Source organism: Microbispora sp. ATCC PTA-5024, assembly GCF_000511135.2.
GTDB classification, from domain to species: Bacteria; Actinomycetota; Actinomycetes; order Streptosporangiales; family Streptosporangiaceae; genus Microbispora; species Microbispora corallina.
The window spans coordinates 1,123,809-1,173,814 of the sequence record NZ_KI866524.1 but is presented as its reverse complement, the minus strand read 5'-3'; the positions used below and the strand labels follow the sequence as shown (position 1 = coordinate 1,173,814).

Genomic DNA, 50,006 nt, shown 5'->3' with positions numbered 1-50,006 from the left:
GTCGGCGTGGGCTGGCTGATCGACAGGGTGACCGGCGGCGCGGCGGGCCGGCTCGTCCAGGCGATCAGGAGACGTCCCTGGATCGCGGCCGCGCTGGCGGCGGTGTGGTGCGGGGCGACCTACTGGGGCGTCTTCCGCATCCTCGGCGAGCTCGACCTGATCGTCATGGTGGTCATCGCGGTCGGGCTGGGCGTGCTCGCCTTCCTGATCCCGTTCCGGCTGCTGCGCCGCAAGCCGGTGGGCCGGGCGGGGATCAAGGTGCTCGTCGGCGGCCTGACCGGGGTCGGCCTGGGCTTCCTGCTCATCCTGGGGCTCGTCGAGGGCGCGGTCGACGTCCAGGACACGGGGCAGGCCAGCGAACTGCTGAGCGCCGTGGGCTTCCAGGACCAGTGGACGGTTCTGAAGAGCGCCGACACCGACAAGCCGCTTTACGACGGCCGCTGGATGATGCTGCTGGGCGAGAGCGACGGCACGTACGTGCTGTACGACTGCGACAAGCTCGAGACCTTCCGCAGGCCCATGGAGACGACGAACCTCAGTCAGATCCAGCTCGACCCCGATCGCAGGCCCGGTTTCACGTGCGGCGACCTCGCCAAGTAGGACGCCCCTCTCTCCAGCCCACCGACGGCCATCCCGCTTACGTCCTGAAGAACACTTATTTAAAGGAGAATGAAATGATTTCCGCCCTTATCGGCGCTCTGATCAGCGGTCTGATCGTCGGCGGCCTCGGCCGGCTGGTCCTCCCCGGGCGCCAGGACATCGGCTGGGTCGCCACCATCCTTTCCGGCATCGTCGCCGCGGCCGTCGGCAGCGGCCTCGCCTACCTCCTCGGCTTCGCCGACAAGCTCCTGCTGGTGCTGATCGTGGAGGTCGTCCTCGCCGCCGTGTGCGTGTCGATCGTGGCGAAGATGGGCTCGAAGAGCAGGTCATGAGGGCCCGGAGGCGGGACAGCGCCTCCGTGACGGACGCCGGGCTCAGGGGTGCCGGCGATCGTGAGGCGGCCGTGGCGGGAGCAGCGCGCTCCGGCGACGGCCGCCTCCGCCGTGTGACCGGGCGGAGACGGACGGGGACCGGGGCGGAGCGGGGGCGGCACGCCCCCCGTGCGATAGATGGGCTGCGACATCCATATGATGGCGACCGCCCACCGTGCTCGCGACGACTCCAGTTCCGAATGGTGATCACTTGTCCAGATTCGAAGCCGCCGACGACGCCGTCCCCGACGTCCGGACCTCCGGGGACGAGCGGCGGCTTCCCGTGCAAGCACGAGCAGGGGCCGGGGTCATGACGGGGGACGGCCGGCGATGAGCACCGGACTGCGGGTCGCCCTGCTCGGGCCCGTGCAGGCGTGGCGCGGCGACGTGGAGCTCGATCTGGGCGCACCCCAGCAGCGGGCCGTGCTCGCCCTTCTGCTGCTGCGGGAGGGCGAGGTGGTGTCGTCCGACGAGATCATGGACGCGGTGTGGGGGGAGCGCCCGCCCCTGAGCGCCCGGGCCGTCGTGCGCACCTACATCTGCCGGTTGCGCCGCGTCGTGTCCTCCTCCGGGGACGGCGAGCAGGTGATCCGGTCGTCGGGCGGCGGCTACGCCGTCTCCGCCGACATGATTCAGGTGGACTGGGACTCCTTCCGGGCGCAGGTGCGCGAGGCGCAGGCGGTGCGCGCCGAGGGGGACACCGCCGAGGCCGCCCACCGTCTGCGGGCGGCGCTGCGCCTGTGGCGGGGCTCGCCCCTCGCCGGGATCCGCGGCGACTACGTCGACCAGGAGCGGACCCGCCTGGTCCAGCGCAGGGTGGCGGTCCTCGAGGAACGGCTGGAGCTCGACCTTGAGCTCGGCCGGCACGCCGAGGTGTGCGAGGAGGTGACCGAGGCCGTCGACGCCGAGCCGATGCGCGAGCGGCTGCGCGAGCTGCAGATGATCGCCCTGTACCGGTCCGGCCGGCAGGCGGAGGCGCTGGCGGTGTACGACGAGGTGCGGCGGCTGCTCGCCGAGGAGCTCGGCATCGACCCCGGCTCCGCCCTCCGTGAGCTGCACCAGCGGATCCTGGTCTCGGACCCCGGGCTGGCCGCGCCGGCCCCTCGGGCGGTTCCGGTCCAGACCCCCGACTGCCCGCCCGCCCAGTTGCCGGCCGCGCCGCCCGGCTTCGTGGGCAGGGAGGCGGAGCTGGCCGCCATCCAGGACGCCCTCCGGCCCAGCGGGTGGACGCCCGTCGTGGCGATCACCGGGCTCGGCGGCGTGGGGAAGACGGCGCTGGCCGTCCAGGCCGCGCACGCGCTGCGGGACCGGTACCCGGACGGCCAGGTCTACGCGGACCTCGGGACGTCCAGTGGCCGGCCGGCGTGCCCCGGCGACGTGCTGGGCTCGTTCCTCCGCTCCTTCGGCCTGCCGGAGGAGCGGCTGCCCGCCGGCGTCGGGGACCGGGCGGCGCTGTGGCGGACCGTGCTGGCCGATCGGCGGGTGCTGATCCTGCTGGACGACGCCCGCGACGCGGACCAGATCCGCCACCTGCTGCCGGCGGCGCCGGGCTCGGCCGCGATCGTCACCACCTGGCGGCACATGTACGACCTGTCCGCCCGCTGGATGAGGCTCGACGTCCTGTCCCCGGCCGACGCGCTGGAGATGCTGGCCCGGCTGGCCGGGCACCGGAGGGTCCTCGGGGAGCGGCAGGACGCCCTGGACCTCGTCGCCCTGTGCTCGCACCACCCCGTGGCCGTACGCGTGGCCGCCGACCTGCTGCAGGCCAGGCCGCACTGGACGCTGCAGGAGCTCCGCCTGCGCATCGAGGAGGACCTGTACCGGGCTCCGGCCGACTACGGCGGCTGCCCGCTGATCGAGGAGCCCCTGTTGCGGGCGCAGGGCCGGCTCGACCCGCAGGAGGCCGCCGCCTTCCGGCTCGGCGCGCTGTCCGACGGCGAGCTGACGGCGGAGGCGGTCGCGGCGCTGCTCGGCGTCCCGCGATCCCGGGCGTACCGGCTGCTGGAGTCGCTGGCCGACACGCACCTCGTCATGCCCGGGCCGTACGGGACCTATCAGTACCTCGGGCTGGTCAAGGCGTTCGCCAGGCGCCAGGCGTGGGAGCGCGAGTGCGCCGATCGGTGCGACGCGGCGCCCGGGGGAGGGCGCGGCCCGTTCCCGCGGGCCGAACGGGAGCTGATCGACGTCCGCCGTTCCGGGACGTCCCTGAACGGCTGACCGCGGCCGATGGCGCCGGCGCCCGAGCTGGGAGACGATCGGGTCATGGATACCGCGGAGCAGTACGCCGAGTTCGCCGCGCGGGAGGCGCACGGCGTGTCGGCCGTGTACGAGCGGCTGGCGCACGCGGTCTCCCGCGACGACGAGGTGCTCGCGCTGCTCGGCGGGCTGCCGGCGGCCCGGCGTCAGCCGAACCTGCTGTTCGGCGTCCTACGGCTCCTCGGCGGCCCGGTGGACGACCCGCCCGCGTTCCACGATCACGTCGTGGGGAACTGGCCGTCGATCGAGGCGGAGATGCGCACCCGGGCCACGCAGACGAACGAGGCCGGACGGTGCGCCGTCCTGCTGCCCGTGCTGGCAGCGCTGCCGCAGCCGCTCGCGCTGCTGGAGGTGGGCGCGTCCGCCGGGCTCTGCCTCTACCCCGACCGGTACGCCTACCGGTACGGCGACCACGCCATCGGCTCCGGCGAGCCGCTCCTGGAGTGCGCGGCCACCGGGCTGACGCCGCCCGGCCGTCTGCCCTCCGTCGTGTGGCGGGCCGGGCTGGACCTGAACCCCCTCGACGTGACCGATCCCGTGGACGTCGCCTGGCTCGACGCCCTCATCTGGCCGGAGCACGCGCACCGGCGCGCCAGGCTGCGGGCCGCGGCCACCGTCGCCGCGGCGGAGCCGCCGCCGCTGGTGCGCGGCGACCTGGCCGACGACCTGCCGGCCCTGGCCGCGCGGGCGCCGGCCGGTGCGACGCTGGTGGTGTTCCACACCTCCGTGCTGTACCAGGTGCCGCGGCCGCGGCGGGAGGCGTTCACCGAGGTGGTGCGCGGCCTGCCCGGTCACTGGATCTCGAACGAGGCCGCCGGCGTGCTGCCGTACGACGTGCCGGGTCACGGCGCGGTGCCGGCGCCGCCCGGCGGGGCCCTGCACAACCTGCTCGCGCTGGACGGCACGCCGCTCGCCTGGACTCGGTCCCACGGCCAGGCGATGGTCTGGTTCGGGCGCGACCCCGGCTCTCGTGACACGGTTGACCCTGACACCGTGTGAGGCCGTAGACCGGGGGCGTCATGTTCACTATCGGAGATTTCGCCCGTCTCGGCCGGGTGTCGGTCCGGATGCTGCGGCACTACGACGCGCTCGGACTGCTCCGCCCCGCCAGGGTCGACCACGTCACCGGCTACCGGTACTACGAGGCGGGGCAGCTGTCCCGGCTCAACCGGCTGATCGCGCTCAAGGACCTCGGCCTCAGCCTCCAGCAGATCGGCACGATCCTGGAGGAGAAGGTCGGCCCGGAGGAGCTGCACGGCATGCTGCGGCTGCGCCGGGCGGAGCTGGAGGCGCGGATGGCGGAGGACACGGCACGCCTGGCCAGGGTGGAGGCGAGGCTCCGCATGATCGAAACGGAGGGCGTCATGCCCGTGGACATCGTGATCAAGAGTATTCCCCCGGTCCGCCTCGCCGAGCTCAGCGGCGTCGCGGAGAGCTACGAGCCCGACAAGATCGGGCCGGTGATCCAGCCGCTGTACGACGAGCTGTTCATGCGGCTCCACCAGGCCGGTCTCGCCGTCACGGGCCCGGCCGTCGCCTACTACGAGCAGGTCCCCGAGGGGGTGCTGGTCCACGCCGGGGCGCCGGTGAACGCGGAGCCGGGGGCGGTCCACGATTTCGAGATCGTCGATCTGCCCGCGATCGAGGAGGCGGCAACCATCGTGCACCACGGCTCCATGGACGACGTGGACGGCACCGGGCAGCGGCTCGCCCAGTGGATCGAGGACAACGGCTACCGCAGCATCGGCCTCGCCCGGGAGGTGTACCTCGTGTACGGCCACGGCGACCCCGCCACCTGGGTCACCGAACTGCAGGAGGCCGTCTCACGCGACCGCTGATCCCCGGCGCGGAGCCCCCGGCCGAGGTCGGGGGCCCCTTCGCGTCGTCAGAACCTCAGCCACACCGTGACCGCGCTGTCGCGCCGCACGCGCCGTTCGGGGTCGGGACTCTGCTCGATCACCATGCCCGGGACGGGAGGCGGGTTCGGCTGCGTCCGTACGAGCGTCAGCGTGACGCCCGCCTCCATCGCCCGCAGCCGCGCCTCCGGCACGGGCAGGCCGGTGAGGTCGGGGAGCCGCACGTGGCGGGACCGTCGCGGAAGACGTTCGGCGTGCCTGATGCGGTCGACGACCCATTCGACGACCTCGCAGACGAACGCGTGAACGTTGTCGCGGTCCAGGGCCGAGCCCACAACCGCCACACTACGTTCGCGCGGCCGCTTTTCGCCTTACCAGACGCAGTGCCCGGCGCCCGCGACCGAGCGCACCGCCACCCGCTCGCCCCACTCGCAGCTGTCGAGGATCAGCCGCGAAGCGTACGCAGCCGCCGCGGCCATCATCACCGGCCGCCGCGACCTCCATGCGCCGCCGCCGCTGGTTCCGCGGCCGCGCCTGAACTGCGTTCACCCCCGGCTGGAGGCCAGGAGTTCGCGTCCGCGCTCCGGCGTGATCAGGCGGGCTGCCCTGGGGTCGGCCAGGAGGGCGATCGGCGCGACATGATCACCGTGCAGCGGCCGCCAGTGGACGAGGGCGCCGAGCAGGCGCGGCCAGGCGTCCTCACCGGCGTCGAGAGCGGCGTGCGCGGCCACGTCGAAGTCCCGGTTGCCGAAGCAGAGCCGGAATCCCGGGTCCTTCCTCTCCACCTGATGACTGTCGATCAGGTGCCTGATCCGTTGTGGGCCGCGGTCCCGCAGGAACTGGAGCAGGGAACCCGAGCCGAAGCGGCGGGCCCGTTCGTGCCTGGCGAACAGCAGTGGCAGGACCTGCGCGGCGAACAGGTCCTCGTCGAGAGTCCACGACCGGGTGTCGTTGCTTGCGAGCAGCCGGTAGAACGGGTCGTCGTCCTCTTCCCTCAACAACGTCCGCATCTGGAAGTCCAGGAACGAGGCGCGGTCCCGGCCGAAACGCTTGGCCTGCGCGAACACGCTCAGCGGGCGGTCCACCTCGCCGCGCAGGCTCGCCACCCGGGCGTCCTCGACCTTGGCGTCCCACTCACGCTGGGTCTCGCACAGTGGGCGGTCGAGGGCGTGGAATCCGGCATAGAAGTCGTACATCTTCTCGTAGAACGAGCCGTGCCGGTCGGGGCCCATGGCCGTCCATGAGAACACGTCGTAGGCCGCCCACTCACCGCGCTCGTCGACGTCGCCAGGGTCGAGGTAGACGACGCCGGCGTCCGCCTCCAGAGAGATCAGCAACGACCGTGCCGCCGCGGGCTCGGCGTCCGCCTCATCCCAATCGGCATAGGCCTCGGCCCACATCGGCTCCAGGTCGGTCAGCCAGCCGATCTCCTCGGTGCCGCGCAGGCTCCGGACGAACTTGCCTGCGTGCCGCCAGCCGTTGGTGACCAATAAGAACTCTCGGAACGATGGGGGCAGCACGCAGCCGAGACGCGCTTCAAGGGCCCTTACCTCGTCCTCGGTGGCGGGCGGGCATCCAAGCCAGGGGTCCCCGTCCGACTCTTCGTCCGGGTGGGCGATGCGCCACTCCTCGCTCCAGCGCTGAAGGAACGGCCTCCATTCGTGACGGTCCACGGCGGGTTCCTCCCACGTCCCACGATCTGGTCCCGCGAATTCCATCAGGTGCCACCGACATCGCGCTGGGCGATGGCGTCCCTCACACGTCCCACACCGCGAGGGCGTGCAGCCCGCCTCCGCCGTGCCCGGCCGCCCAGCTCCTCGACCGCGGGCAACATGCGCGCGGAGAAAAGGTGGGGCGGACCGCGTCCGGTCAGGGGGTGGCCAGGGCTTCGGTGGGGGACAGGCGGGCGGCGCGGATCGCGGGGTAGAGCCCGGCGACGCCGCCGATGAGCGTGGTGGCGACGAGCGCGCCGGCCGTCGCCCAGAGCGGTACGACGGCCGGCCAGTTCCGGGAGGCGGCGTACGCCGCCGTGACCGCGATGCCCAGCAGGACGCCGCCGGTCCCGCCGAGCACCGACAGCAGCAGCGACTCCGAGAGGAACTGCACCCGGATCTGCCCCCGGGTCGCGCCGAGCGACCGGCGCAGGCCGACCTCGGCCCGGCGCTCCAGCACCGACACGACCATGGTGTTGGCCACCCCGACGCCCCCGACCAGCAGCGCCACCGCGCCCAGGCCGAGGAGCAGCCCGTTCAGGGCGGCGTCGGCCGCCCGGCGCGCGGCCAGGGCCTCCGAGGGCCGCGACACGGTGACGTCGCCGGGCGCCTCCGGGTCGGCGGTGGCGGCCAGGACGGCGCTCACGGCCTCGACCTGGTCGTCCCGCGCCCGGGTGTACACGGTCGTGGCCCGCCCGTCGAAGCGGAACAGGTCTGTGGCGATATCCCAGCCGACCAGGACGGACGTGTCCAACCCGGGCGCGAGCGCGACCGGGTCGAGCACGCCGACGACCGTGAACCGCTCGCCGCCGACCAGGATCACCGCCTGCGGGCTCGCCCGTCCGACGCCGAGCCGCTCCGCCGCGGCGGAGCCGAGCACCGCCGCCGGGTACCGTTCCGTGACGCCGTTGAGCCAGGCGCCGCCCCGCAGGGTGGCGCCGACGGTCCGCGGCAGGTTCGTGCGGACGGCCAGCACGGACAGGCCGTTCGTCTCCACCCGGGGAATCCTGTCCGAGCGGTACACGGCGGCCTGGCCGATCGTTCCGGTCGCCGAGACCGCGGTGACCGGGCCGATCCGCGCAATCATCGCCTCGGCCTCCGCGGGCAACTCGGCGTCCCGGCCCTCGGCCGTCTGCCCGGGGGCGACGGTGAGCAGGTTGGTGCCGAGCGCGGCCAGCTGACGGTTCAGCTCCTCCCGGGAGGACGACGAGATGCCGACCACGGCGACCATCGCGGCGATGCCGATCGCGATGCCGAGCGCCGACAGCAGCGCCCGGGCCGGCCGCGCCCGCAGACCGGCCGCGGCGAGCCGGGCCACGTCACGCGGGGCCATGCGGGCGGGCGCGAGCCGCGCACGCCCTTGGTACGCGGTCACGACGAGGTCACCACCCTGGCGTCGTCGCTCTCGATCCGGCCGTCGCGCACGCGCACCTGCCGGTCGAGCCCGGCCGCCACCTCGGCGTCGTGGGTGATGACCACGACGGTCGTGCCGCCGGCGTGCAACTCCCGCAGCACGGCCATGACGCCCTGGCCGGAGGCGGAGTCGAGGTTGCCGGTCGGCTCGTCGGCGAGCAGCAGGGCGGGCCCGCCGACCACCGCGCGGGCGATCGCGACCCGCTGCCTCTCGCCGCCGGACAGCTCGTGCGGCTCGTGGCCGAGCCGGTGCCCGAGCCCGACACGTTCCAGCGCCGCCTGGGCGCGCCGCCGCCGCCCGGCCAGGCCGACCCCGGCGTAGAGCAGGCCGTCGGCCACGTTGTCGAGGGCCGGTACGCCCGCGGCCAGGTGGAACTGCTGGAAGACGAACCCGATCCGGGTGGCGCGCAGGGCCGACAGCTGGCGGTCGGACAGCCGCGACACGTCGTACCCGTCGACCACCACGCCGCCGGAGGTGGGCCGGTCGAGGGTGCCCAGCATGTGCAGCAGCGTGGACTTGCCCGACCCCGACGGGCCCACCACCGCGACCAGCTCGCCGGCGCCGATGGTCAGGGTGACGCCGTCGAGGGCGCGCACGCCGCCCGGGTACGTCTTCGTCACGTCGGTCAGCTCGATCATCGCGGCATCCCCACGGTCATGCCCTCACGCAGCCCGTCCCCGGTGACCTCGACGCGGCCGTTCGCGAACAGGCCGGTGGACACCCTGACGTAGCGCGTGGCGGATCCCTGAACGACTTCGACGCCGTACCCGCCCTCGGCGAGCGCCACCAGCGCCGCGACGGGGACGGTGAGCACGTTCTCGTGCTCGGCGGCCGTGAAGGCCACGGTGACCACGGCCGCCTGGATCTTCCTGGCCGCGCCCGGCCGTTCGAGCGTGACGGTCGCCTCCAGCATGGTCTCGGCCTGACCGCCGGGCGTGGCCGGCTGCGCGACCACCGTGTGGACCCGTTCCACCCGGCCCGCCACCTTCGCGCCGCCGGGCATCAGCACCCGCACCCTGGCGCCCTGCCGGGCCAGCCGCTGCTCGGACACCTCCAGCCGGACCGTCACCACGCGGCCGGTCCCGGTGTACCGCAGCACCTCCTGCCCGCCGCCGGTCGACTGGTTCACCCCCGCTGTGACGGCGTCGACCCGGATCGGGCCCGGGGCGAACAGCGCCCGGCCCTGTTCCACCTGGCCGGTCTGCGGCAGGCCGAGGCGCCTCTGCCACCGCGTCACCGCGATCGCCGTGGCCGTCGTGTACGTGCGGTCCACCGTGAACCCGCCGTAGCCCAGGGCCTTGAGGTTGTGCTCGAGCTGCCGCACGTCGCGGCCGACGGAGCCGGGGCCGAGCGTCCGGTACGCGGCGACGGCGCCGTACAGCAGCACGACCGGCCTGTCGTCCACCCGGTAGATCGGCCGGCCCCGGCGGACGACGGCGCCGGGCAGCGGCACCCGGGTGATGACGCCCGGGATCCGGCCGGGCAGGGTCGCCGTCGCGCCGTATCCCAGGTCGCCGGGCAGCTCGTCGGTCTCCAGCATCGTCTGCCGCGTCACCGTGGCCGTCGCGGGCGGGAGGTCCACCCCGGTCCGCGGGGCCGTGGTCCCGCCGCCCAGCCCGATCGCGGCCACGGCGCCCGCTCCCACCGTGAGGGCGACCGCGCCGGTCACCGCGACGGCCCGGCCACGTCGCGTACGTCGTCCGGTCGGCGGGCTCGTCACGGCCGTCGCGCTCACGGGGTCGGCCGGGCCGACTGGCCCTGGGCTCTGCAGGTCGCCCTGGCCTGGTCGTAGTCGGGGTCGGTCTGCTCCTCCGGGAGCGAGAACCGGCCGTCCGGATCCGGATCGGGGAAGTCCTCCACCCCGTGGGCCCGCATGCAGCGGGAGTAGTCGAGGCCTCCCGCCCGCTTGCGCGCCTGCTCGTCCGCCGGCAGCACGGGGCGGTACGACTTGCACTCCTCCTGCGCGCGGTCCAGCACATCCGCGTCCACGCCGCCCTTGTCGACCAGGCCGCGGTCGGCGCCGTAGATCCGCACACTGCCGCCGTTCACCTCGGGGTCGCGCAGCGGCACGCCGTGCTGCCGCATGCACCGCGCGTACCTGACGGCCTGCTCCACCAGGCTCAGGCTGGACGTGGGACGCGGCGTCGCGGCGCCGCCGAGCGAGGCCACGCCCTTCCCGTCGTCCGGCGCGGCGCAGGCGGCCGCCGTGACCAGCGCGAGGGCCGGCAGGCAGGCGACCAGGATCCTTCTCATCGACAATCTCCTCTGGTCCGATGGGCTCCAGTGGAGCAGCGGGCCCGCAACGGCACCGTCACAGTGCCTGTAACACCGGTGTTATGCCTGTTGGCCGAGACTCTGAGCCGGGAGGACGTCAGGTGCGAGTGCTGCTGATCGAGGACGAGGCGCTGCTGGCCGAACAGGTCGCCGACGGGCTGCGGGACCACGGCATGGCGGTCGACCTCGCGGCCGACGGGGTCGAGGGACTGCACAAGGCCGGCGCGAACCGCTACGACGTGGTCGTGCTCGACCGCGACCTGCCGCTCGTCCACGGCGACCAGGTCTGCACCGCGCTGGCCGCCGGCGGCGGCGACGCCCGGATCCTCATGCTGACCGCGGCGGGGGAGGCGGCGGACCGGGTGGCCGGCCTGAGCCTGGGCGCCGACGACTACCTGCCCAAGCCGTTCGTCTTCGAGGAACTGGTGCTGCGGATACGCGCGCTGGCCCGACGGGCCAACAACGCCCCGCGCGTCCTGCGGCGCGCCGGCCTGACGTTCGACACCGCCCGGCGGGTGGTCACCCGCGACGGCCGCGTCATCCCGCTCACCACCAAGGAGCTGGCTGTGCTGGAGATCCTCATGGGCGCCGACGGCCGTGTGGTCAGCGCCGAGGACCTGCTGGAACGGGCCTGGGACGAGCACACGGACCCGTTCACCGCGACCGTACGGGTCACCATCGCCCGGGTGCGGCGCAAGCTGGGCGACCCGCCGCTGATCGAGACCGTCGTCGGAGCGGGGTACCGGCTGTGAGGCCGATCCTGCGGCACCCGTCGATACGGCTCCGGCTGGCCCTGGTGTACACGGCCGTGCTCGTGACGACCTGCGCGGCGCTCCTCGGGCTCAACTACGCGCTGCTCTACCACAGCCTCTACACCAACATCCACGGCCCCAGCCAGGCCGAGATGCAGGCGGTGGCCGACGACCCGCCCCCAGGGGACGGGTGGCTGGTGGACGAGAAGCTCAAAAGCATGCGGGGCGACCAGGCCGAGGTCGCGCGGCTCCGCACCGCCACGCTGCTGAACACGGCCGGGACCTCGGCGATCGCACTGGCGATCACCGCGATGGCGGGGTTCGGCGTCTCGTGGGTCGTCGCCGGCCGGATGCTCCGGCCCCTGCGGACGCTCACCGCCACCACCCGGCGGATCTCGCAGGACCGGCTGCACGAGCGCGTCGCGCTCACCGGGCCCGACGACGAGATCAAGGAGCTGGCCGACACCTTCGACGAGATGGTGGCCAGGCTGGAGGCGTCGTTCGCCGGCCAGCGGAGGTTCGTCGCCGACGCCTCGCACGAGCTGCGCACCCCGCTCGCGATCGTCCGTACGGGCGCCGAGGTGCTGCTGGCCAAGCGGGAGAGCACGATCGCGCAGTGGGAGGCCATGGGCAGGCGCACGCTGACCGCGACCGGCCGGGCCGAGCGCCTCCTCGACGGCCTGCTGGCCCTGGCCCGCAGCGACAGCGGCGTCATCGCGCACGAGCCGCACGACCTGGCGGTCGCCGCGGCCGGTGCGCTGGGCGAGGCGGACGAGGAGGCCGAGACCGCGGGGCTGTCGGCGACCTCCGACCTGCGCCCCGCCCCGGTCACCGGCGACCCGGTCCTGCTCGACCGCCTCGTGCGCAACCTGGTCGACAACGCGATCCGGCACAACCGCCCGGGCGGCTGGGTCGAGGTGGTCACCGGCCACCGCGACGGTACGGCGGTCGTCACGGTCCGCAACAGCGGCGACGTCGTCCCCGCCGCGGAGGTGGACCGGCTGTTCGAGCCGTTCCAGCGGCTCGCGTCCGACCGGACGGCGTCACGCGGATCGGCCGGCCTCGGCCTCGCCATCGTCCGGTCGATCGTGCGCGCGCACGACGGCACGGTCACGGCCGCGCCGAACGCCGGGGGCGGGCTGGCCGTCACCGTCACCCTCCCCGCGGCTGATGCGGGGGGCCTGGAGTGAGGTCCTCCCGAGACCGGCTCCCGCCACCCGAAGGGCCGGGGCGGTGGTGTCCGCCCCGGCCCGGGTGGGCGCCGATCAGGAGTTCGGCGTCTTGGCCGGCTCGTGGGGGTCGCGGGCCGTCTTGTCCTCCGGCCGCTCGGGGCCACCGGTCGGCTTGGCCGGCGGGCCGGGGTCGCCCGCGGGCTGCGAGACCACCTGGTCGGCGGGCGGGGCGGTGACCGTCACGGGGGTCCCGTAGTCGCCGATCTCCATCACGTCACGGGCGCCGTCGTCGAAGGTGACGTCCAGGCGCCGTACCCGGCCCTGGTCGTCCACCTCGACGGTGCCCGACGCCCCCACAGGCGCGCGGGCGCCTTCGGGTGCGTCGGACGGTGCCGGGGTCAGGGAGAAGCCGAACCGCTGCCCCGTCCAGCCGGTGCCGGAGGCCGCGCCGTCCTCGTGGACGTCGGTGGCCGAACGGAGTTGCTGGAGAGCCGCCTGCGGGTCCAGCGGGGCGAGCTTGACCAGGTCCTGTGGGGCGAACCCGGCCTGCGCGGCGGGCGTCGGCGCGCCCGGCTTCTGCTCCGCGCGGCGCGACTGGACCTCCCATTTCACCTGGTCGCCCCACTTCGCCTCGTCGCGTCGCTTGATGTACATCAGGTCGCCCAGGAAGCGGGTCTCGGACGCGCCCCCCGTCTCGGCGATGAAACCGACGCCCTGGGTGGGATCGACGGCGCCGTCCCACGTACGGTCGCCCTCCTGGAGGTGGACGCGGTAGCTCTGCCTGCTGGTGGTGTCGACCGCGGCGGTGACCTGGGCCTGCGCCGAGACCTGGCTCCCGGGTAGCGCCGTCACGACCACGCTCGCGAGGGCGGCGACGCCCAGCGCGGCGAGCGACGGGACCAGGACCCGCCTGGGCCGGCGTGTGATCGACGGCATGGGATCGATGCCCGCGGGCCGGTCCTCGGTGGCCCTGACGAGCAGGGTGCGAAGGTGGTTCTCGTCCATCAACGGCTCCTCGTGTCGGTGTCTCACCGGATCCCACTCCCTTCCTCCTCGGTTCGGTTGACCGCGAGATCGGGCGAGACCAGCCGCCGCATCGCCCGCAGCCCGCGGTGCGTGTGGGACTTGACCGTCCCCACCGAGCAGCCCATCAGGTCGGCGACCTCCGTCTCGGACAGGTCGGCGAAGAAGCGCAGCACCAGCGCGGTCCGCTGTCGCGCGGGCAGCTTCGCCAGCGCGTTCCGGACGTCCTCGGCCACCGCCCGCGTCTCTCCCGGGTCGCCCGGGCCCGGGAGGTCGGGCAGCTCGGCGCGGGGGATCTCTCTGCGCCACCGGGCCCGCCACCAGGATCGGTGGGTGTTGACCAGGATGCGCCGCAGGTACGCGTCGGGGTCGCTGCCGGTGTCCAGCCGATGCCACACCCGGTGCAACTTGCCCAGACTCGCCTGCACCAGGTCCTCTGCCGCGTGCCAGTCTCCGGTGAGCAGCACGGCCGTTCTCAGATGGTGGTCGCCCCGGCGCCGTACGAACTCCACGAAATCCGCGTCCACCCGGTCTCCTCTCGTCGGCGAAAGCCACCTCCGACACTCCCTGAGTGCCGTACCAGGTTGACGAGAGGCCGGGAATCTCCGGAAGACCGGGAACGGGCCGGATCACGCGGTGCCGGTCGGTCCGGCGGAAAACCGGTGGCGCCGGACGCCGTGACAGGGGTGGACTTGGGCGACCGATCACAGAGGGAGTCGTTGCATGATCGCAGTCTCGGCCGCTTCCGGCGCACTCGGCCGCCTGGTCGTCGGCGGTCTCCGCGACCGGACGGAGGTGGTGGCCGTCGTGCGCGATCTCGCCCGGGCTCCCGAGGGCGTCGCGGCGCGGCACGGCGACTACGACGACCCCGCGAGCCTGCGGGAGGCCTTCGAGGGAGTGGACCGGCTGCTCCTGATCTCGTCCCCTGAGCTCGACACCGCCCGCAGGATCAGGCAGCACCTGGCCGCCGTGGCCGCCGCCAAGGACGCGGGCGTCGGCGTCGTCGTCTTCACCAGCTTCCTGGGGGCCGACACCGTCGCCACCGGGTTGACGGAGGCCTACCATGCCACCGAGCAGGCCATATTCGCCAGCGGCCTGCCGTACACGATCGTGCGTCACCCCTTCTACAGCGACGGGTTCGTCCCCCGGGTCTCCGGCTGGGAGCTGACCGGCGCCACCGGCGGCCGCGGCCTGAACACCGCCTTCCGTACGGACCTGGCCGAGGCCGCCGCCAACGTGCTGACGGGTGACGGGCACCTGGGCCGCGCGTACGACTTCACGGGGCCGCTGTGGACCCATCCGCAGGTGGCCGAGGCGCTGAACGTGCCCTACCGGGAGGTGCCGGACGCCGGCCCCGGACCCATGAGCTGGATCAACACCCAGGTGCGGGCGGGTGCGCTCGAACGGCAGACCCCCGATCTGGAGCACGTGCTCGGCAGGCCCGCCGAGACCGTCATCTCCCACCTCCTGGCCCGTTCCGCGTCCCAGGCCCGGTGACGGCCTCCTGAGCCGTCCCCGGCGCGGACGGTGCGACGGCCCTTCTCGTCAGTGCCCCGAGGGGGTGTCCGCCAGGATGCGTTCAAGCGTCCGCCGGCCCGTCCGGCTCATGACGGGATTGGTTTCGAGGTAGTACCAAGGGAGCCCCATCGCCTGGACGAAGGCCCACGCCTTGCCTCGTTCCCATTCGAGGTCGTCGCAGTCGAGGTCGAGGCGGAGCACCCGCCGGGGCCCTGCCCCGAGCAGGTGCCAGGCGCCCACGAGATCCAGAGCGGGGTCGGCCGGCCCGAAGCCGCCCACGTCGAGGATCCCCGCCAGCCGGCCGGCGGACACGAGCACGTTGCCGGGGATGAGATCGCCGTGGGTCATCACGTCGTCCGCCGTACGCGGGAGGCTCCGTAGGTCCTCCCAGATCCGGCGGAGGCGCCGAACGTCCAGGAGCCCTTCGCTGCGCTGGAAACAGGTCTCCATCCAGGCGTCGTGGGATCGGAGGTCGCCTCCCCGGCCGTCGCCCGCGAACGTGCGGCCGCGCGTGTCGATCGAACGCAGGTCGCCGATGAGAGCGGCCAGGTCGTGGGCGAACGCGACCGACTCGCTCGGGTCCTCGTCGGCGGCCACGACGCCGGGCAGCCACGTCTGCACCGACCACGGAAGCGGGTATCCCGCGCCGGGCTCCCCGATCGCGACCGGCTCGGGCGTCGGGAACCGGGTACGACCGGCCAGCTCGCGGGCCGCTTCCGCTTCCGCCTCCAGCCATCGGCGGGTGGAGCCGGCCTGCGCGGGCTGCAGCGGGAACCGCGCTGTGAGGCGATCGCCGAGGCGGAAGATGGCGTTCACCGTCCCCCACGAGGCGATGCCCGTGACGGGCAGACCCCGCCACTCGGGGAACTGCTCGTCCACCAATGCGCGCACCGTCTCCGGTGACACCGTCAGCTGGCCCGCGTGCATCGTCACGCCGGGCAGCCTTACGCGTCGCGCGGCGTGCGGGCAACGGATTTTCACCTTGAAGGTACCATCAGTACCCTATTAAGGTACTGTTCGTACTCTACGGTCAGTGTCACGGGGGATACCTCATGCGCGTGTTCGGCATCACCTACGACGTCGGCTTCTCCAGTTGCGGGACGACCACCTACGAGCCCTTCGATCCCGGCGTCGTACGGCGTGAGATGCGGATCATCCGCGAGGACCTGCGATGCGACGCGGTCCGCATCACCGGGGCCGGCCCCGACCGTCTGGAGATCGCGGCTCGTCACGCCGCGACGGCCGGGCTGGAGGTCTGGTACTCCCCGTTCACGAACGGACTCACGTCCGACGAGTTGCTGGCTCTGCTCGCCGACGCGGCCGGACGCGCCGAGCGGCTCCGTCAGGAGGGCGCCTCCGTGGTGTTCCTCACCGGCTCCGAGATCAGCCTGTTCACCGGCGGCTTCATCCCCGGGGACACGCACGTGGAGCGGCTTCGCGCGCTGGCCGACCCCGAGCGCAGGGCGGTCACGCTCGGCGAGGCGCGTGCGCGTGTCAACGCCTTCCTCACCCGGGCCGTCACCGAGGTGCGGCGGCGGTTCGGGGGCCCGGTCGGTTACGCCTCGCTGCCGCTGGAGGGCGTGGACTGGACCCCGTTCGACGTGATCGCCACCGACGCCGGCTACTACGACGCGACCACCGGGCCGGGCTTCCGCGCAGGGGTGCGCGCGCAGGCCGCGCAGGGAAAGCCGTTCGCCGTCACCGAGTTCGGATGCGCCTCGTACGCAGGCGCGGGCGACCGCGCGTCCCGGGGCGACCAGATCGTCGACTTCGACGAGCACGCACGCCCGGTCCGTCTCACCGAGACGGTGGTGCGGGACGAGGACGAACAAGCCGGTTATCTGCGCAGACTCCTCGAGATCTACGACGAGGAGGGGGTCGACGCGGCCTTCGTCTACACCTTCGCCCGCCGCGACCTGCCGACCTCATCCGACCCGGAACGTGACTTCGACGTGGCCGGCTACGGCGTCGTGAAGGTCCTCGGACAGGGCCGCGCGGGAACGGCGTACCCGGGGTTGCCGTGGGAGCCCAAGGCCGCCTTCCACGCCCTCGCCGAATACGGGCGTGCGCGGGCCGCCCGCCCCCGGGACGCGAGTCACGCCGACGCCGCCCGGTGACGTGACCGCCACGCGGGCGGCGGTGGAGGCACGGCGAGGCGGTCACCGCTCCAGCGCGAGCGACCGGGTCACCAACTGGTGCAGGTACGCACGGAACCGCTGCAGGTACCCGATGTTGGCGGGCCCGTGGACCTCGCCGCTCGCGCCGACCATGCCGCCCACCACGAACCCGCGGACACACCAGACGATCGTCTCCAGAGTCATGTCGACGTCCGCGCCAGGCCCGGCCGCTCTGCGGAACGCCTGCTTCACCGAGTCTCGAAGCGGCTTGAGGTAGAGCCCCTCGAGACCGGTGATGTCGGCGGCGTCGGACAGCCATCGGTGTATCCACAGCTCGGGGATCTCGGGATGGTCGGTGTAGAAGTCGAGAAACCGGTCCACCACCAGGAGGACGCCCGCCCGGTCGGGCGTGAACTCGGTGAACGCCGCGTTGAACATCGCCTGCGTGGCGAGGTAGGTGCGGCGCATCACCGTCAGGTAGAGCTCGCGTTTGCCGCCGACGAGGTCGGTGACGGTGCCGATGTCGAGCCCGGCGGCGTCGGCGATCATCTGGACCGAGGTTCCGTCGTAGCCGAGGGACGCGAAGAGGTGGGTGGCCTTCTCGATGACGCGTTGCCGCGCCGTGTCCGGCTCGGGCCCGCCTCCGCCAACCCCTCCCATGGCCATCACGGTAGTCGCGCCGTTGCCGCCACCGCCCGTGATGTTCCGTTCCTATTCCGCTGGATAGCGAAACATTAGGGAGGATCGCGGCATTGAGCAGCGCTCCCTGTCCCGTGGCGGCCGTACCGGCGTGCGCCGGCGCGCCGCTGGACGGGTCAGCGCGAGTCCCGCTCGGCCGCCTCGGCGACGCGCTTGATCCTTGCCAGGCGCCGGTCCCACTCGGCGGCCAGCGCGGCCATCCACCGGGCCGTCGCGTCCAGCGCGGCGGAGCGCACCGAGTAGCGGACCTCGCGTCCGACCTTCGTGCTGTCGACCAGCCCGGCCGCGTCGAGGACGGCGAGGTGCTTGACCACGGCCTGGCGTGAGACCGGCAGCCCGACGGCGAGCGTCGTGGCGGTGGCCTGACCGTGTTCGGCGAGCAGGTCCAACAGCTGACGGCGGGTCGGATCGGCCAGGGCGGCGAGGACGCCGTCGACGACATCGGCGCCCATGGCACGTCGGTCCATCACCGTAGATTACTCAGCGCGGGCGGCGAGCGCGGCGAGGCAGTGGTCCCAGCCGGGGATGTGGTCCTTCACCACGTTGTGGCGGTTCTCGTCGGACGTCGGCAGGGTCGCGAACCCGCTCTCCACGACGCGCAGCCGGGTGCCGTCGCCCTCGGGCGTCAGCGTGAACTCCACGAGGGTCGAGTTCTCCTCGCGCAGTTCCTCGCCGGGGAACGCGCTGACCCACCGGTACGCCACGTAGGTCGGCGGATCGACCTTCTCCACGCGCACCGGGAAGTCGCCGTGCTCCGAGTGCCGGGCCACCAGGGACTCGCCCTGCGTGGCCACCGTGCCGTGCGTGGTCTCGTCGTCGGTCGCCCAGAACCCGGGCTCCACCACCAGCGGCCACACCTTTTCGGGCGCCGCCGCGATCAGGATCTCGCGCTCGATGCGGTTGTCGATCATGGGTGCTCCTCCGTCTTCGTTCCAGCAGTTGTGCAACTTCAGAGTTGCACAACTGTCATGGATGATGCAACCCCCAGGTTGCATTTATTTCGATCGCGCCGCTGTTCCCGAACGGGACCGCCCGGCGTCCGGCGGTCCGCGGCGGTCAGGACCGGGCTCACGTATTGACGGTCCGAGTTCCATGGGCTGAGGCTGAACTCCAGCAGCCGGGTGCCGGCGTCGCGGCCGGGTCCGGGCAGGGGAGCGCGGGACGGGGAGCGACGTGACTCATCAAGCGGGCGGTCGGCGGGTTTCGAGTGCGGTCACCTGGGGGCTGCTGGCCGCCTTCATCGCGCACGACCTGGAAGAACTGGTCACCATGTCGTCCTACACCCGGCGGCAGGCACGGCGGCTGAAGGAGCGCCACCCGCGGGTGCCCGACCGGGTGTGGTCGGCGCTGGAGATGGACGCGACCCACGTCGCCACGGCCATCGCCCTGATGGGCGTGCTGGTCGGCGCGGCCGCCGCGGACGGCGCCCGGACCGGCGGCAGGTCCGGCTTCTACCAGACGGTGCTGGTCGGATTCGGCCTGCACGGGGTGGCGCACCTGGGGCAGAGCGCGGCGGCGCGCGGCTACACCCCCGGGGTGGTGACCTCGCCAGGCGTGATCGCCTTCTCGCTGTGGGCGTGGCGCCGTCTGCGCCGGGAGGATCTGGTGCCCGAGACCGGCACGCGTGACCTGGTGTCCGACGCCGCGCTGTTTCCCGTGGCCATCCTGGGCGTGCACGGCGCCGCCCACGGGATCAGGCTGCTGGCACGCCGAGCCGTGCGCCGCCGCTGAGCCTCCGAAGACATCGCGGCACGGGGGCGGTGAAACCGCCAGGTCAGCGGTGAAACCAGCGTGAAGCCGCGATGAAGCCGACGACGCGGACGCTCTCCTTGTACGCCGGGAGGTACCCGGCGGAGAGAGGAGACGCGTCATGGCGGACCTCAGTGCCGTCCGGGCCGACAGTCTGGTCAAGAAGTTCGGAGACTTCCGGGCCGTGGACGGCATCGACCTCCATGTACGGCAGGGCGAGATCTTCGGGGTCCTCGGCCCCAACGGAGCGGGGAAGACCACCATGCTCCGGATGCTCGCCACCCTGCTCCCCATCGACGACGGCCGTGCGGAGATCTTCGGCGTCGACGTCCGGCGGGAGCCCCACCGCATCCGGCAGTTGGTGGGCGTCACCGGCCAGTACGCCTCGGTGGACGAGGACCTGACCGCCCGGGAGAACCTGTGGCTGTTCGCCCGCCTGCAGGGCCTGGCGAGCAGCCGGGCCAAGGTCATCGCCGCCGACCTGCTCGAACGCTTCGACCTCCAGGAGGCGGCCGACCGTCCCCTGTCCCAGTTCAGCGGCGGTATGCGCCGCCGCCTCGACCTGGCGTCGAGCCTGATCACCCGCCCGCCCCTGATCTTCCTGGACGAGCCCACCACCGGCCTCGACCCGAGGACCAGGGGCCAGATGTGGGACACCATCCGTGAGCTGGTCACGGACGGCTCCACGATCCTCCTCACGACCCAGTACCTGGACGAGGCCGATCAGCTCGCCGACCGCGTGGCTGTGATCGACCGAGGCCGGAAGGTCGCCGAGGACACTCCCGACGCCCTGAAGACCCAGGTCGGCGACGCGACCCTGCAGGTCGGCCTCGCGGACGGCGCCGACACCGCTGCGGCGGCGAACGTCGTCCGCCGGCTGCTGGGTGAGGACCCGGTCCTGAGCCCGGAATCGGGACGCCTGAACATCCCCCTCCCCGATCCCGACCGGGCCGCGGACGTCCTGATCGGCCTGCGGGAAGCAGGCCTCGGCATCTCCTCGGTGAGCGTCGCGAAGCCGACGCTGGACGAGGTCTTCCTGGCGCTGACCGGCCACGGCGCCGACGAACCGCAGATGGAGAACGCCCGATGACCACGAAGACCCTGACCCCGACCACCCTCAACCCCCAGCGGATCGACCCGGCCGCCGCGGTCGCCCGCACCACGTCCCACAGCCTGCTTCAGGAGACCTGGGTCCAGATCCTGGCCATGGCGTGGCGCGCCCTGAAAAAGATGCGCCGCAAGCCGGAGCAGTTCTTCGACGTCCTCATCCAGCCCCTGCTGTTCACGGCGATGTTCGCGTTCATCTTCGGCGGCGCGATCTCCGGCAGCGTGTCGAACTACCTCCCGGTACTGATCCCCGGCATCCTCGCCCAGACGGCCCTGACCGTCTGCATGGCGACGGGTGTCCAGCTGCGTGAGGACATGGACAAGGGCGTCTTCGACCGCTTCAAGTCCCTTCCGATCGCACGGATCGCTCCGCTGGCCGGCCCGATGATCGCCGACCTGATCCGTTACGGCATCGCGTCGGTGCTGACGGTCCTCACCGGCCTGCTCATCGGTTACCGCCCCGGTGGCGGCGTGCTCGGCTGCGTCGGCGGCGTCGCGCTCACGGTGATCGCGGGCTGGTCGCTGGCGTGGATCTTCACCTGGCTGGGCACGATGGCGCGGTCGGCGCAGAGCGTCCAGGGCATCTCCATGATGATCATGTTCCCGCTCACCTTCCTGTCCAACGCCTTCGTCCCCGCCGAGACGCTGCCCGGCTGGCTGGAGGCGTTCGTGAAGGTCAACCCGGTGTCGCACGTCGTCTCCGCGGTGCGGGACCTGCTCAACCACGGGGCCGTGACGGCGGAGGTCGGCTGGGCGGTCATCGGCTGCGCGGCCGTCGTCGTGATCTTCGCCCCGCTGGCGGTCCGCTCGTACTCGCGCAAGATGTAGGCGGGTTCAGACCACCCGCTCCAGGACGGTACGGGCCTCGGCCAGCAGGTCGGGGCCGCGCCGTTCCCCGTATTCGGCCTCGATCCGTGACATGACGCCGGGGGCGACGCGTTCGGCGTCGGCGGACAGCACCGACCACTGCATCGTCGGGATGAACCGGTTGTAGGCGAACCGCTCGGCGAGCACGAGGAGCCGGACCGCGTCCTCGGCGGGCAGCGCCCCCTTTCGCAGCCCCCAGGTGCTCAGCGCGGCGAGCACCATCCCCATCACCGGGAAGTCCTTGGGCGGGCGGTCCCGGTCGAACACGGTCATGACCTTGGCCCGCACCGCCTCGAAGAACTCCGCGCCGTCGTCGCCCTCGCCGTACTGCGCGAACGCCGAGAGCGCGACGATCTCGCCCAGGATGGCCCACGCCGTCGGGCCTTCCGGCGCGCCCGGGATGCGGAGGTTCCGGAGCGCCTCCGCGGTCTCGCGGTGCCGCCGCAGTCCCTCGGCGATGTCGCCGTCGGCGAGGGCCAGCTGGGCTCTGCCGGCGGCGAGCGACAGGACCTCGCCGTAGGTGCCCTGGGAGGCGAGCGCCTCCAGCTCGTCGATCAGCCGTGCGGCCTCGTCGCGGCGCCCGTCGGCCAGCGCCGCCATGGCGAGGGTGCCGCGGATCTGGACGGCGTCGTCCACCGCCCCGAGACGTTCGAGCGCCGGGAGCGCCTCGGTGGCGTGCCTGGTGGCCGACGCGGAGTCACCGAGGTGCGCGTGAAGGCCGGACAGCTGGGCGTGCAGCACCGCCCGGTGCCAGGGGCCGTCGTCGTCGCCGACGAGTTCGAGGGCGGCTCGGGCCGCTTCGATCGCGCCGACCGGGTCGCCGGCGTTCTCCAGGCCGTGGCTCAGCCAGTGCAGCGCGATCCGGCGGACCAGCGGGTCGGGATCGTCGGCCAGCTTGTCCAGGCCGCGCTCGGTGTCCGACACCGTGGCGAGCAGGGCGGTCACCAGCGCCCGGACGGCCGGGTTCGCCGAGTCGGCGCCCAGTTCGGACAGCAGCCGCGCCAGAATCCCCGACTCGTCCCAGGAGACCATGACGGTGTTGAACAGCGCGATGCTCACGGCCAGCCGGGCCCGGTCGAGGAGCCGGGGCGGTGGCACCCAGCCGTCCAGGACGGCGGCGACGGCCGGGGTCAGGACGATGGCGCGCGGGTGGTCTCCGCAGATCGTCCAGTAGCCGCCCAGCGCGGAGAACAGCACCACGACCGCTTCCGGGTCGGGGTCGGTGAGGGCCTCACGCAGGATGTCGGAGAGGTTCGTCTCCTCGGGACGCAGCCGGTCCATCGCGTCCACCTGCTCGGGCGAGTACAGCCGGGCGCCGTGCCGGTGGGCGTGACCGACCGCCCACGCCCGTACGGCGGCCCGCGCCTCGGCGGTCTCGCCGGCCGAGGCCAGCCGCATCCGGCCGAACTCGCGCACCGTCTCGAGCATGCGGTACCGGACCGCGCCGGCTGTCTCCACCACGGTGAGCAGGGACTGCTCCACGAGCTCCTCGACGTCGCCGAGAGCGTCGTCGCCGAGCACCTCCTCCGCCGCGTCGAGGGCGAAGCCGTCGGGAAAGGCCGAGAGGAGACGCAGGGCCCGGCGCTCCCGCTCGCCGAGGAGGTTCCAGGACCAGTCGATCACCGCCAGCAGCGTCTGGTGGCGGGAGGGCGCGCTCCGGTCGCCGCCGCGCAGCAGCGAGAACCTGTCCTCAAGCCGCCGCGCGATCTCTACCGGCGACATCACCCGCACCTTCGCGGCGGCCAGTTCGATGGCGAGCGGCAGGCCGTCCAGGCGGGCCACGACCGCCCGCACGTCGTCCTCGTCGAGGTGCACACCGGGCCGGGCCGCGGTCGCGCGGTCGCGGAACAGCTCGACGGCGTCACCGGTCCCCAGCTGGGGCAGCGGATACACGCGTTCGGCGGCGATCGCCAGTGGCGAGCGGGTCGTGGTGAGGACCCGCAGCTCCCGTGTGGTCGCGGCGAGATAGGCGACCAGGTCGGCGACCGCCTCCACCAGATGCTCGCAGTTGTCGAGCACCAGCAGGGTGGGAGCCAGATCGAGCTGCTGGGCGATCCGGGCCCGGACGTCGGCACGCTGCTGCGGGGTGAGCGTGCGGCGTCCGGTCACCGAGTCGCGGACGCCGAGCGCCGACCCGACCTCGCCGACCAGGTCCTCGGGCGCGGTCACGCCGACCAGTTCGACGAAGTGCACCACCGGCTGCCGGGCCTCCCGCGCGACGGCGTGGGCGAGCCGGGTCTTGCCGAGGCCGCCCGGGCCGAGGATCGAGACCACCCGGGAGGTGGACAGCAGCGCCCGTACCAGTCGGAGATCGTCGTCGCGGCCGAGCAGCAGGGTCGTGTCGAAGCGAACGCCGGCGCGCACGGGGCTGTCGAGCGCCAGCAGCTCACGGTGGACCCGCCGCAGCTCAGGGCCGACATCGGCGCCGATCCGGTCGCGCAGGCCAGACCGGTAGCGCTCGAAGCGGTCGAGCGCGGCGCCGGTCCCGCGCACCGCCGCCTCGCTGTGCAGGAGGTCGGCGAGCAGGCCCTCGTCCTCGGGGCGGACGCGCGCGGCCTCCTCGAGCTCGGGCAGGGCGGGGTCGTGGTCGCCGCTGCGGCTCCTGGCCCGGGCGAGCACGACCCGCGCGGACGCCAGGTCGTGTTCGGCGCGGCGGCGCACCTCCGCCAGCGGGCCGTCACCCTCGGGCGGCAGCGCTCCGGCGCCCAGCGCGAGCGCCTCCTGCGCGGCCGCGGCCGCCGCGGCCGGATTCTCGGCGAGCAGCGCCCCCGCCCGGCCCGTCAGACCGTGCAGCCGGCCGGCGTCGATCTGATCGGGCGGAACCTCGAGCCGGTAGCCGCCCCCCTCCGTGACCAGCGCCTCCGGCCCCACGACCGACCTGGTCCTGGACACCAGGACCTGCAGCGCCTTCGCCGGATTGGCCGGTTCGCTGTCCGCCCACACGTCCGCGACGAGCCGGTCCGCGTTCACGGTCCGGGATGCGAGCGCGAGGGCCGCGAGCAGCGCCTGAGCCCTCTCTCCGACCACCGGCTGCCCCCGCCACCGCACACCGTCGAGCAGGCTCAGGTGGATCGGCATGGCGCAAGTCTAGGCTTCGCCGAGGCGCCCACCCGTTCTGTGTCGTGACCCGCACGGCGCCCGGTGCGCGGCCCGTCGGTGGCCCCGCCCTCGGCTCGGGAGGACGGAGCCCCAACCGTCACGACCTTTTTCACTGGGAGGACTCGCGGTTGAACAGCCGCTTCGACCAGACGTACCCGCCGAGCGCGATGACGGCGCACCAGACGAGCGCGATCCACCCGTCGTTCCCGATGGGCTTGTCCATCAGCAGGCCGCGCAGGGTCTCGATGATCGGGGTGAACGGCTGGTACTCGGCGAACCAGCGCAGACCGGCCGGCATGGAGTCGGTGGGGACGAACCCGCTGCCGAGGAAGGGCAGAAGAACAAGCGGCATGGGCAGGTTGCTCGCGGTCTCGACGCTCTTGCTCACCTGGCCGAGCGCGACGGACAACCAGACGAGCGCGAAGGTCACCACCATCAGAAAGCCGGCCGTGGCCAGCCATCCGCCCAGCCCGGCCGTGGGCCGGAACCCGACCAGAAACGCCACGCCGGTCACGATCGCCAGGCTGAACATCGCCTGGATCATGCTGCCCAGGACGTGCCCGGTCAGCACCGAGACGCGGGCGATGTGCATGGTGCGGAACCGGGCGACGATGCCTTCGGTCATGTCCATGGCGATCGAGATCGCGGTCCCCTGGACCGTGGCCGTCACGGTCATCAGGATGATCGCCGGCGCCACGTAGTCGGCGTACGCGGCGCGCCCGGCGGCCGCCCCGCCGTGCACCGGCCCGCCGAGCCCTGCGCCCAACGTGCCGCCGAACACGTAGACGAACAGCAGCAGGAAGACGACGGGCATCCCGACGAGCATCAGGGTCATCGAGGGGTACCGCAGCATGCGCCTGAGGTTGCGGCGCAGCATCGTCACCGAGTCGCGCAGCGGGTGGAAACGGAGGTCTGCCGGAGCCGGGACGGCGAGGGCGTCAGCGCTCATCGAGGGGTCACCTTCTCATTGGTGGGGGCGCCGGTGAGGGCGAGGAAGACGTCGTCGAGGTCGGGGGTGTGCACGGACAGCTCGTCGACCTCGACGGCCCGGTCGTCGAGCCGGCCGATCAGGGTCTTCAGCGCGCGCAGGCTGCCGTCGCTCGGCACCCGCAGGGCGAGCGCGTCGTTCTCCCGGGAGGCCTGACCCCCCAGCACCCGCATGGCCGCGTCGAGCCCCTTCGAGTCGGCGAACCGCAGGCGAACGTGCCCCCCGGGGATGCGGCGCTTCAGCTCCTCCGCGGTTCCCTCGGCGACCACCCGGCCGTGGTCGAGGACCGCGATCCGGTCGGCCAGCTCGTCGGCCTCCTCCAGGTACTGCGTGGTCAGGAAGATGGTGACGCCGCCCGCCACCAGGTCCCGGATGATCTGCCACATGTTGCGGCGGCTGCGCGGGTCCAGCCCGGTGGTCGGCTCGTCGAGGAAGATCACCTGCGGGCTGCCGACCAGGGTCATCGCCAGGTCGAGCCGCCGCCGCATGCCCCCGGAGTACGTCGACGCCGGCCTCCTGCCCGCCTCGGTCAGGTCGAACCGGTCGAGCAACTGGGCGGCGCGCCGCCGGCCCTCATCCCGGCCCAGGTGGTGCAGAGCCGCCATCAGCAGCAGGTTCTCCTCGCCGGTGAGCAGGTTGTCCACCGCAGAGAACTGACCGGTGACGCCGATCGCGGCGCGCACCGCGTCCGGTTCGCGGGCGAGGTCGTACCCGGCGACGTACACGTCACCGGCGTCCGCACGGATCAACGTGGAGAGGATCTTGACCGTGGTGGTCTTCCCGGCGCCGTTCGCGCCGAGCAGGGAGAAGACCGTTCCCCGTCGCACGTCCAGGTCGAGCCCGTCGAGCACGACCTGGTCGCCGAACGATTTCCGCAGCCCTGTCGCGGCGATCGCCGCCCGGGATCGGTTGGTCGACATGGTTTCCCTTTCTCCAGGCCCGGAGCGGATCAGGAACGGCGGATGGTGATGTCGCCGTAGGAGGTGCGGCCGTGCACCTCGACGGTCTCGTCGGCCTCCTCGGGCCGGGCGGCGCTCTCCAGCAGGTTCCGGACGTGCCCGAACGCCGTGTTCACCTCCAGCCAGGCGGCGGTGCCCTCGGCGATGCCGACCTCCAGGTCGCCCATGGCGGTCCCGAGCACGACCGAGCCGCGGACCACCTCGCCGAGGCGGATGCTGCCGTTGGCCGTCTTCGCGTCGACACCGGCGCCGGCCCGCTCGACGTGGATGTCGCCGTTGGCCGCGCGCACCCGCACGTCGCCGGTGACCGCGTCGATCGTGATGTCGCCGTTCGAGTTCTTGACCACCGCGGCGCCCTCGACCTCGCCGATCTGGACCTTGCCGGAGCCGGTGGAGATCTCGGCGTCGCCCGCGATGCCGTCGGCGGTGACGTGACCTGCCGACGTGTCCAGGCGCAGCGGGCCGGTCCGTTCGAGCCGGAAGTTCCCCGCGGAGGTCTTGAGCCTGCACTCCCCGAGCCGGCCGGCGCAGCGGAGGTCGCCCACCTGCATCTCGGCGGACACCTGGGAACCGCTGGGCAGTTCGACGGTCACGGCGACCGACCGGGTCTTGTGGGAGAAGTCGAAGACGCGCGCCTTCGGGCCGGTGACCCGGAGCACGCCGTCGGCGTAGTGGACGCGGACCTGCTGAGCGGCCTTCACGTCGGATTCGTCGGCCTCGTCGCTCGGGCGGACCTCGACGACGGTGTCGGCCCGGTCGCTCGCAGTGATCCGGACGTCGCCGGCGCCGAGGTCGAGCGTGACGGAAATGGGTCCGGGAGTCTCGTAATTGGGCATGGTCGTCTCCGCATCAGGGGTAGGTGAGCCGTCCCCGCAGGTCGGGGACAGGGGGAGAGGAGAGCGCGCGGCGCTAGCGCACCCAGCCGGTGAAGCTCTGCCTGGCCCGTTTCCCACCGCCGCGGGGCTCCGGACGCTGATCGCGATCGGACCGCTGCAACGCGGCGGCGGCCGCCCGGACCAGCCAGGCGTTGACCGAGCGCCCCTCCTTGGCCGCGGCCTCCTCGATCGCGGCCTTGAGCTGCTCCGGCAGGCGTACGTTGATCCGCGCGGCCGGGCCGTCCTCGGCGATCGGCAAATCGCCGTCCGGCGCGCCGCCGGTCGCCGCCGCGTCCTGCGCCGCGAGCTCGATCGGCTCGGCGGGGGGCGAGGTCACGACGAAGTTCGGATCGCGTCCGCGCAGGCGCAGCTCCACCGAACCCGGAGCCAGGTCCCGGGTGATCTCGTCGGCGGCGGCCGACAGCGTCTCCAGCAGCGTCATCCGGATCGCCGACTCCAGCGACCCGGTCAGGCGCTCGACCAGTGCGCGCGCCTCCTCACCGCCGGCTTCGGCAAGCGTGGCGAACTCGCGGCCGAGGTTGCTCACATACGAGGTCAAGTCCATGGTGCCAATATGGCACATTGATGGCACACTCACAAGCCATCATGGCTCAGAAGGGGTGTCATGCGTGGCACCACCGGATGTGCCGGACGAAAGAGCGCAGGTCACGCTGTATGTGATCCGTGCGGGCGGGCCGCGGATCAGCCACGCAGGGTGCGTACAGCGAGCACCGCCAGCCAGGCCCAGCCGATGGTGACCGAGACGCGCTGGATCAACCCGCCAAGATCGACCAGGCTTGCCCTCTGGGCGAAGGCGGCGCTGGCCAGCACCATCGTCCCCGCGAACAGGACACCGCTCGCGATCGAGTAGATCGCCCACCCTGGGGTGCCCGACCAGGCGAACACGAAGCAGGCCGCGGTCAGGGCCACGAAGCCGGCCAGTGACAAGAGGTCATGGAGGACTCCCTGTCGCGTGCTGTGCTGGGGCAGGTCGGGAGTCCCGGGAGGAAAGCCGCTCACCGGATCCGTACGGAAGACCCCCGCGCACAGCAGGCCGATCGCCCACGCGCCGACCAGCAGCGCGCCCCAGTGTGAGGGTCCGGCACGCCAGAGGCCCACGGCGAAGGCCAGGGACAGCAGGCCCCCGGCGAAGAAGTTGACGGTCTGGGCCCATCCGTGGTCGCCGAGCGCGAGCGAGCTGACCGGATGGCGCAGCACCTTGTAGTCGGCGCGGGTGGCGCCCTCGATGAGGTACGCGACGGTGAAGAGGGGGCCGGCGACCAGCCCGCAGACGAGCAGCAGTCGATCACTCATGATGTCAATGTAGGTTGACGCCCGTGCAGTGTCAACCTAGATTGACGCGAGTGGCTCGTCTGACCTGCTCGTCCGCATATCGTCATGGTGTGACGACGACAGTAGAACTCACCAGGTTCCGCGTCTCTCCCGAGCGTGCGACCGACCTCGTGGCTGCCCGCGCCGGCATGATCGCGGACTTCCAGGCCGACCGGGACGGATTTCTGGGCGCCACGCTGGTCCAGTTGCCCGACGGCGAATGGCTGGACATCGTGGAGTGGCGCTCGCCGGAGGACTTCGCGGCCTCCCGCAGCAAGGGCGGCAATCTGCCCGGAATCCAGGCCTTCTTCGCTCTGATCGACGAAGTCGTCTCCATGGAGGAGGGGACATCGCGATGACCCGCCCTTCACGGCGGGACGGTCGAGGAGCCCGGCGTTAGGCGCTTCCGCGTGGCGGGGGTCGGGATGTGCTTCCCGACCTGGGCCTTTGGTGTGGAGCGCGAAGTGGCAGCGGGTGGGGGATGATCGACTGTCGGGTGGTCTCCGTACACTGACGGGCATGGCATGCCGCATCAGTGAGCTGGTCATCGACGTCGCCGACCCCGAGCGGCTCGCCGCGTTCTGGAGCGAGGTCCTCGGCTACGTCGAGCTCAGCCGGGAGGACGACGGAAGCATCGAGATCGGCCCGCCCGACGCGGGCTTCGGCGGCCTGCAGCCCACCCTCGTCCTCAGCCCCAGCAGCGATCCGCGGGCCGGGAAGCTCCGGCTGCACATCGACGTCAACGCCACCGACCGCGACCAGGACGCCGAGTTGGAGCGGCTGCTCGCTCTCGGCGCCCGGCCCGTCGACATCGGCCAGACCGGCGCCGAGAGCTGGCACGTCCTGGCCGACCCGGAAGGCAACGAGTTCTGCCTGCTGCGCGCCCGGCTCCAGCCCGCCGGCCACCTGCGAGCCGACGCCACGGACTGATGAGCGACCGTGACGGCTCCCGCCGATCTGCCGGACGTCGAGCCGGGCCTGGGTGAGCCTCCACGCGGGCGGGCCGATGACAAGTTCCGCCCTTCAAGCGTGAACGGATGACCTGGATCAAACCGTCCTTCCTGTGGATGATGTACCGCTGCGGCTGGGCCACCACCACGGTTGATATGGGCTGAGCACGCCTGGTACAGCCGATCGGGAACTGCCTGCCACCATGCTGAGGCGTGGTAGGCGGGAGCAGCGAGCGACCGCACGGTACCTGTCGTACGACGCTCTGGACGAGCGGACGCGCACCACGCTGGTGGATGCGCTTATAGGCCGATTTTCCGGCACGACGGTACGTAAGATCGATAAGGTGCGCGGATGATCGGACCGCGGCGGGCACGTGTCGTACGGCCGGCGCTCGTGGCCGTACTCCTGGTGGCGGGGCTCGCCGGCGAGCCTGACCTCATCGAGCACTCGGTGATGTGCTCCTCCATGTCCTTCGGCGACACCGTGTCGCTGTCCTGCGACGACCCGGAGTTCGAGGCCCGCATCAAGGCGGAGGCGCTCACGCCCCAGGAGGCGAAGGCCATCGGCTGCCCGCCGATCCGATGGGCGGACGACCAGGCCGCGGACGACCAGGTCACGGACGAGGCCGTACCGTCGTTCTACCCCGACGCCATGGATGTGGAGCCCACGTACACTCCGCGCACGCCCGACCCGGCGGTCGCCGCGCGAGTGAACCAGGCGTGGGACCGCGTCGAACGCTGGCTGGGCGCGCACGCCTCGGCCACGCTCCGGAAGCTCAAGTTCGGCGCCGATCCGAAGATCCCCGCCGGCTGGGAGGCCGACCACGGCCGACGGCTGCCGGACGACCTGTACGTCTCGTATCTGCGGCACGACGGCGCCGACGGCAACCTGGGGGCGGGATTCCAGCTCCCGCCCTCGTACGGCCTGCTGGGCCTGTCCGACATCGACTACATCAATTGGTCCAACTGTGAGGATCTGGTGGAGTCCGGCGATCGGGACGCGGCCGACCCCGAGAACGGGGTGTGGCACGGCAGCCTCCTCGCCGTCGGCAGCGACAGCAGTGGACGGGAACTGTTCGTCGAGCCGCGGACGGGCCGGGTGGGCGAGGCCGCGTGGCAGGAGAAGCTGACGTACGACGGCCCGATGGGCTGGCCGTCGCACGTCGCGATGCTGGAGGCGCTGGCCGGCGCGCTGGAGCGGGGTGAGGCGCTGCGGGACTGGTACCCGGTCGTCACCGCGGGCTGCGAGTTGCGCTGGGCCGAGGAGCCCGCCCCTCTGCGGCCGGGCTGCGCCGGCGGCCCCCGGCCGTCCCCCACCCCCACGCCGACCGTGGAGCCGACCCCGGAGAAGCCGACGGCCGCGGAGTTGCGGGCCGGCGGGTGCCTGCCGCCCCGCCGTACGCCCCGGGTACACCTGCCCGGCCCGGGCGTCACCGCCGAGGTGAACGCGGTCTGGCGGCGTCTCGAGCGGTGGCTGGCCCGGAGGGCGCCCGCCACGTACAAGCTGCTGCGGCCACCGGCCCGCCCCCTGGACATCGCCAGGTCGGAGGCGGTGATGGGTCTGCGGTTCCCGGATGACCTGCGCGCCTCGCTGTTGCGGCACGACGGCGGCGGCTCGTGGGGGTTCGGTCCCGCCCCCTTCTACGAGCTGATGTCCGCCAAGAACATCCGTACGGAGTGGAAGATGCTCTGCGACATCGGCGGAGACTCCCTCGGGTACTGGTGGCACGGCCGTCTCATCCCCTTCGCCGACGCCCATGACGGCGGGAACCTCTTCGTCGACACCCGTACGGGGAAGACGGGCGAGTTCTTCAACGAGGAGGGCCTCACCCTGGAGGGCGACGTGGTGTGGCCCTCCTACCTCGCCCTGCTGAAGGCGACCACGAGGGCCCTGGAGGCGGGCAGGCCGATCCGCGGCTGGCGGCCGAAAGTCGTCAAGGGCGAACTGCAGTGGGAGAGCACCCGCGGTTGACGCTCCCGGCCTCGGCCCGGAGCCGAGGGAGTCGTCGCTCTTTTGCCCAACCCGGGGTGCTTCGGGAGGTTGGCCGGCCGTGTTGGGGTACCAGGGCCAGGGGATTCATCGTTCGGCGGCGGGGGCGGGCAACCGCTCCGCACCGCACACCCGGGGGGTCGTCATGGGAACCCGAGGTCTCATCTGCTGGAGAGCCTGTCTCACGACTGTCGGCACGGTCACCCTTCTCGCTGTGGGGGCCGGGAACGCGAAGGCGGCGTCCGTTCCCCACGGGGACGATGTCGATCCGTCGACGCGTACCAACATCACGAACGCCATGCAGGGCGAGGCGTTGGCGCACGTCACCTACCGCGCCTATGCCAGGCAGGCGGACAGGGAGAACCTGCCCGACGTGGCGGCGCTGTACCGGCGCACCGCCCACACGGAACTGCGTGAACACTTCACCGAGCAGGCGAAGCTGATCGGCCTGGCCGGCGACAACACGGCGAACCTCCGCGACAGCACCGGGGGCGAGTCGTACGAGGCGACGACGATGTACAAGCAGTTCGCCGAGCAGGCCAAGGCGGACGGCGACCAGGAGGCCGCCAGGCTCTTCTCCGAAGTCGGCCAGGACGAGGCCAGGCACCGTGCGAACTTCGTCCAGGCGCGCAACGCCATCACCGAGCGGTCGTCCCGGGCGACCGTCCCGACCGACGTGCAGGCCAAACCGGTGGAGATCCAGGCCGGGCCGCCCAGGGTCTCCTCATCCCGCACCCTGGACAACCTGCGGGCGGCGATGAAGGGCGAGGCCTTCGCCTACGCCAAGTACACGCTGTACGGCGACAGGGCGGGGGAGACCGGGCAACCCAGACTCGCCGAGCTGTTCCACCGGACGGCCGCCGTCGAGCGCACCGAGCACTTCGCCGAGCACGCCAATATGGCCGGCGCCGTGCGCGACACCGGGACCAACCTGTGCGCGACGATCAAGGGGGAGACGCACGAGGGTACGCAGATGTACCCCGATTACGCCCGCCAAGCCTCGGCGGCCGGCGACACCGAGGCGGCGAGAGTGCTCAACGACACCGCGAAAGACGAGCTGAAGCACGCGAAGGCCTTCTCCGAACAAGTGTCGAAGCTCGGCAAGCAGTGCCCCATGTCCAGCTGACCAGGGGCGGGTGTATCTCGATCAAACAGGGAGCAGCCGGACTGATGGGGTCAGGGCTGGAGGTCGGTCACCCGCCCGACGTTCGCTGCCGAGTCGTCCGGAGTGCTGACAGGCGAGCTCTCTGAGCGGTCCGCCGGCTGCCAGTGCTGCGGGTAGGCCGGTCGCTGCTCCGGACGGCGGGGCCGCCACTGGCCCGGGTGTGAGCCGGGGTAGGGAGGCCGGTGATCCGAGCGGGGGACCGAGGACGCGGGCACGCAGTCGTACTGCGGGCACGGCGTGGTGAAGCACTGCTTGGGGGAGGGCACGCAGACGCGGCCCGGACCACAGTTGACCGCCGCGCACGGCGATCCGGGAGCACACGTACCGGGCGCCTGACCGGCCGGCGGGGCGGGGATGACCGCCCGAGCCGGTGGAGGCGCCGACAACCCGTCTGCCCAGGCCTCGGCCGCGACGGCTGGTGATGCGGACACCACGGTCACGCCCATGATCAGGATCAGTCTTCGGAGCAGCATTCTTCCCCCGTGGTGCTTGCTTCTACCTCTCGCGATGTTCGCACCGGCCGCACCTGCTGTCGGCAAAACGACTCTCGGCAAGTCTTATGGCTTCTCAGTCACCGGGCCGAATGGGTTTCGGCCGGCGCACGAACGTCCGGAATTGTGAGCCGTCGCTGGTACGGCCATCACGCCAAACCATCCCGGGACTGAAATATGTTGATTGTTACCGGTCGTTTCCGGTGTCTGCTGCTGGGACACGGTCCAGTGATTGTTCGGTCAGGCTGCCGGTGGTTTATCGCGAACAGTCGCGGTCGATGACGGTGAAACTTTCAGCGGCCGACCGGGGCTTTCGCGGACTTCGGCTCCCTTCTATTCCCTGGTCACTATACGAACGGCGTGACCGCTGATACCGGAGATGCTGGCGGGACCGAGCCCCGATTTCGCCGTGCTGGACCCATTCGAGATCCCCTATATAACCTCCGGGCGTTCCCGTACCCCCTGGATTGTTGGAGTGTGAGTTGACCGAACACTCGTGGGGACGTCGCCTGACGACGTCGATCGCGCTCGCCGTCACGGCGTTGGCCGTCACCTGCCTGCCCGTGAGCCCCGCCCATGCCGCGTACGGCCCGGACCAGCAGGTCTACGTGCAGGTGATCGCCAACGACGGCTCCGGGATGCAGCTGGCCCGCCTCGAAGGGACCGTCGCGTTCGATGACTCCAACACGAAGTACCGCTACTCGCTGAGCCTGTGCTGGCAGAGCGGCGCGTACCCCCAGCCGTCCTTCCTCATCAACGTCAACGGCACCACCACGAACTACCCGGTGTGGACCGGTTCCACGTCGGCCAGCGGATGCCAGCAGGTGGCCCTGTACAGCGCCGAGGCTTCGTTCGGCGGTTCCGTCTACAACCTCCGCTTCGACGTGACCGCCGGCTGGTTCAGCCACGGATATCAGTACATGACGCGTACCAAGAGCAGCGGCACCTACGACAACCCCTTCAACTGACCCGGCGCGGCAGTTGACCGAAGCCCAGGTCCCGAATATGTCGGTCGACCTGGGCTTCGGTCATTGAAGCGGGTGAAGGGAATCCGACCTGAACACTCTTGGAAAAGCCATTTGGTGCCGGGTCACGACGGCGCCGAGGGCTCGGTGCGATTGACGGCCTGGTCGCCGTGCGGTCCGAACAGGTGGAGGATCTCGACGGTGTTCGTGTCGGCAGGGCCGAACCAGTGCCGTTCACTGGTGTCGAACTCGGCCACCTCGCCGGGGCGGAGTGCGAAGTCGCGTTCGCCGATGATGAGGCGGAGTGTGCCGGCGAGGACGTAGAGCCATTCGTAGCCGGGATGGGTGACGAGCTTCGGCTGCCGGGGCGCGAGGACCTGTTTGAAGACCTGGACCCGGCCCGGGTACTGGGTCAGGGGCACGACGACGCTGCCGCGCTGCCGGCGGTGGGGCTTCAGGTGGACCCGTGGGTCACCGGTGGCCGGCGCGGCCACCACCTGGTCCAGCGCGACCCGGTGGGCGCGGGCGAGTGGGATCAGCAGTTCGAGGGTGGGGCGCCGTTTCCCCGACTCGAGGCGGGACAACGTGCTCAGCGAGATCCCGGTGTCCGCCGCGAGCATCTCAAGCGTGAGCCCGCGGTCGCGGCGCATGGCGCGCAGCCGGGGCCCGATGCCGTCGAGGATCTCCGCGAGTTCGGCTTCCATGCTCTCCATTTTGCAGCTTTCGCAAATTTGCTGGGCCGGGACGGCCACAGGCTCCGAGCATGGCTTCGCAGAAACGTTCGGAGACTTGGAGCTTCCCCGTGGCCACGACATTCCTTGCTGTTCACCCCACGTCGAGTGCGCGCCGGCGGTGGGCGGTGCTGGCGATCTGCGCGCTGAGCATGTTCCTGGTCGGGCTGGACACCACGATCGTCAACGTGGGACTGCCGGCCATCGGGCGTGGGCTGGGTGTGGACACCCGCAGCCTGGAATGGGTCGTGGACGCCTACACGGTGGTCATGGCCAGTCTGCTGATCTCCTCGGGTGCGCTGGCGGATCGCTTCGGACGGCGTCGTGTGTTCCGGTGCGGGCTGGTCGTGTTCGGGGCCGCGTCCCTGGCGTGCGCGCTGGCCCCGTCGCCGGGCATGCTCGTCACGGCCCGCGCCGTCCAGGGAATCGGGGCTTCGATGCTCAGCCCCGTGGCTCTGGCCATCGTGGTGAACGCGATGCCCGATCCGCGGGAGCGGGCGCAGGCGATCGGGATCTGGGGGTCGGTCTTCGGGCTCAGCATGGCCGCCGGACCGGTCACGGGCGGCGCGCTCATCGCGGCGTTCGGCTGGAGGTCGGTGTTCTGGATCAACGCCCCGGTCGTCGTCGCCGCACTGGTCCTGAGCGCGGTGTTCGTGCCGGAGTCCCGCGCGCCTCGGGTCCGGCGGCTCGACGCGCCCGGCCAGATTCTCCTCACCGTCGTCGTGTGCGTCTCGGTCGCTGTCCTCATCGAAGGCCCGCACATCGGCTGGGCCACGCCCCTCGCCTGGGCCGGATACCTGATCGTCGCCGCGGGCGCCGTGGGTTTCGCCGCCGTCGAACGGCGCCGTCCCGAACCGTTGATGGACCTCGCGCTGTTCCGGCGGCCGGCCTTCACCACCGCGGTCCTGGGCGCGGTGGCCTTGTTCGCCGCCTTGAGCCTCGGTCTGCTGCTCAACACCCTGTATCTGCAGCACACGCAGGGATGGACCGCGCTCACCGCGGGGATCGCGACCCTGCCGATGGCGCTCGGGGCGACGGTGTGCGCACCGCTGTCGGGCACCCTGGTAGCCCGCTTCGGGGCTCGACGACCGCTCCTGCTCGCGGGCGCGTTCATCACGGTCGGTGGGCTCAGCCTGGCCGACCTGCGTCCCGACACGAGCACACCGCACCTCCTGCTGGCCTACCTGCTCATCGGCATCGGGTTCGGCTTCGCCAACGCCCCGATCACCAACACCGCGGTGAGCGGCCTGCCCCAGGCCCGTGCCGGCGTCGCGGGAGCGATCACCTCCACCGCACGTCAGGTCGGGTCCGCCATCGGCATCGCCCTCGCGGGTGGCGTCGTCGCCGGGGCCGGCCCAGCAGAGCTGGCCAGTGCGTCCCGTCCCGGATGGCTCCTGGTCGCGGGCTGCGGACTGTTCCTCTTCGTCGTCGCGCGGGCCGCCCGTCCGTCGACCACCCCCGGTGGAGCGGGATGACCCATCCGGCCGAAGTTGCCGACGTGGAGGGGAGCGGCTTCGATGATCTCCGTGTCCCGTCCAGTCTCCGCATCCGTACGCCGGCGTCGGCCGGTCTGTCGAGCGCTTGTCATGGCCTTAATGATCACGTGCCTCGGCCCGCTCGCGCTGACGGGCTGCACCGGATCGGACGGGCCGCCGTCGCTGCCGCCCGCCGGCGTGTACGACCATGACGCGGCGGGTGAGAACTCGCAGGCCGGACCGGCCCCGACCGACGGTGTGGCAGGGGCTCTCACTCGGCCGTTGAGGGAGGCCGGATGGTTCTGCGCGCAGGTCCGCGCCAACGCGGACGGTCGTGCCCTGTGGTGCCGGATCGGTCGTCGCGACGAGACGGACGCGGTCTCCCCGCAGGTGGCGCAGTTCCTGCTCGACCACGACGACCGGCTCGCCTGGGGGTGGTTCCCGCCCAGTCAGGCGAACCAGAAGGACGATCAGGTTGCCGCGGCCGCGGCGCCGGCGCTCACCGCGATCTGGCCCGGCGCCGGTGATCGCGTACGGCAGGAGGTCGGCGACTTCGATCGCGATCTCGAGACGCGTACGACGCGGCGAGGTGACGACATCCCGCGGGCGGCGTGGCGGGACGCACACGCGGACTACAGCTACGACGGGCACAACGGACTGGTCGTCACCGCCCAGGACACGTCCGTGCGGCGCTGGCCGTTCGGCTCCGAGCACTACGCGACCGCGATGAGCTCCGCTGTCGACGATCTCCTGGCCGGCGGTTACGACTGCTTCTATCCACCCCAGCAGAGCTGCGACCGCCCCCAGTCGAACGGCTACTTCCGCGTCGCCCTCCGTGGTGACCAGATCGTCTCGGCCCAGTTCGGCATCGGCAGCCGGATCGAGTCGGGGCGGCAACGACACCCGCTCAGCGAGGAGTTCCCGCACGGCCTCACCTTTCTCACCGAGGCGGTCCGCCGTCCGGTCACCGAGCGCATCGAGCAGTCCCGGCGATCCGGCACCGGCTTCGCCGGCATCGTGGCCGGAACCGTCGTGATCATCGACGCGCGCCGGGGAATTGCCGGGGGAGACGACCTGGTGGCGTACTTCGACATCCAGATCGGGGTACCGCTGGCCGCGACCTGATCGCGCCGAGCGGAGTTTCACATCGGCGCCCGCGAGGGGATCGTGGAGACGAGCGCCTGGACGGTCAGGGCGGCGGTGTCGTGGGCTGTTCGACGCGGGACCGGCCGAGACGCCCGCGGAGCAGGCCGGTGACCGAGGGGCCGCCCGAGAAGCACCACAGCGCGATCACGGGATCGCAGATCGCGCATCCGAGGGAGGATCCGTCCGCGAACGGGATGATCGGGGTGCCGTGCAGGTGGTGCAACAGATCCCAGCCGGTGTGCAGCAGCCACCCGATGCCGACGAATGTCCACGACTCCAGGCCCCGGTAGGCGCAATAGGTCATGACGGCCGTGAAGGCGAACTCCCACGGGCCGAAACCGCCGCCACTCAGGTAGGCGGCCCCGGCTCCGGCCACCATGATCGCGTTAAACTTCCGCCGGTACGGTTCGCGGATCAGGGACATCAGGCACACGTACCCGACACCGATCATGATCGGTACGACGACGTTCATCGTCGGGGTCCCTCCTGCCGACGGCCGCCCGGCGCGGCGAAGGTGTTCGCGGTGGCATCCGCGTAGGGGAGCTCAAAGGCGGTGATGACATCGAGTCGGTCGATCATGAAGGTGTCCGTTCTCGTCGAGAGGCGTCGGGACGCGGTCGAGGCTAACCAGCGGCGTCTCCTGGCTCCTAGTAGCTGGAATGACAATGTCCAACGGAATATCGCCAACGGCTACTCGCGCTCAGTCAGCCGACGAACAGCAGCAAGGAGCCTTTGGCGAGAACTCGGTGCAGGCATAGGTTGTCGCCATGCACACCGTCGTCGTCCTCGTGCTGGATCAGGTGATCCCCTTCGACCTGTCCACCCCGATCGAAGTGTTCACCCGCACCCGGCTGCCCGACGGCCGCCCCGGTTACCGGGTGCGGGTCTGCTCTGAGCGACCTGACGTGGACGCCGGCCACTTCACCCTGCGCGCTCCGTGGAGACTGGACGCACTCGCCGATGCGGACACGGTCATCGTGCCCGGCACCGCCGATCCGGCCCAGCCTCTGCCGCCGGCCGTCCGTGACGCGCTCTCCAGGGCCGCCGCCGACGGCACCCGGATCGCCTCCATCTGCACCGGCACCTTCATCCTCGCCGCCGCCGGACTGCTCGGCGGGCTGCGCGTCACCACCCATTGGCGGGCCACCGCTCAGCTCGCCGCCGCCTACCCCGACATCGAGGTCGACCCGGACGTGCTCTACGTCGACAACGGGCAGATCCTCACCTCGGCCGGTGCCGCGGCGGGCCTGGATCTGTGCCTGCACATGATCCGCCGGGATTACGGCTCCGCCGTCGCCGCCGACGCCGCACGACTGTCCGTCATGCCGCTGGAACGCGAGGGCGGCCAGGCCCAGTTCATCGTGCAGCAGTACCCGCCCACCCCACGCGGTTCGGCCATCGAGCCTCTCTTGCTCTGGATCGAGGACAATCTCGCCCGGGATCTCACCCTCGCGGACATCGCCGTTCAAGCCGGAATGAGCACCCGCACCCTGATACGGCGCTTCCGCGAGCAAACGGGCACCACACCGTTGCAGTGGCTCCACCGGGCCCGTGTCCGTCAGGCCCAGCACCTGTTGGAGACCACCCACCATTCGATGGAACGCATCGCGGCCCAGGCCGGCTTCGGCTCGCTCACCGCCTTCCGCGACCGATTCAAACGCGTCGTCGGCGTCAGCCCCCACGCCTACCGGAGCAGTTTCAGTTAGAGCCTCGCCGGCCGCCATGAGGGCCCCGTGGCATGCCAGCCGTCGCCCGAACGACCGCGGGGATGACGACTTTCCCCATGGCGTCCTGGCTGCGGAGGCCGATCACATGTACCCCTTCCGGAACGTCACGGTGCAGAACCGTGCCGCAGGACGTGCGGGGCCGCCGGCTGTGTGAGATATCCCTCTCCCGTCATCATGGCGATGGCGGTCTGAGGAGGTGACCATGGAGTGATGACCTCCTCGCCCCGCCCGCCGCACGTCAGCGGCCAACCCGATCCGGCAGGCGGGACCACCGCGCTCGGTGGAGAGCCCGCTCCCGCACGCGGGTACCTGCTGGACAACGCGCGCGCCGAGGCGGGCGAGCGATTCGTCTGGCTGGCCGAGCTGTTCGACGGTGTGACGCGGGGGCACTTCGATCGACTGGGGGTCGGGGTCGGCTCGCGCTGCTGGGAGGTGGGAGCCGGTGGCCGCAGCATCCCGGAGGCGCTCGCGGCGGCCGTCGGTCCGACCGGGTACGTGCTGGCCACGGACATCGACCCGTCGTGGCTGGAGGCAGGCGGCGGGTACGAGGTGCGCCGGCACGACGTCGCCGCTGATCCGCCCCCGGAGCCGGGGACGTTCGATCTGGTGCACGCCCGGCTCGTACTGATCCATGTACCCGACCGGGCTCGGGCGTTGGCCGCGATGGCGGCGGCGCTGCGGCCCGGCGGCTGGCTGCTGGTCGAGGACGCCGATACCGCTCTGCAGCCACTGGCATGCCTGGACGACAGCGGCCCGGCGCAGCGGCGGGCCAACCGGCTGCGCGACGCGGTCCGGGAACTGCTGACGCGCCGCGGCGCGGACCTGCGCTACGGCCGGACACTGCCGCGGGCATTGCGTGAGGCCGGCTTGGTGGATGTCGCCGCGGCGGGCGCTTTCCCGGTCGGCGGGCCGGCCTGCGACCGGCTGGAGGCGGCGACCATACAGCACGTGCGCGGCGAACTGCTCGCGGCCGGCCTGGCCGACGACGCCGAGATCGACGCGCACCTGGCCGCCATCCACGCGGGCGAACTCGACCTGACACTCGCGCCGCTGATCTCGGCCTGGGGACGCCGTCCGGCCGAGCGCCCGCCGGTGCGCGGTTAGGTGCGGATTCAGGCGTTGCCCGGCCCGCCCACAGCGGGCAAGGTATGCGGCTGTGGCCGAGTGTCACGTTCGGGCTGACGCGCTCGGGTGGCGTCTGCGGGCGACGGCGCGTGCCATCAGGGGGAAGCCGATCAGAGCCGGCAGCAGCCAGTAGGCGATGGCCGGGAGCCTGTCCCAGAGCGGTAGATGCGGGCCGTTGTCGACGTAGAAGCCGGTCAGGAGCAGGACATAGGACGTGCCCATTCCCACGATGTGGACCTCAGGTCGCTGCCGCCGACTGGCGTACCCCGTCAGCGCGGTGACGATCGCCAGGGTGCCGACGGCGAACAGGTGGGCGCTTTCTCGCCAGCGGATCACCGACATGACGGTCAGCGTGCCGTAGACCACGACCAGTCCCCACAGGTAGACGCGTCCGAATCGCAGGTGTCGTGGGCCCCCCTTTCGCGTCACCGCCGCCATCGCACCGCAGATCACACACGTGATCCCCGCGATGACGTGGACCGCGAGCGCGGTGAGGAAGACAGGTCCGGCGTCGGGGACGGGAGTGCCCGCGATGTCGATGACGTCCATCGCATCTCCTATACGTAGGATTGCTACCTATAGCGACGCTACTCCGGGCCTTGGCCGATGGAAAGAGCCGGTGTAGCGTTGCTACCTATGAGGGCGGAAGCACTCAAAGGACATCTCGACGGCCTCCTCCTCGCCGCTTTGGAGGACGGACCGCAGCACGGCTACGCCGTGAAGGAAGCTCTGCGTGACGCCACGGACGGCAAGATCGACCTGCCCACCGGCACCGTCTACCCGGCACTTCACCGGCTGGAGCAGGCGGGACTGATCAAGGGAAGCTGGTCGGTCGTGGGCGGTCGCAGACGGCGCACCTATGAGCTGACCGAGAAGGGGCGGCGCTCCCTGGCGGGAGCGCGCGACCACTGGCAGGAATTCGCCGCCGTGATATCCGCGGCGCTGGGTGGTGGACCATGGCCCGCCACGAACTGATCGAACGTCACCTTCAGGCGCTCGCCGAGCGGCTCCCCGCCCCCATGGTCGATGAACTCGCCGACGGTCTCCTCGCGTCGTACGACGACCAGATGGAGCGCCTCGGCGATCCGGATGCGGCGGCCCGGGCCGCGATCGCGGACTTCGGCGACGCCGACACCGTCACGGCCGCCTTCGTCCGCGCCTCTCCTGGCCGGCAGGCGGCGTTCCGGCTGCTCGTAGCCGGGCCGATCGTCGGACTGAGCTGGGGAGCGGTTCTCCTCACCGGCGACGCCTGGGCCTCGACGATCCCCGTGCCATCGCGTCTGACCTTCGGATTCCTGCTGGGGTCGGCTGTGCTCCTGCTGGTGCTCGCCGTTCGGGAGCGGCGGCGGTATACCACGGTACGGCTGGCCGCCCTTGGCGCTACAGGAACCGTCGCCGTCCTGGACACGGTGATACTGGGCACGGTGCTCACCCTTCTGCCACCGCCCTCCCCGCTGCTGCTCGTGGCCCTGATCGGGAGCTCCGCGAGGATCATGCTGGCGGCGCAAGCCATACCCGAACTGGTCACACATCCCTGAGGGTCCCGATGCCGGCGTTCGGCATCCCGGCTGCGACTCCCCGACCAGCCGCCTTCGTGACGCCGCTGCCTGTTGCCGGACAGCTCGGCCAGGCCGCATGTGCTCGTCCGATCCGCACTTGACACGATCCGACCCGTGGGTGATTTATGGATTTATGGGGCATTCGGCCAATGTTGAAGATGAAACTGATGATAGGTCCGATTTCGGTCGATCATCATGGCCTGGTTGGCGTGGTCGGGCCCGGGAGTGGACGCTTGTCGTCGGATTGCTGCAGGCGGCCAAGGTAGGCCGGGGTGCGGTCTTACTGGTCGAGGGCCGGTCGGGCGTCGGGAAGAGCCGCATGCTCGGCATCACCACCACCGCGGCGGCGAGGGCGGGGTTAGGGGTCGCTCAGGGCACGGCGGACGAACTGACCCAGCTGATACCACTCGCCCCGTTGACATCGGCGCTCGGAGAACCGGGCCGTGCGCTTCCCGCGCTCGCGCACATGAACGTCTGCGGTCAGGCCGATCAACGGCTGCTGCTGGTGGAACACCTGCAAAGCCAGTTGGAGCAGCGGGTGGCTCAGGAACCGATGCTCCTCGCGCTGGACGACCTGCACTGGGCTGATCCGATGACTCTGCTGGCGCTGCGGTCGATGACCAGAGATCTCGCCTCCTATCCACTCGTCTGGATGCTGACCCGTACGACCGGCAGCGGCGACTGTCCCCGCCTCAACCGTCTGTTCGACCTGCTGGAACGTGATGGCGCGATCCGGATCACGCTGGGGGCGCTGGACCGGCGAGCTGTGGCGGACGTCATCACCGACGTCCTCGGGGCCAAGCCCGAGCCGGACGTGCTGGCCTTGGCCGGCATAGTCGACGGCAATCCCTTCCTGCTCGTCGATCTTCTTGAGAAGTTCCAAAAAGAGGGCGTCTTCCAGATCGCCGACGGTCACGCGCGGATGGCGGCGTCCCCGCCGCACGCCCAGGCGATCATGCAGGAACGCCTTGAGGGGTTGTCCGCACGGACCAGGTACCTGCTTCAGTGCGCCGGAATCCTCGGCCGTTCGTTCTCGGTGAAGGATCTGGCCGAAATGCTCGGCGAATCGACCAATGGTCTGTTGCCGATGCTGGAGGAGGCGATGTCGGCGGGCATCATCGAACCTGCCGGAACTGAACTGTCCTTCCGGCACGATCTGCTGTGGCAGGCGGTGATCGGGACCATCCCCGACTCCGTACGCCGGGCCTTGCACCACGACGCGGGAAAGATGCTGCTCAAACGTGGCGGGTCGGCTGTTCCCGCCGCCGCACACCTCATTCACAGCGCCGGTCGCGGTGATACCTCCGCGCTGCTCGGACTCGACCGCGCGGCGCGCGAGGTGCTGCGGTCCTCACCGCAGACCGCCGTCGACCTCGCCCTGCGGGCGCTCGAACTCAGCGACTCCGCCGACCCTGACTGGTTCGGTCGCGCCGCCACAGCGGTCGACGCCCTGACGGTCATCGGACGGCTGTCCGAGGCGGCCGATCTCGCCCGTTCCGCCCTCGGCAGGGCCCCGCCCCTCCACGCCCCTCGCCTGCGATGCGCGCTGGCGCACATCCTGCTGTTGAGCGGCCGACCGGCGGATGCGATAACCGAGGCCGAAAACCTGCTCGCCCGCAAGGACCTGCCCGATGACCTTCGCGGCATCGCCGAATGGACGATGTTCTGGGGGCTTACCTGTCTGAACGACTTCCGGAAAGGACGGCGGCAGGCGGAAGCCGTTCTGGCCGATCGCGAGCGGCACGCCGATGCCGCGGTCGTCGGAGCACTCCTGCTGCTCGCTCAGTTCGCCATGGTCGATGGGCGGATCGCCGACTCGTTCACTCACCTTTGCGAGGCCCTGCGCATCACCGACCGCGGCACCGCCGAAGCCATCCAGCGCCCGTATACGCGCTTGATACTGAGCCTCTACTACAGGGCCATGCGCGAGTTCGACGCGGCCGACATCGCCATCCGGGCCGCCGAGGAGGAGATCAACGACCTCGGACTGACCGTGCTCGCCGCACAACCCGCGCTGTTCCGCTCCGTTCTGCATCTGGGCGCCGGCCGACTTGACGACGCCGCCGCCGAGGCCCAGGCCGGGAGCATGACCGCCGAAGAACTGGGCACCCACGGGTTCATCCGCGTCGGGCTGTCCATACTCGCTGTCATCGCCCTGCGGCAGGGCGACATCGACGCCGCGGTCCGGCACATCGAACGCTTCCAGTCCATCCAGGCCGCGCCCGAGATGTTGTACGGATCCGTGTGGGAGAAGTGGGTGATGGCGGCGGTGGCCGAAGCCCAGGGTGATCCCGGGCGCGCGGTCGACATACTCGACGCCATCTACACCGACGAGGAGAAGCGGCGCTGGACACTCCTCACGACGCCTCTCACGGCCGCCTGGATGACCCGGCTGGCGCTGGCCGCGGCGAACCGTCCGTATGCGCGGGCCATCCTTGACACGGCCGAGTACCTGGCCCGGAACAACCCGGACTTTCCCGTCTTCGCCGTCACGTTCGCCCACGCCCGCGGCCTTTTCCACCAGGACCCCGACGCGCTGGCCGCCGCCGCTGATCAACCCGAACCGTGGGCACGCGCCTTGGTCGCCGAAGACCTCGGCGTCCTGCTGGCCACCACGTCCGGCCCCGATGCCACCGCGAAGGCCATCGACAGCCTGGATGAGGCGCTCGACGGCTACGAGCGCATCGGTGCGCTCTGGGACGTGGCCCGGGTGCGAGCCCGGCTGCGGGCGCTTGGTGTGCGGCGCCGCCACTGGGGCCAATCCCAGCGGCCGGCCTTCGGCTGGGACAGCCTCACCGACACAGAACGCGCCGTCGCCAGCCTGATCATCAGGGGCATGACCAACCGCCAGATCGCCCAGCGGATGTTCCTGTCGCCGCACACGGTGTCCACCCACCTTCGCCGGATGTTCAACAAACTCAACATCGCATCCCGTACGGAGTTGGCCCGCATCGTCGCCGAAGAATGCCCCGAGCTCATCAAGGGTGGCTGACCACGCCTCCCAGGCCGTCTGCCGACGGCTCGGCATGAACTGTTGCGCGTTCGACGACATGTGAACAGGAGCCTTGAGCCGCGGAAGGACACCCTGCTTCTCGGCGGTGCAGGACCTGTCCCGCACAAGCGGATGCCGCAGTGGCACGTATCGGAAACAAGCCTGACAATGGATCAATGCGAGAAGCGTGGGCGCATGTCGGCCGACTCTGGACGAACGGTGATCCGTTTCTCGCTGTCGATGCTTCGTTGCGCGGCGCGTGGCGTGGGTTCAGTGACGACCACTACGACGACATCGTGGAGATCGGTCAGGAGGCCACCGGCATCGTGGTTGGAACCGGCCGGGCAGTCCTCGTCGGCGCGGACGGAGTCGTCGGCGATGACAGTTGGATGGAGGTCTTCCAGGCCGAGGACGGCGGCATCGCCGTCGTGCAGGCGTCCGGTCCCGACTATCCGCGTGTGGTGAACGAGGCTCTCCACTACCCGGACACCGACGATGAAGTCGGCGATCCGCTCGTTGTGAGCAGCGGCGAGCTCGCCGTGTTCAGCGCCGCGTGCGACGGCGCCGGGCCATACGCGGCACCACTGGTCCCTGCCCTGCCGGGACCAGCGCCCCTGGAGTACGGACGACCATCGAACAAGGACGATCCGGGCCTTCTGATAACGACGACGAACACCACGTTCGGGTTCAAGGTGCGCTGGTACACCCAGTTGGACGAAGAGAACTGTTTCGCCCGGTGGCTGCTGACCCCTGCACGAACCTCCTAATGAGTAGGCGCCCCAAACCAGAGAACGCGCGGACGCGGCGCGGTGAGGTATCGGCAGGGTGCGGACCCGAACGGGCACGCAACGGGCACGCGAGCGGACTCGCCGGAGCGAGTCACGTGCCGAAGCCAACCGCGAACGCCCGTTGGAGATAGTCCCAGACCTGCGCGGTCAGTACACCGCGGGTGGCGGCCTCGGGCCCTTTTCGCTCGATGCGGGCATAGATCGACGACATCATGGCCGGTTCTCCGGCCGCCATGTCACGAATCATCGCGGCCCATCGCCGCGCCAACTCCTGTACGGCGGGATCGGCCGGGTCCGTTCCCCCGTCTATGTGGGCCTGGAGCTCGGCGACGATCTCCGCCCCCTGTCGCCGCCATCCGGCGAACCTGTCGGGGAATCCGGGCTCCAGGTGTCGCTGTTTCGCCTGCGCCAGTTGCTCGGGCGTGAAGTCGTTCGCCTGCACCAGTGCCTCCATGGCTTCGATGAGTTGGTCGATGGACGGCTCGGTGGCCCGCAGGGTGGCGTGGAGCAAGGCCGTTAGCCGGGTACGCAGGTGCCGATGCGTCTCGATGGTTCGCTCGACGTGGGCGAGCTGGGCGCGTACGGCCGAGTCGAAGTCCTGAAGGTCCCCGTCGAGCGAATCGGCGATCTGGGCCAGCGGCATCCCCAGCTGGCGCAACGCGAGGATCCGGTACAGCCGGCGGACGTCGCTGTCCGTGTACAGCCGGTGCCCGGCCGGCGTGCGCAGCATGGGCACGAGCAGCCCGATCCGGTCGAAATGATGCAGAGCGCGGACGGTGAGGCCCGTCGCCGCGGCGAGGTCACCGATCTTCCACGATCGCTCGTCCATGTGATCACCCGATTAGACGCTATTGCCTGACGCGACGTCAGGTACAAGACCCGGCATCGGCCATTTCTCCTGCTTGCACCTGACGCGACGTCAGGCGGCACCATCCGTCGCGGGTCCGCTGCGCGGGCCGGCGGACAGCCGCTGCGCTATGGGCCTCTTCCAGAGGAACCGACAAAGGGGCGGCATGCTCACCGAGTTCCCCATCCCAACGCCCGACAGCGCCCCGCTCGACGTGACCGCCGGGCCGGACGGCGCCATGTGGTTCACGGAGTTCCTCGGCAACAAGATCGGTCGGATCACCGGCGCCGGCGACATCGCCGAGGTCCTGATCCCCACCCCCGACAGTCGCCCGGAGGGCATCGCCACCGGTCCGGACGGGAACCTGTGGTTCACCGAGCGGGCCGTCGACCGAATCGGCCGCATCACCCCGGGCGGCCGGATCACCGAGTACCAGCTCGACGAGGGCAGTCTGCCTCTCGACATCGCCCTGGGCTCGAGCGGCGACCTCTGGTTCACCGAGCGCGCCGCCAACTGCGTCGGCCGGATCACGCTGCGAGGGAAGCTGACGCACTTCGCGGTGCCCACCCCTGCCGGCGAACCCCTCGGCATCGCCGTGGCCGCCGGTACGACCATCTGGTTCGTTGAGGGCGCGAGCGACAAGATCGGCCGCCTTCACGTTCCGCGCCACGACCGCCGTCGAGCCGCTGGGGAAGCCTTTCACAATCAACGGGGCTGAGTGGGGAAACGCTGGGCGAGTGACCGTGCGTGTCCGTTACGCCACGGGGACCAGCGTCAGATAGACCATCCCGAGGATCCCCCGGTAACCGGTCAGGTACGAGGCGCGCTGCCGGTCGGCGTCGGCACGCAGCTCCGCGGCCTTGGGATGGTCGAAGTTGGCGGCCAGCCATACCTCGATGTCGGCGAGATAGCCCGCCTCGAACTGGTCCCACTCTTCCTGGGAGGCGACTTCCAGCCACTCCACCCGGAACCCGGCGCTCACCGCCGCTTCGACCATGCCGTCCAGTGGAAGGTGGTCATCGTGCTTGGCACCCGGCCACATCCTGGCCAGTTCCTGCGGCTGCGGCCGGCGCTCCCAGAAGCCCTCGCCGTACAGCACCCGGCCGCCGGGGTTGACCAGCCTGCGCAGTTCCTTCAGCGCCTCACCGAACTGGTCGGGTGCCGGGGCGTCGCTGAGCGCCTGCCCGGAGCCCACGCACAACACCACGTCGGCCGGACCGCGCTGGGTACCGGTGGCGGACTCCTCCAGGTACTCCATCCGGTCGGCCAGACCGCGACCGGCCGCAAGGGCCCGCCCACGCTCCAGGTCCCGGGCGAGCAGGTCGATGCCGACGCCTGTGGCACCAGGTGCGGCGGCGAGCAACCGGAGGCTCAACTCGCCCCAACCACAGCCGATGTCCAGCACACTCTTCGGTTCCGTCGCCACCAGGCGCGCGAGGAACCCCGCGGCCCGCTCCTCACTCAACGGCCCGTGGAAGGTCAGCCTGCCCCGATTCGCCGGGGGCATCTGGTCGCCGGTCGTCTCGTTTGTCGTCTGATCAGTCACGAGCGGCAAGCGTAATTACGGCGGGTACCTCCATGCACCTGCAATAAGCCTCAATCGGACTGGTCCCGACGGGGTGATCCAGCCCAGGCGCCGGATCCATCGGTCCATCCGGGCTTTCCCCATGACGGCGGGTGACGGGAATCGAACCCGCGCTCAGGTCCGCTGTGGCGTGGCCGGTCGCGACCATCGGGGAACTTCGAACAGCCACGTCGCGCGCACTGCGAGCAGCCCGCGGTGGATCGCCAAGCTCAGGTCGATCACCACGCCGGTCAGCAGAATCGGGTACCCCGCCACCGTGAGCGCCGTCCGTCGCCACCCAGCCCGGACATCGGACCGACGAGGAACCCGTGCAGCAGGGCGAGCAGCGGCATGTGGATGACGTAGATCGGCAGCGTTCGTCGTCCAAGGGCGGCGAGCGCGTCACCCACCGACTGCCACCTGCTCACTCGCTCGGCGGCGGTTTACGCCGAAGGCCACCGCCGCGACGGACACCGCCGGCCATACCCCCACCCAGCGCTGACCGCGGGCCCGGCCATGACCGTCAGCCCCGCGGCGTACACGACGAAGGTCAGGCGGCGGTTGAGTGTCATTTTCCTCCGAGAAGACGTTCGTGGACGTGATCAAGCAGGCTGACGACCTAACACGTCTAACCTGTCGGCGTGGGCACCGACATCTACGGCTACATCGAGGCTCGCCATCCATCCGCTGACGAGGACTGGTACGACTGGGATGCATGGGCGGTGTCCATGCCCCTCTACCCGCTTTATGACGGCCGCGACTATGAGTCGTTCGGCTGCCTCTTCGGCGTTCGTAACCGGCTCGGCTGGACCCCGGTTGCGGCCCGCCGTGGTCTACCTGCCGACGCGTCGGAACCTGTTCGTACCGACTATGAGGACTCCGTCCGGATCGACGCCGCCGTACATGGCTGTACCTGGGTTACGTGGGCGGAGCTACGTGATCTGGATATGACTGTCCGTCCCGCCGCTCGGGGGGTGCTCGATGTTCAGCCACGACATAGCTCGTCGATCAGCCGATATCGGGTCGATGACCAGTGGCCCAAGGATGTCGTGGAGGAGTACGGCATGCCGCCGTTGGGTGCCTCGCCCGTCAAGGCTCCGATGGGTCGCTGGGAGGTTTCTGGAGCGACGCTTGAGTATCGCCTCGTGACCCGGCTGGACGCACTGGGACCTGGCACCGGGTGGGACCACGTCTTCAGGGTGATGCAGGCGTTGGCGCTGCGGTTCGGGCCCGGAGGCGTGCGCTTGATCGTCTGGTTCGACTGACGGCACTGTGATGGTCGTGCCGACCGGTGGCGGTACATCGCGACCCGGGCAAGGGAGAATCACCTGACCTGGGCCCTTGGATTTGGAGCGGGTGACGGGAATCGAACCCGCGCTGTCACTGGAATAGGCTACTGATTTTGCCGTGCTGAGCTGGGAAAACAGGGGTGCAGGTCAAGGCCGGTCGAGTGCCCGTGAGTACCCATCGGCGACCGCAGATCTCCGCCTGTTCGGGCATGCATCTGGCGGGTGATCAAAGCCGTGACCTGGCCGCTTCCCTACCTGGGCTCGCGTTGGTCATTCAAGTCGCTGTGGTAGGGGAGATCCTGGAACGCCCGACAGCGGAGTTGACCTCCGAGGAAGTGGCCCATTTCGGGCGGGAACTGCCTACGGCGACTGGCTTCGATCGACTGTGGGCCACGCTGGAGACAGCAGTGAAGGTCGTGGAAGGCGGTGACGTCCCCTCGGGTGGTGTAACTCCAAGCTGGT

At 71.1% G+C, this 50,006-nt stretch carries 52 protein-coding genes and 1 pseudogene; 29 read left to right on the top strand and 24 right to left on the bottom strand.

Annotated elements, in window-relative coordinates:
* From MPTA5024_RS26030 to MPTA5024_RS26010, 5 genes are all read left to right on the top strand, one after another.
* On the top strand, positions 1-600 hold a 600-nt coding region (locus MPTA5024_RS26030), incomplete at its 5' end, for a hypothetical protein (RefSeq protein ID WP_036328872.1).
* A gap of 74 nt (positions 601-674) precedes the next feature.
* Positions 675-932, top strand: coding sequence for a GlsB/YeaQ/YmgE family stress response membrane protein (locus MPTA5024_RS26025; RefSeq protein ID WP_036328870.1), 258 nt, complete (start codon positions 675-677; stop codon positions 930-932).
* 369 nt (positions 933-1,301) lie between these two features.
* Complete coding sequence (locus tag MPTA5024_RS26020; protein WP_051458639.1) at positions 1,302-3,188, top strand: AfsR/SARP family transcriptional regulator; 1,887 nt, start codon at positions 1,302-1,304, stop codon at positions 3,186-3,188.
* Positions 3,189-3,233: 45 nt separating this feature from the next.
* Positions 3,234-4,226 carry a DUF2332 domain-containing protein gene (locus MPTA5024_RS26015; protein WP_051458686.1) on the top strand — a complete coding sequence of 331 codons (993 nt, stop codon included), beginning with the start codon at positions 3,234-3,236 and terminating at the stop codon, positions 4,224-4,226.
* 20 nt (positions 4,227-4,246) lie between these two features.
* A complete protein-coding gene (locus MPTA5024_RS26010) occupies positions 4,247-5,065 on the top strand; it encodes a MerR family transcriptional regulator (RefSeq protein ID WP_036328869.1) in 819 nt (272 codons plus the stop codon).
* A 47-nt stretch (positions 5,066-5,112) separates the two neighbouring features.
* Here MPTA5024_RS26010 and MPTA5024_RS26005 read toward each other — a convergent pair whose 3' ends face one another.
* The 6 genes from MPTA5024_RS26005 to MPTA5024_RS25980 all read right to left on the bottom strand — a co-directional run bounded on the left by MPTA5024_RS26005 (position 5,113) and on the right by MPTA5024_RS25980 (position 10,462).
* The gene (locus tag MPTA5024_RS26005) at positions 5,113-5,418 is read right to left on the bottom strand and encodes a PASTA domain-containing protein (protein ID WP_036328867.1); all 306 of its coding nucleotides are present in this window, start codon (positions 5,416-5,418) and stop codon (positions 5,113-5,115) included.
* Between the two features lie 210 nt (positions 5,419-5,628).
* Positions 5,629-6,756: an SMI1/KNR4 family protein gene (locus tag MPTA5024_RS26000; protein ID WP_198167371.1), complete on the bottom strand. Its 1,128-nt coding sequence runs from the start codon at positions 6,754-6,756 to the stop codon at positions 5,629-5,631.
* Between the two features lie 196 nt (positions 6,757-6,952).
* A complete protein-coding gene (locus tag MPTA5024_RS25995) occupies positions 6,953-8,128 on the bottom strand; it encodes an ABC transporter permease (protein WP_036329510.1) in 1,176 nt (391 codons plus the stop codon).
* A gap of 38 nt (positions 8,129-8,166) precedes the next feature.
* The gene (locus tag MPTA5024_RS25990; RefSeq protein WP_036328863.1) at positions 8,167-8,847 is read right to left on the bottom strand and encodes an ABC transporter ATP-binding protein; all 681 of its coding nucleotides are present in this window, start codon (positions 8,845-8,847) and stop codon (positions 8,167-8,169) included.
* Complete coding sequence (locus MPTA5024_RS25985) at positions 8,844-9,929, bottom strand: peptidoglycan-binding protein (protein ID WP_051458685.1); 1,086 nt, start codon at positions 9,927-9,929, stop codon at positions 8,844-8,846. The genes MPTA5024_RS25990 and MPTA5024_RS25985 overlap by 4 nt, the downstream gene beginning before the upstream one ends.
* Positions 9,930-9,940: 11 nt before the next feature.
* Positions 9,941-10,462 (bottom strand): hypothetical protein, encoded by a 522-nt coding sequence (locus MPTA5024_RS25980; RefSeq protein ID WP_036328859.1) that lies wholly within the window; start codon positions 10,460-10,462, stop codon positions 9,941-9,943.
* A gap of 122 nt (positions 10,463-10,584) precedes the next feature.
* On the opposite strand from MPTA5024_RS25980, the gene MPTA5024_RS25975 reads away from it, so the two are divergent.
* A complete protein-coding gene (locus MPTA5024_RS25975; RefSeq protein WP_036328856.1) occupies positions 10,585-11,235 on the top strand; it encodes a response regulator transcription factor in 651 nt (216 codons plus the stop codon).
* Positions 11,232-12,425 (top strand): sensor histidine kinase, encoded by a 1,194-nt coding sequence (locus MPTA5024_RS25970; RefSeq protein ID WP_051458637.1) that lies wholly within the window; start codon positions 11,232-11,234, stop codon positions 12,423-12,425. The genes MPTA5024_RS25975 and MPTA5024_RS25970 overlap by 4 nt, the downstream gene beginning before the upstream one ends.
* Before the next feature lie 75 nt (positions 12,426-12,500).
* Here MPTA5024_RS25970 and MPTA5024_RS25965 read toward each other — a convergent pair whose 3' ends face one another.
* Together MPTA5024_RS25965 and MPTA5024_RS25960 are read right to left on the bottom strand one after the other, a co-directional pair.
* Positions 12,501-13,412 carry a hypothetical protein gene (locus MPTA5024_RS25965; protein ID WP_036328854.1) on the bottom strand — a complete coding sequence of 304 codons (912 nt, stop codon included), beginning with the start codon at positions 13,410-13,412 and terminating at the stop codon, positions 12,501-12,503.
* A gap of 23 nt (positions 13,413-13,435) precedes the next feature.
* Positions 13,436-13,957, bottom strand: a complete 522-nt coding sequence (locus tag MPTA5024_RS25960; RefSeq protein ID WP_036328851.1) for a SigE family RNA polymerase sigma factor — start codon at positions 13,955-13,957, stop codon at positions 13,436-13,438.
* A 196-nt stretch (positions 13,958-14,153) separates the two neighbouring features.
* Between MPTA5024_RS25960 and MPTA5024_RS25955 the strand changes: the two genes are divergently transcribed.
* Positions 14,154-14,927, top strand: coding sequence for an NAD(P)H-binding protein (locus MPTA5024_RS25955; protein ID WP_036328848.1), 774 nt, complete (start codon positions 14,154-14,156; stop codon positions 14,925-14,927).
* A gap of 48 nt (positions 14,928-14,975) precedes the next feature.
* Here the strand turns inward: MPTA5024_RS25955 and MPTA5024_RS25950 are convergent, their stop codons facing one another.
* On the bottom strand, positions 14,976-15,875 hold the full coding sequence (locus MPTA5024_RS25950) for an aminoglycoside phosphotransferase family protein (protein WP_084370022.1): 900 nt from the start codon (positions 15,873-15,875) through the stop codon (positions 14,976-14,978).
* Positions 15,876-16,000: 125 nt separating this feature from the next.
* Here MPTA5024_RS25950 and MPTA5024_RS25945 point away from each other — a divergent pair, with 125 nt between their 5' ends.
* Positions 16,001-17,065 (top strand): hypothetical protein, encoded by a 1,065-nt coding sequence (locus MPTA5024_RS25945; RefSeq protein WP_051458636.1) that lies wholly within the window; start codon positions 16,001-16,003, stop codon positions 17,063-17,065.
* Positions 17,066-17,107: 42 nt separating this feature from the next.
* On the opposite strand, the gene MPTA5024_RS25940 is transcribed toward MPTA5024_RS25945, so the two are convergent.
* From MPTA5024_RS25940 to MPTA5024_RS25930, 3 genes are all read right to left on the bottom strand, one after another.
* Positions 17,108-17,725, bottom strand: coding sequence for a TetR/AcrR family transcriptional regulator (locus MPTA5024_RS25940; protein ID WP_051458635.1), 618 nt, complete (start codon positions 17,723-17,725; stop codon positions 17,108-17,110).
* A gap of 155 nt (positions 17,726-17,880) precedes the next feature.
* A complete protein-coding gene (locus tag MPTA5024_RS25935) occupies positions 17,881-18,231 on the bottom strand; it encodes an ArsR/SmtB family transcription factor (protein ID WP_036328841.1) in 351 nt (116 codons plus the stop codon).
* A 9-nt stretch (positions 18,232-18,240) separates the two neighbouring features.
* Entirely contained in the window at positions 18,241-18,675 is a 435-nt protein-coding gene (locus MPTA5024_RS25930) for an SRPBCC domain-containing protein (protein WP_036328839.1), read from the bottom strand.
* Between the two features lie 262 nt (positions 18,676-18,937).
* Between MPTA5024_RS25930 and MPTA5024_RS25925 the strand changes: the two genes are divergently transcribed.
* The 3 genes from MPTA5024_RS25925 (at position 18,938) to MPTA5024_RS25915 (ending at position 21,448) form a co-directional block, all read left to right on the top strand.
* Positions 18,938-19,495, top strand: a complete 558-nt coding sequence (locus tag MPTA5024_RS25925) for an HXXEE domain-containing protein (protein ID WP_084369981.1) — start codon at positions 18,938-18,940, stop codon at positions 19,493-19,495.
* A 139-nt stretch (positions 19,496-19,634) separates the two neighbouring features.
* Positions 19,635-20,603, top strand: coding sequence for a daunorubicin resistance protein DrrA family ABC transporter ATP-binding protein (locus MPTA5024_RS25920; RefSeq protein WP_036328837.1), 969 nt, complete (start codon positions 19,635-19,637; stop codon positions 20,601-20,603).
* Positions 20,600-21,448 (top strand): ABC transporter permease, encoded by an 849-nt coding sequence (locus MPTA5024_RS25915; RefSeq protein ID WP_036328836.1) that lies wholly within the window; start codon positions 20,600-20,602, stop codon positions 21,446-21,448. The genes MPTA5024_RS25920 and MPTA5024_RS25915 overlap by 4 nt, the downstream gene beginning before the upstream one ends.
* A 6-nt stretch (positions 21,449-21,454) precedes the next feature.
* Here MPTA5024_RS25915 and MPTA5024_RS25910 read toward each other — a convergent pair whose 3' ends face one another.
* The 6 genes from MPTA5024_RS25910 to MPTA5024_RS25885 all read right to left on the bottom strand — a co-directional run bounded on the left by MPTA5024_RS25910 (position 21,455) and on the right by MPTA5024_RS25885 (position 28,722).
* Positions 21,455-24,565, bottom strand: a complete 3,111-nt coding sequence (locus MPTA5024_RS25910; protein ID WP_036328834.1) for an ATP-binding protein — start codon at positions 24,563-24,565, stop codon at positions 21,455-21,457.
* Positions 24,566-24,695: 130 nt separating this feature from the next.
* A complete protein-coding gene (locus tag MPTA5024_RS25905; protein ID WP_036328832.1) occupies positions 24,696-25,535 on the bottom strand; it encodes an ABC transporter permease in 840 nt (279 codons plus the stop codon).
* Positions 25,532-26,494 (bottom strand): daunorubicin resistance protein DrrA family ABC transporter ATP-binding protein, encoded by a 963-nt coding sequence (locus MPTA5024_RS25900; RefSeq protein WP_036328831.1) that lies wholly within the window; start codon positions 26,492-26,494, stop codon positions 25,532-25,534. Before MPTA5024_RS25900 ends, MPTA5024_RS25905 begins: the two co-directional genes overlap by 4 nt.
* A gap of 29 nt (positions 26,495-26,523) precedes the next feature.
* Entirely contained in the window at positions 26,524-27,369 is an 846-nt protein-coding gene (locus MPTA5024_RS25895) for a DUF4097 family beta strand repeat-containing protein (RefSeq protein WP_036328829.1), read from the bottom strand.
* A gap of 73 nt (positions 27,370-27,442) precedes the next feature.
* Positions 27,443-27,973 (bottom strand): YlcI/YnfO family protein, encoded by a 531-nt coding sequence (locus MPTA5024_RS25890; RefSeq protein ID WP_036328828.1) that lies wholly within the window; start codon positions 27,971-27,973, stop codon positions 27,443-27,445.
* Positions 27,974-28,110: 137 nt separating this feature from the next.
* Entirely contained in the window at positions 28,111-28,722 is a 612-nt protein-coding gene (locus MPTA5024_RS25885) for a DUF998 domain-containing protein (protein WP_036328826.1), read from the bottom strand.
* 50 nt (positions 28,723-28,772) lie between these two features.
* On the opposite strand from MPTA5024_RS25885, the gene MPTA5024_RS25880 reads away from it, so the two are divergent.
* The 6 genes and pseudogenes from MPTA5024_RS25880 to MPTA5024_RS25860 all read left to right on the top strand — a co-directional run bounded on the left by MPTA5024_RS25880 (position 28,773) and on the right by MPTA5024_RS25860 (position 34,304).
* Positions 28,773-29,099 (top strand): antibiotic biosynthesis monooxygenase family protein, encoded by a 327-nt coding sequence (locus MPTA5024_RS25880; protein WP_198167370.1) that lies wholly within the window; start codon positions 28,773-28,775, stop codon positions 29,097-29,099.
* 160 nt (positions 29,100-29,259) lie between these two features.
* Complete coding sequence (locus MPTA5024_RS25875) at positions 29,260-29,670, top strand: VOC family protein (protein ID WP_036328823.1); 411 nt, start codon at positions 29,260-29,262, stop codon at positions 29,668-29,670.
* 98 nt (positions 29,671-29,768) lie between these two features.
* Positions 29,769-29,855: pseudogene (locus MPTA5024_RS44355) on the top strand (DUF4291 family protein); the annotation flags it as partial.
* Positions 29,856-30,042: 187 nt separating this feature from the next.
* Complete coding sequence (locus MPTA5024_RS25870) at positions 30,043-31,662, top strand: SMI1/KNR4 family protein (protein ID WP_051458633.1); 1,620 nt, start codon at positions 30,043-30,045, stop codon at positions 31,660-31,662.
* Between the two features lie 232 nt (positions 31,663-31,894).
* Positions 31,895-32,806: a ferritin family protein gene (locus tag MPTA5024_RS42590; RefSeq protein WP_198167369.1), complete on the top strand. Its 912-nt coding sequence runs from the start codon at positions 31,895-31,897 to the stop codon at positions 32,804-32,806.
* A 1,012-nt stretch (positions 32,807-33,818) separates the two neighbouring features.
* Positions 33,819-34,304 carry a hypothetical protein gene (locus tag MPTA5024_RS25860; protein ID WP_036328821.1) on the top strand — a complete coding sequence of 162 codons (486 nt, stop codon included), beginning with the start codon at positions 33,819-33,821 and terminating at the stop codon, positions 34,302-34,304.
* 122 nt (positions 34,305-34,426) lie between these two features.
* Here the strand turns inward: MPTA5024_RS25860 and MPTA5024_RS25855 are convergent, their stop codons facing one another.
* Positions 34,427-35,005, bottom strand: coding sequence for a helix-turn-helix transcriptional regulator (locus MPTA5024_RS25855; protein ID WP_036328820.1), 579 nt, complete (start codon positions 35,003-35,005; stop codon positions 34,427-34,429).
* A gap of 98 nt (positions 35,006-35,103) precedes the next feature.
* Between MPTA5024_RS25855 and MPTA5024_RS25850 the strand changes: the two genes are divergently transcribed.
* Both MPTA5024_RS25850 and MPTA5024_RS25845 read left to right on the top strand, forming a co-directional pair.
* Complete coding sequence (locus MPTA5024_RS25850) at positions 35,104-36,507, top strand: MFS transporter (protein ID WP_051458632.1); 1,404 nt, start codon at positions 35,104-35,106, stop codon at positions 36,505-36,507.
* A gap of 120 nt (positions 36,508-36,627) precedes the next feature.
* Entirely contained in the window at positions 36,628-37,632 is a 1,005-nt protein-coding gene (locus MPTA5024_RS25845) for a hypothetical protein (protein WP_232326632.1), read from the top strand.
* A 64-nt stretch (positions 37,633-37,696) separates the two neighbouring features.
* Here the strand turns inward: MPTA5024_RS25845 and MPTA5024_RS25840 are convergent, their stop codons facing one another.
* Positions 37,697-38,125 (bottom strand): DUF6010 family protein, encoded by a 429-nt coding sequence (locus MPTA5024_RS25840; RefSeq protein WP_036328814.1) that lies wholly within the window; start codon positions 38,123-38,125, stop codon positions 37,697-37,699.
* Positions 38,126-38,420: 295 nt separating this feature from the next.
* Between MPTA5024_RS25840 and MPTA5024_RS25835 the strand changes: the two genes are divergently transcribed.
* Positions 38,421-39,359, top strand: a complete 939-nt coding sequence (locus tag MPTA5024_RS25835; RefSeq protein ID WP_036328813.1) for a GlxA family transcriptional regulator — start codon at positions 38,421-38,423, stop codon at positions 39,357-39,359.
* Between the two features lie 231 nt (positions 39,360-39,590).
* Positions 39,591-40,484, top strand: a complete 894-nt coding sequence (locus tag MPTA5024_RS25830; protein ID WP_084369979.1) for a methyltransferase domain-containing protein — start codon at positions 39,591-39,593, stop codon at positions 40,482-40,484.
* A gap of 63 nt (positions 40,485-40,547) precedes the next feature.
* Here the strand turns inward: MPTA5024_RS25830 and MPTA5024_RS25825 are convergent, their stop codons facing one another.
* Positions 40,548-41,054: a hypothetical protein gene (locus MPTA5024_RS25825; RefSeq protein WP_036328811.1), complete on the bottom strand. Its 507-nt coding sequence runs from the start codon at positions 41,052-41,054 to the stop codon at positions 40,548-40,550.
* A gap of 87 nt (positions 41,055-41,141) precedes the next feature.
* On the opposite strand from MPTA5024_RS25825, the gene MPTA5024_RS25820 reads away from it, so the two are divergent.
* The 4 genes from MPTA5024_RS25820 to MPTA5024_RS25805 all read left to right on the top strand — a co-directional run bounded on the left by MPTA5024_RS25820 (position 41,142) and on the right by MPTA5024_RS25805 (position 45,823).
* Positions 41,142-41,480 carry a PadR family transcriptional regulator gene (locus MPTA5024_RS25820; RefSeq protein ID WP_036328809.1) on the top strand — a complete coding sequence of 113 codons (339 nt, stop codon included), beginning with the start codon at positions 41,142-41,144 and terminating at the stop codon, positions 41,478-41,480.
* The gene (locus MPTA5024_RS25815) at positions 41,462-42,043 is read left to right on the top strand and encodes a hypothetical protein (RefSeq protein ID WP_036328807.1); all 582 of its coding nucleotides are present in this window, start codon (positions 41,462-41,464) and stop codon (positions 42,041-42,043) included. Before MPTA5024_RS25820 ends, MPTA5024_RS25815 begins: the two co-directional genes overlap by 19 nt.
* A 97-nt stretch (positions 42,044-42,140) precedes the next feature.
* On the top strand, positions 42,141-45,056 hold the full coding sequence (locus MPTA5024_RS25810) for a helix-turn-helix transcriptional regulator (protein WP_084369978.1): 2,916 nt from the start codon (positions 42,141-42,143) through the stop codon (positions 45,054-45,056).
* 176 nt (positions 45,057-45,232) lie between these two features.
* Entirely contained in the window at positions 45,233-45,823 is a 591-nt protein-coding gene (locus tag MPTA5024_RS25805) for a hypothetical protein (RefSeq protein WP_036328805.1), read from the top strand.
* 112 nt (positions 45,824-45,935) lie between these two features.
* On the opposite strand, the gene MPTA5024_RS25800 is transcribed toward MPTA5024_RS25805, so the two are convergent.
* Positions 45,936-46,673, bottom strand: a complete 738-nt coding sequence (locus MPTA5024_RS25800) for a MerR family transcriptional regulator (RefSeq protein ID WP_036328803.1) — start codon at positions 46,671-46,673, stop codon at positions 45,936-45,938.
* A gap of 148 nt (positions 46,674-46,821) precedes the next feature.
* Here MPTA5024_RS25800 and MPTA5024_RS25795 point away from each other — a divergent pair, with 148 nt between their 5' ends.
* Positions 46,822-47,409 (top strand): Vgb family protein, encoded by a 588-nt coding sequence (locus MPTA5024_RS25795; protein ID WP_157099715.1) that lies wholly within the window; start codon positions 46,822-46,824, stop codon positions 47,407-47,409.
* Positions 47,410-47,445: 36 nt separating this feature from the next.
* Here MPTA5024_RS25795 and MPTA5024_RS25790 read toward each other — a convergent pair whose 3' ends face one another.
* Positions 47,446-48,237, bottom strand: coding sequence for an SAM-dependent methyltransferase (locus MPTA5024_RS25790; protein ID WP_036328801.1), 792 nt, complete (start codon positions 48,235-48,237; stop codon positions 47,446-47,448).
* Between the two features lie 269 nt (positions 48,238-48,506).
* On the bottom strand, positions 48,507-48,665 hold the full coding sequence (locus MPTA5024_RS41305; RefSeq protein ID WP_157099714.1) for a hypothetical protein: 159 nt from the start codon (positions 48,663-48,665) through the stop codon (positions 48,507-48,509).
* A 231-nt stretch (positions 48,666-48,896) separates the two neighbouring features.
* Between MPTA5024_RS41305 and MPTA5024_RS25785 the strand changes: the two genes are divergently transcribed.
* On the top strand, positions 48,897-49,520 hold the full coding sequence (locus tag MPTA5024_RS25785) for a hypothetical protein (RefSeq protein ID WP_051458629.1): 624 nt from the start codon (positions 48,897-48,899) through the stop codon (positions 49,518-49,520).
* Positions 49,521-49,684: 164 nt separating this feature from the next.
* The coding region (locus MPTA5024_RS43780) for a hypothetical protein (RefSeq protein WP_232326631.1) at positions 49,685-50,006 on the top strand (322 nt) is incomplete at its 3' end.

Excerpts from the sequence above, each read along its gene's own strand:
- MPTA5024_RS26025 (WP_036328870.1), top strand. The coding sequence starts at position 675 with ATGATTTCCGCCCTTATCGGCGCTCTGATCAGCGGTCTGATCGTCGGC.
- MPTA5024_RS26020 (WP_051458639.1), top strand. The coding sequence starts at position 1,302 with ATGAGCACCGGACTGCGGGTCGCCCTGCTCGGGCCCGTGCAGGCGTGG.
- MPTA5024_RS26015 (WP_051458686.1), top strand. The coding sequence starts at position 3,234 with ATGGATACCGCGGAGCAGTACGCCGAGTTCGCCGCGCGGGAGGCGCAC.
- MPTA5024_RS26010 (WP_036328869.1), top strand. The coding sequence starts at position 4,247 with ATGTTCACTATCGGAGATTTCGCCCGTCTCGGCCGGGTGTCGGTCCGG.
- MPTA5024_RS25995 (WP_036329510.1), bottom strand. The coding sequence starts at position 8,128 with ATGGCCCCGCGTGACGTGGCCCGGCTCGCCGCGGCCGGTCTGCGGGCG.
- MPTA5024_RS25990 (WP_036328863.1), bottom strand. The coding sequence starts at position 8,847 with ATGATCGAGCTGACCGACGTGACGAAGACGTACCCGGGCGGCGTGCGC.
- MPTA5024_RS25980 (WP_036328859.1), bottom strand. The coding sequence starts at position 10,462 with ATGAGAAGGATCCTGGTCGCCTGCCTGCCGGCCCTCGCGCTGGTCACG.
- MPTA5024_RS25965 (WP_036328854.1), bottom strand. The coding sequence starts at position 13,412 with ATGGACGAGAACCACCTTCGCACCCTGCTCGTCAGGGCCACCGAGGAC.
- MPTA5024_RS25955 (WP_036328848.1), top strand. The coding sequence starts at position 14,154 with ATGATCGCAGTCTCGGCCGCTTCCGGCGCACTCGGCCGCCTGGTCGTC.
- MPTA5024_RS25950 (WP_084370022.1), bottom strand. The coding sequence starts at position 15,875 with ATGCACGCGGGCCAGCTGACGGTGTCACCGGAGACGGTGCGCGCATTG.
- MPTA5024_RS25945 (WP_051458636.1), top strand. The coding sequence starts at position 16,001 with ATGCGCGTGTTCGGCATCACCTACGACGTCGGCTTCTCCAGTTGCGGG.
- MPTA5024_RS25940 (WP_051458635.1), bottom strand. The coding sequence starts at position 17,725 with ATGGGAGGGGTTGGCGGAGGCGGGCCCGAGCCGGACACGGCGCGGCAA.
- MPTA5024_RS25935 (WP_036328841.1), bottom strand. The coding sequence starts at position 18,231 with ATGGACCGACGTGCCATGGGCGCCGATGTCGTCGACGGCGTCCTCGCC.
- MPTA5024_RS25930 (WP_036328839.1), bottom strand. The coding sequence starts at position 18,675 with ATGATCGACAACCGCATCGAGCGCGAGATCCTGATCGCGGCGGCGCCC.
- MPTA5024_RS25920 (WP_036328837.1), top strand. The coding sequence starts at position 19,635 with ATGGCGGACCTCAGTGCCGTCCGGGCCGACAGTCTGGTCAAGAAGTTC.
- MPTA5024_RS25915 (WP_036328836.1), top strand. The coding sequence starts at position 20,600 with ATGACCACGAAGACCCTGACCCCGACCACCCTCAACCCCCAGCGGATC.
- MPTA5024_RS25910 (WP_036328834.1), bottom strand. The coding sequence starts at position 24,565 with ATGCCGATCCACCTGAGCCTGCTCGACGGTGTGCGGTGGCGGGGGCAG.
- MPTA5024_RS25905 (WP_036328832.1), bottom strand. The coding sequence starts at position 25,535 with ATGAGCGCTGACGCCCTCGCCGTCCCGGCTCCGGCAGACCTCCGTTTC.
- MPTA5024_RS25900 (WP_036328831.1), bottom strand. The coding sequence starts at position 26,494 with ATGTCGACCAACCGATCCCGGGCGGCGATCGCCGCGACAGGGCTGCGG.
- MPTA5024_RS25895 (WP_036328829.1), bottom strand. The coding sequence starts at position 27,369 with ATGCCCAATTACGAGACTCCCGGACCCATTTCCGTCACGCTCGACCTC.
- MPTA5024_RS25890 (WP_036328828.1), bottom strand. The coding sequence starts at position 27,973 with ATGGACTTGACCTCGTATGTGAGCAACCTCGGCCGCGAGTTCGCCACG.
- MPTA5024_RS25885 (WP_036328826.1), bottom strand. The coding sequence starts at position 28,722 with ATGAGTGATCGACTGCTGCTCGTCTGCGGGCTGGTCGCCGGCCCCCTC.
- MPTA5024_RS25875 (WP_036328823.1), top strand. The coding sequence starts at position 29,260 with ATGGCATGCCGCATCAGTGAGCTGGTCATCGACGTCGCCGACCCCGAG.
- MPTA5024_RS25870 (WP_051458633.1), top strand. The coding sequence starts at position 30,043 with ATGATCGGACCGCGGCGGGCACGTGTCGTACGGCCGGCGCTCGTGGCC.
- MPTA5024_RS25855 (WP_036328820.1), bottom strand. The coding sequence starts at position 35,005 with ATGGAAGCCGAACTCGCGGAGATCCTCGACGGCATCGGGCCCCGGCTG.
- MPTA5024_RS25845 (WP_232326632.1), top strand. The coding sequence starts at position 36,628 with ATGATCACGTGCCTCGGCCCGCTCGCGCTGACGGGCTGCACCGGATCG.
- MPTA5024_RS25840 (WP_036328814.1), bottom strand. The coding sequence starts at position 38,125 with ATGAACGTCGTCGTACCGATCATGATCGGTGTCGGGTACGTGTGCCTG.
- MPTA5024_RS25835 (WP_036328813.1), top strand. The coding sequence starts at position 38,421 with ATGCACACCGTCGTCGTCCTCGTGCTGGATCAGGTGATCCCCTTCGAC.
- MPTA5024_RS25830 (WP_084369979.1), top strand. The coding sequence starts at position 39,591 with ATGACCTCCTCGCCCCGCCCGCCGCACGTCAGCGGCCAACCCGATCCG.
- MPTA5024_RS25825 (WP_036328811.1), bottom strand. The coding sequence starts at position 41,054 with ATGGACGTCATCGACATCGCGGGCACTCCCGTCCCCGACGCCGGACCT.
- MPTA5024_RS25820 (WP_036328809.1), top strand. The coding sequence starts at position 41,142 with ATGAGGGCGGAAGCACTCAAAGGACATCTCGACGGCCTCCTCCTCGCC.
- MPTA5024_RS25815 (WP_036328807.1), top strand. The coding sequence starts at position 41,462 with ATGGCCCGCCACGAACTGATCGAACGTCACCTTCAGGCGCTCGCCGAG.
- MPTA5024_RS25810 (WP_084369978.1), top strand. The coding sequence starts at position 42,141 with ATGTGCTCGTCCGATCCGCACTTGACACGATCCGACCCGTGGGTGATT.
- MPTA5024_RS25805 (WP_036328805.1), top strand. The coding sequence starts at position 45,233 with ATGCGAGAAGCGTGGGCGCATGTCGGCCGACTCTGGACGAACGGTGAT.
- MPTA5024_RS25800 (WP_036328803.1), bottom strand. The coding sequence starts at position 46,673 with ATGGACGAGCGATCGTGGAAGATCGGTGACCTCGCCGCGGCGACGGGC.
- MPTA5024_RS25795 (WP_157099715.1), top strand. The coding sequence starts at position 46,822 with ATGGGCCTCTTCCAGAGGAACCGACAAAGGGGCGGCATGCTCACCGAG.